56 protein-coding genes, 1 tRNA gene, 1 other RNA gene and 2 pseudogenes (1 of these 60 running past the window's edge) are annotated in these 57209 nt (G+C 41.0%); 49 read left to right on the forward strand and 11 right to left on the reverse strand.

The annotated features are described in order from the left end of the window. A pseudogene (locus tag HMPREF1517_RS02675) lies at nucleotides 1-215 on the reverse strand (ISL3 family transposase); the annotation flags it as partial. 163 nt (nucleotides 216-378) lie between these two features. Between HMPREF1517_RS02675 and HMPREF1517_RS02680 the strand changes: the two are divergent. From HMPREF1517_RS02680 to HMPREF1517_RS02700, 6 genes are all read left to right on the forward strand, one after another. Continuing rightward, nucleotides 379-450, forward strand: a tRNA-Arg gene (locus HMPREF1517_RS02680). Between the two features lie 250 nt (nucleotides 451-700). Next, nucleotides 701-1050, forward strand: a transfer-messenger RNA (tmRNA) gene (ssrA, locus tag HMPREF1517_RS10175). A gap of 45 nt (nucleotides 1051-1095) precedes the next feature. After that, on the forward strand, nucleotides 1096-1716 hold the full coding sequence (locus tag HMPREF1517_RS02685; RefSeq protein WP_037599225.1) for a DUF3862 domain-containing protein: 621 nt from the start codon (nucleotides 1096-1098) through the stop codon (nucleotides 1714-1716). An 82-nt stretch (nucleotides 1717-1798) separates the two neighbouring features. Then, nucleotides 1799-2482, forward strand: a complete 684-nt coding sequence (locus tag HMPREF1517_RS02690) for a TVP38/TMEM64 family protein (protein WP_037599226.1) — start codon at nucleotides 1799-1801, stop codon at nucleotides 2480-2482. After that, the gene (locus tag HMPREF1517_RS02695) at nucleotides 2460-3695 is read left to right on the forward strand and encodes an aminoacyltransferase (RefSeq protein ID WP_037599227.1); all 1236 of its coding nucleotides are present in this window, start codon (nucleotides 2460-2462) and stop codon (nucleotides 3693-3695) included. The genes HMPREF1517_RS02690 and HMPREF1517_RS02695 overlap by 23 nt, the downstream gene beginning before the upstream one ends. Before the next feature lie 99 nt (nucleotides 3696-3794). Continuing rightward, nucleotides 3795-4757, forward strand: a complete 963-nt coding sequence (locus tag HMPREF1517_RS02700; RefSeq protein ID WP_037599228.1) for a Gfo/Idh/MocA family protein — start codon at nucleotides 3795-3797, stop codon at nucleotides 4755-4757. Nucleotides 4758-4802: 45 nt separating this feature from the next. On the opposite strand, the gene HMPREF1517_RS02705 is transcribed toward HMPREF1517_RS02700, so the two are convergent. From HMPREF1517_RS02705 to HMPREF1517_RS02715, 3 genes are all read right to left on the reverse strand, one after another. Next, nucleotides 4803-5105 (reverse strand): DUF1827 family protein, encoded by a 303-nt coding sequence (locus HMPREF1517_RS02705; protein ID WP_002885967.1) that lies wholly within the window; start codon nucleotides 5103-5105, stop codon nucleotides 4803-4805. A gap of 9 nt (nucleotides 5106-5114) precedes the next feature. Next, on the reverse strand, nucleotides 5115-5573 hold the full coding sequence (locus tag HMPREF1517_RS02710) for an NUDIX hydrolase (protein ID WP_037599229.1): 459 nt from the start codon (nucleotides 5571-5573) through the stop codon (nucleotides 5115-5117). 142 nt (nucleotides 5574-5715) lie between these two features. Then, nucleotides 5716-7986: an ATP-dependent Clp protease ATP-binding subunit gene (locus HMPREF1517_RS02715; protein ID WP_037599230.1), complete on the reverse strand. Its 2271-nt coding sequence runs from the start codon at nucleotides 7984-7986 to the stop codon at nucleotides 5716-5718. A 242-nt stretch (nucleotides 7987-8228) separates the two neighbouring features. Here HMPREF1517_RS02715 and argF point away from each other — a divergent pair, with 242 nt between their 5' ends. From argF to HMPREF1517_RS02835, 25 genes are all read left to right on the forward strand, one after another. Continuing rightward, on the forward strand, nucleotides 8229-9209 hold the full coding sequence (gene argF, locus HMPREF1517_RS02720) for an ornithine carbamoyltransferase (protein ID WP_037599231.1): 981 nt from the start codon (nucleotides 8229-8231) through the stop codon (nucleotides 9207-9209). Between the two features lie 68 nt (nucleotides 9210-9277). Then, nucleotides 9278-9508 carry a DUF1797 family protein gene (locus HMPREF1517_RS02725; protein WP_002885970.1) on the forward strand — a complete coding sequence of 77 codons (231 nt, stop codon included), beginning with the start codon at nucleotides 9278-9280 and terminating at the stop codon, nucleotides 9506-9508. Between the two features lie 313 nt (nucleotides 9509-9821). Continuing rightward, complete coding sequence (locus HMPREF1517_RS02730) at nucleotides 9822-10502, forward strand: amino acid ABC transporter permease (RefSeq protein WP_002886081.1); 681 nt, start codon at nucleotides 9822-9824, stop codon at nucleotides 10500-10502. After that, nucleotides 10502-11236 carry an amino acid ABC transporter ATP-binding protein gene (locus HMPREF1517_RS02735; RefSeq protein WP_013990918.1) on the forward strand — a complete coding sequence of 245 codons (735 nt, stop codon included), beginning with the start codon at nucleotides 10502-10504 and terminating at the stop codon, nucleotides 11234-11236. The genes HMPREF1517_RS02730 and HMPREF1517_RS02735 overlap by 1 nt, the downstream gene beginning before the upstream one ends. Before the next feature lie 171 nt (nucleotides 11237-11407). After that, on the forward strand, nucleotides 11408-11884 hold the full coding sequence (locus HMPREF1517_RS02740; protein WP_037599232.1) for a ferrous iron transport protein A: 477 nt from the start codon (nucleotides 11408-11410) through the stop codon (nucleotides 11882-11884). Next, nucleotides 11881-14019 (forward strand): ferrous iron transport protein B, encoded by a 2139-nt coding sequence (feoB, locus tag HMPREF1517_RS02745; RefSeq protein ID WP_037599233.1) that lies wholly within the window; start codon nucleotides 11881-11883, stop codon nucleotides 14017-14019. The genes HMPREF1517_RS02740 and feoB overlap by 4 nt, the downstream gene beginning before the upstream one ends. A gap of 17 nt (nucleotides 14020-14036) precedes the next feature. Beyond that, complete coding sequence (locus HMPREF1517_RS10180) at nucleotides 14037-14177, forward strand: FeoB-associated Cys-rich membrane protein (RefSeq protein ID WP_002890392.1); 141 nt, start codon at nucleotides 14037-14039, stop codon at nucleotides 14175-14177. 154 nt (nucleotides 14178-14331) lie between these two features. Continuing rightward, entirely contained in the window at nucleotides 14332-15108 is a 777-nt protein-coding gene (locus tag HMPREF1517_RS02755; protein ID WP_037599234.1) for an alpha/beta fold hydrolase, read from the forward strand. 153 nt (nucleotides 15109-15261) lie between these two features. Beyond that, nucleotides 15262-16116, forward strand: a complete 855-nt coding sequence (locus HMPREF1517_RS02760) for a bifunctional methylenetetrahydrofolate dehydrogenase/methenyltetrahydrofolate cyclohydrolase (protein ID WP_037599235.1) — start codon at nucleotides 15262-15264, stop codon at nucleotides 16114-16116. Between the two features lie 3 nt (nucleotides 16117-16119). Continuing rightward, complete coding sequence (locus tag HMPREF1517_RS02765; protein WP_037599236.1) at nucleotides 16120-16956, forward strand: NAD(P)H-hydrate dehydratase; 837 nt, start codon at nucleotides 16120-16122, stop codon at nucleotides 16954-16956. A gap of 121 nt (nucleotides 16957-17077) precedes the next feature. After that, nucleotides 17078-19192, forward strand: a complete 2115-nt coding sequence (gene pbp2b, locus HMPREF1517_RS02770) for a penicillin-binding protein PBP2B (protein ID WP_037599237.1) — start codon at nucleotides 17078-17080, stop codon at nucleotides 19190-19192. 136 nt (nucleotides 19193-19328) lie between these two features. Continuing rightward, nucleotides 19329-19925, forward strand: coding sequence for a recombination mediator RecR (recR, locus tag HMPREF1517_RS02775; RefSeq protein WP_002886148.1), 597 nt, complete (start codon nucleotides 19329-19331; stop codon nucleotides 19923-19925). A gap of 103 nt (nucleotides 19926-20028) precedes the next feature. Then, the gene (gene licT / locus HMPREF1517_RS02780) at nucleotides 20029-20868 is read left to right on the forward strand and encodes a BglG family transcription antiterminator LicT (protein ID WP_037599275.1); all 840 of its coding nucleotides are present in this window, start codon (nucleotides 20029-20031) and stop codon (nucleotides 20866-20868) included. Nucleotides 20869-21085: 217 nt separating this feature from the next. Continuing rightward, nucleotides 21086-21583: an rRNA maturation RNase YbeY gene (gene ybeY, locus HMPREF1517_RS02785; protein WP_037599238.1), complete on the forward strand. Its 498-nt coding sequence runs from the start codon at nucleotides 21086-21088 to the stop codon at nucleotides 21581-21583. Beyond that, entirely contained in the window at nucleotides 21564-21968 is a 405-nt protein-coding gene (locus HMPREF1517_RS02790) for a diacylglycerol kinase family protein (protein ID WP_002890438.1), read from the forward strand. The genes ybeY and HMPREF1517_RS02790 overlap by 20 nt, the downstream gene beginning before the upstream one ends. Nucleotides 21969-21990: 22 nt before the next feature. Next, on the forward strand, nucleotides 21991-22890 hold the full coding sequence (gene era, locus HMPREF1517_RS02795; protein WP_013990908.1) for a GTPase Era: 900 nt from the start codon (nucleotides 21991-21993) through the stop codon (nucleotides 22888-22890). A gap of 44 nt (nucleotides 22891-22934) precedes the next feature. Continuing rightward, nucleotides 22935-23756, forward strand: coding sequence for a DNA-formamidopyrimidine glycosylase (gene mutM / locus HMPREF1517_RS02800; RefSeq protein WP_037599239.1), 822 nt, complete (start codon nucleotides 22935-22937; stop codon nucleotides 23754-23756). Then, nucleotides 23753-24346 carry a dephospho-CoA kinase gene (gene coaE, locus HMPREF1517_RS02805; RefSeq protein ID WP_037599241.1) on the forward strand — a complete coding sequence of 198 codons (594 nt, stop codon included), beginning with the start codon at nucleotides 23753-23755 and terminating at the stop codon, nucleotides 24344-24346. Before mutM ends, coaE begins: the two co-directional genes overlap by 4 nt. A 50-nt stretch (nucleotides 24347-24396) precedes the next feature. Further along, nucleotides 24397-25620, forward strand: a complete 1224-nt coding sequence (locus HMPREF1517_RS02810) for a multidrug efflux MFS transporter (RefSeq protein ID WP_037599243.1) — start codon at nucleotides 24397-24399, stop codon at nucleotides 25618-25620. Next, nucleotides 25610-25756, forward strand: a complete 147-nt coding sequence (gene rpmG, locus HMPREF1517_RS10185; RefSeq protein ID WP_002890443.1) for a 50S ribosomal protein L33 — start codon at nucleotides 25610-25612, stop codon at nucleotides 25754-25756. The genes HMPREF1517_RS02810 and rpmG overlap by 11 nt, the downstream gene beginning before the upstream one ends. A gap of 45 nt (nucleotides 25757-25801) precedes the next feature. Then, complete coding sequence (gene secG / locus HMPREF1517_RS02815) at nucleotides 25802-26038, forward strand: preprotein translocase subunit SecG (protein WP_002886135.1); 237 nt, start codon at nucleotides 25802-25804, stop codon at nucleotides 26036-26038. Nucleotides 26039-26100: 62 nt separating this feature from the next. Beyond that, nucleotides 26101-28554, forward strand: a complete 2454-nt coding sequence (rnr, locus tag HMPREF1517_RS02820; protein WP_037599245.1) for a ribonuclease R — start codon at nucleotides 26101-26103, stop codon at nucleotides 28552-28554. Between the two features lie 21 nt (nucleotides 28555-28575). Further along, nucleotides 28576-29040: an SsrA-binding protein SmpB gene (gene smpB, locus HMPREF1517_RS02825; RefSeq protein ID WP_002885905.1), complete on the forward strand. Its 465-nt coding sequence runs from the start codon at nucleotides 28576-28578 to the stop codon at nucleotides 29038-29040. A 146-nt stretch (nucleotides 29041-29186) separates the two neighbouring features. Beyond that, on the forward strand, nucleotides 29187-30593 hold the full coding sequence (locus tag HMPREF1517_RS02830; protein WP_037599247.1) for a Cof-type HAD-IIB family hydrolase: 1407 nt from the start codon (nucleotides 29187-29189) through the stop codon (nucleotides 30591-30593). Between the two features lies 1 nt (nucleotide 30594). Continuing rightward, complete coding sequence (locus tag HMPREF1517_RS02835) at nucleotides 30595-30963, forward strand: S1 RNA-binding domain-containing protein (protein ID WP_037599248.1); 369 nt, start codon at nucleotides 30595-30597, stop codon at nucleotides 30961-30963. Between the two features lie 98 nt (nucleotides 30964-31061). Here HMPREF1517_RS02835 and HMPREF1517_RS02840 read toward each other — a convergent pair whose 3' ends face one another. Further along, nucleotides 31062-32144, reverse strand: a complete 1083-nt coding sequence (locus HMPREF1517_RS02840; protein WP_037599249.1) for a M24 family metallopeptidase — start codon at nucleotides 32142-32144, stop codon at nucleotides 31062-31064. Nucleotides 32145-32459: 315 nt separating this feature from the next. Between HMPREF1517_RS02840 and ccpA the strand changes: the two genes are divergently transcribed. The 3 genes from ccpA to HMPREF1517_RS02855 are packed head-to-tail and all read left to right on the forward strand — an operon-like array spanning nucleotide 32460 to nucleotide 35715. Continuing rightward, nucleotides 32460-33461, forward strand: coding sequence for a catabolite control protein A (gene ccpA / locus HMPREF1517_RS02845; RefSeq protein ID WP_022496011.1), 1002 nt, complete (start codon nucleotides 32460-32462; stop codon nucleotides 33459-33461). Nucleotides 33462-33519: 58 nt separating this feature from the next. Beyond that, the gene (locus HMPREF1517_RS02850) at nucleotides 33520-34587 is read left to right on the forward strand and encodes an MmcQ/YjbR family DNA-binding protein (RefSeq protein ID WP_037599250.1); all 1068 of its coding nucleotides are present in this window, start codon (nucleotides 33520-33522) and stop codon (nucleotides 34585-34587) included. A 12-nt stretch (nucleotides 34588-34599) separates the two neighbouring features. Beyond that, entirely contained in the window at nucleotides 34600-35715 is a 1116-nt protein-coding gene (locus HMPREF1517_RS02855) for a glycerate kinase (protein WP_037599251.1), read from the forward strand. A gap of 30 nt (nucleotides 35716-35745) precedes the next feature. Here the strand turns inward: HMPREF1517_RS02855 and HMPREF1517_RS02860 are convergent, their stop codons facing one another. Then, nucleotides 35746-36201: a YueI family protein gene (locus tag HMPREF1517_RS02860; RefSeq protein ID WP_037599253.1), complete on the reverse strand. Its 456-nt coding sequence runs from the start codon at nucleotides 36199-36201 to the stop codon at nucleotides 35746-35748. Nucleotides 36202-36406: 205 nt separating this feature from the next. Between HMPREF1517_RS02860 and eno the strand changes: the two genes are divergently transcribed. Further along, nucleotides 36407-37711, forward strand: a complete 1305-nt coding sequence (gene eno / locus HMPREF1517_RS02865; RefSeq protein ID WP_037599254.1) for a surface-displayed alpha-enolase — start codon at nucleotides 36407-36409, stop codon at nucleotides 37709-37711. Nucleotides 37712-37863: 152 nt separating this feature from the next. Here eno and HMPREF1517_RS02870 read toward each other — a convergent pair whose 3' ends face one another. Both HMPREF1517_RS02870 and HMPREF1517_RS02875 read right to left on the reverse strand, forming a co-directional pair. After that, entirely contained in the window at nucleotides 37864-38049 is a 186-nt protein-coding gene (locus HMPREF1517_RS02870) for a hypothetical protein (RefSeq protein ID WP_002890454.1), read from the reverse strand. Between the two features lie 170 nt (nucleotides 38050-38219). Then, on the reverse strand, nucleotides 38220-40400 hold the full coding sequence (locus tag HMPREF1517_RS02875) for an LTA synthase family protein (RefSeq protein WP_037599255.1): 2181 nt from the start codon (nucleotides 40398-40400) through the stop codon (nucleotides 38220-38222). Between the two features lie 161 nt (nucleotides 40401-40561). On the opposite strand from HMPREF1517_RS02875, the gene HMPREF1517_RS02880 reads away from it, so the two are divergent. From HMPREF1517_RS02880 to HMPREF1517_RS02935, 12 genes are all read left to right on the forward strand, one after another. After that, nucleotides 40562-41725 (forward strand): class I SAM-dependent rRNA methyltransferase, encoded by a 1164-nt coding sequence (locus tag HMPREF1517_RS02880; protein WP_037599259.1) that lies wholly within the window; start codon nucleotides 40562-40564, stop codon nucleotides 41723-41725. Continuing rightward, nucleotides 41722-42399: a type I 3-dehydroquinate dehydratase gene (aroD, locus tag HMPREF1517_RS02885; protein WP_037599260.1), complete on the forward strand. Its 678-nt coding sequence runs from the start codon at nucleotides 41722-41724 to the stop codon at nucleotides 42397-42399. Before HMPREF1517_RS02880 ends, aroD begins: the two co-directional genes overlap by 4 nt. Then, complete coding sequence (locus tag HMPREF1517_RS02890; protein ID WP_037599261.1) at nucleotides 42389-43246, forward strand: shikimate dehydrogenase; 858 nt, start codon at nucleotides 42389-42391, stop codon at nucleotides 43244-43246. The genes aroD and HMPREF1517_RS02890 overlap by 11 nt, the downstream gene beginning before the upstream one ends. Nucleotides 43247-43258: 12 nt before the next feature. After that, nucleotides 43259-44326 (forward strand): 3-dehydroquinate synthase, encoded by a 1068-nt coding sequence (gene aroB, locus HMPREF1517_RS02895; protein WP_003094132.1) that lies wholly within the window; start codon nucleotides 43259-43261, stop codon nucleotides 44324-44326. After that, entirely contained in the window at nucleotides 44327-45493 is a 1167-nt protein-coding gene (aroC, locus tag HMPREF1517_RS02900) for a chorismate synthase (protein ID WP_037599262.1), read from the forward strand. Between the two features lie 29 nt (nucleotides 45494-45522). Then, on the forward strand, nucleotides 45523-46629 hold the full coding sequence (locus HMPREF1517_RS02905; RefSeq protein ID WP_037599264.1) for a prephenate dehydrogenase: 1107 nt from the start codon (nucleotides 45523-45525) through the stop codon (nucleotides 46627-46629). 9 nt (nucleotides 46630-46638) lie between these two features. Further along, on the forward strand, nucleotides 46639-46977 hold the full coding sequence (locus HMPREF1517_RS02910) for a YlbF/YmcA family competence regulator (protein WP_037599265.1): 339 nt from the start codon (nucleotides 46639-46641) through the stop codon (nucleotides 46975-46977). A gap of 88 nt (nucleotides 46978-47065) precedes the next feature. Further along, nucleotides 47066-48016: an L-lactate dehydrogenase gene (locus tag HMPREF1517_RS02915; protein WP_037599266.1), complete on the forward strand. Its 951-nt coding sequence runs from the start codon at nucleotides 47066-47068 to the stop codon at nucleotides 48014-48016. A gap of 80 nt (nucleotides 48017-48096) precedes the next feature. Beyond that, nucleotides 48097-49380, forward strand: a complete 1284-nt coding sequence (gene aroA / locus HMPREF1517_RS02920) for a 3-phosphoshikimate 1-carboxyvinyltransferase (protein WP_037599268.1) — start codon at nucleotides 48097-48099, stop codon at nucleotides 49378-49380. After that, nucleotides 49373-49864, forward strand: a complete 492-nt coding sequence (locus tag HMPREF1517_RS02925; RefSeq protein WP_037599269.1) for a shikimate kinase — start codon at nucleotides 49373-49375, stop codon at nucleotides 49862-49864. The genes aroA and HMPREF1517_RS02925 overlap by 8 nt, the downstream gene beginning before the upstream one ends. Then, nucleotides 49855-50679 (forward strand): prephenate dehydratase, encoded by an 825-nt coding sequence (gene pheA / locus HMPREF1517_RS02930; RefSeq protein WP_002890467.1) that lies wholly within the window; start codon nucleotides 49855-49857, stop codon nucleotides 50677-50679. The genes HMPREF1517_RS02925 and pheA overlap by 10 nt, the downstream gene beginning before the upstream one ends. 11 nt (nucleotides 50680-50690) lie before the next feature. After that, nucleotides 50691-52112, forward strand: a complete 1422-nt coding sequence (locus HMPREF1517_RS02935; protein ID WP_037599270.1) for an LCP family protein — start codon at nucleotides 50691-50693, stop codon at nucleotides 52110-52112. 14 nt (nucleotides 52113-52126) lie between these two features. Here HMPREF1517_RS02935 and HMPREF1517_RS02940 read toward each other — a convergent pair whose 3' ends face one another. From HMPREF1517_RS02940 to HMPREF1517_RS02950, 3 genes are read right to left on the reverse strand one after another with little or no spacing between them, the layout of a single operon-like run. Next, complete coding sequence (locus tag HMPREF1517_RS02940; protein ID WP_037599271.1) at nucleotides 52127-53065, reverse strand: ethanolamine utilization protein EutJ; 939 nt, start codon at nucleotides 53063-53065, stop codon at nucleotides 52127-52129. Between the two features lie 16 nt (nucleotides 53066-53081). After that, on the reverse strand, nucleotides 53082-54146 hold the full coding sequence (locus tag HMPREF1517_RS02945; protein WP_004182902.1) for an acyl-CoA dehydrogenase family protein: 1065 nt from the start codon (nucleotides 54144-54146) through the stop codon (nucleotides 53082-53084). A gap of 46 nt (nucleotides 54147-54192) precedes the next feature. Then, on the reverse strand, nucleotides 54193-54741 hold the full coding sequence (locus tag HMPREF1517_RS02950) for a carboxymuconolactone decarboxylase family protein (protein WP_002885920.1): 549 nt from the start codon (nucleotides 54739-54741) through the stop codon (nucleotides 54193-54195). A 213-nt stretch (nucleotides 54742-54954) separates the two neighbouring features. Here HMPREF1517_RS02950 and rlmD point away from each other — a divergent pair, with 213 nt between their 5' ends. Together rlmD and HMPREF1517_RS10615 are read left to right on the forward strand one after the other, a co-directional pair. Next, nucleotides 54955-56310: a 23S rRNA (uracil(1939)-C(5))-methyltransferase RlmD gene (gene rlmD / locus HMPREF1517_RS02955; RefSeq protein ID WP_037599272.1), complete on the forward strand. Its 1356-nt coding sequence runs from the start codon at nucleotides 54955-54957 to the stop codon at nucleotides 56308-56310. A gap of 601 nt (nucleotides 56311-56911) precedes the next feature. After that, nucleotides 56912-57209, forward strand: a pseudogene (locus HMPREF1517_RS10615) (ZIP family metal transporter); it runs 536 nt beyond the window's last position.

The raw sequence follows: 57209 nt of genomic DNA on the forward strand, positions 1-57209 counted from the left end.
AGTGTTGAAGTTCCCGCTTGCTCGAGAAGAGGGATTTTAGAAGGCTTTTGAAAGTCATACTTGATCATCATTCCATGACAATGAGGGCATGGTGGTGCAGAATAATCAAGTTTTGCATGAATCTCGATATGAGTATTAGTTTCCAAAACAAGAGAAATAATGATGTTAGGGTCTTTAATTCCAATTAATTCTGTGGTATTCTTAATAAGTCTCATAAGTTCTTCCTAATGATGGTTTGGTCGCTTTTCATTATAGTTCTTATGGGACTTTTTGTGTACATTGAAAAAGCTCCATAATCTCTACAGTGGTTTTACCCACTACAGAAATTATAGAGCCCTTTTTTTCTATTTTAGAGTATGCTATAATAGTATACTGTTAGCACCCTTAGTGTAATGGATATCACGTAAGATTCCGGTTCTTGAGATAGGGGTTCGATTCCCTTAGGGTGCAAAAAGAAAAACGTTGAAAGATTTGTTCGTTCAACGTTTTTTACTTGCTAAGTTTTAGTGAAAGTATTCCAAAAAACTTTCAGTGTTGAAAGGAAAAAGGCAAACATACAGATGAATGGCTACTAGCTTATCCTAAAAACAAAGTTGACTACTGTATTAGCGTCTCTATAGTGGATTTATTGGGGGAGACAGTTTGGCTAATCTTTTGCAATTTATTAAAGAATTTGATATAATACTCAGTATCTCATATTGGGGTCGTTACGGATTCGACAGGCATTATGAGGCATATTCTGCGACTCGTGTGGCGACGTAAACGCTCAGTTAAATATAACTGCAAAAAATACTAATTCTTACGCTGTAGCAGCCTAAACACCTGCTCGCGTGACTTCTAGCAGATTGCTTATGTTTGTTTAGAGGTTTTATTGATTTATAAGCTACGTTTGACCATTGCCTAGCTGGTTGAAAAGAGATTTATAGGCTCGCAGATAGAAGGCTTGAGTTATGTGTCGTCTATCTGTTAAATGAAAGACATAACCTATGGTTGTAGACGAATATGTTGGCAGGTGTTTGGACGTGGGTTCGACTCCCACCGGCTCCATAAATACTTGAGGCGTCAGCCTTTTATTTGTGTATATAGGAATTTATTATGAAAAAACTTTTGTCTTTGACCGTTTTAGGTCTCTCACTTTTTACTCTAGCTGCTTGTGGAAAATCTTCGTCTAAAACTGAGTCGAAGGGATCTCTGGATAATGAGGCTTCAAAGATTTTAACTGTTAAGCATGGGAATGTTCGCCAGAACTTTGATAAAATCACCATGGCAAATGCTTCTCAAGAATTCTCAGGAGGCTCAAATCTTGATAGCTTGAAGGGCTGGTTTGGTGAACCCTCATCAACTGGTCAAGAGCAAGCAGGAGATGCTAAGCTTGATGTTTATAATTGGCAGTATGATAATGTTGTTGTCACGGCGAAACTCTTTAACAATAGTACTGTCGTTAAGTCAATTTCAAACTTTTCTTACGTCCGTGATCCTAAAATCACACTGAGGATGTATGAAAACCTCAAAAATGGAACTAGCTATGATGATGCTGTCAAAACGCTTGGCACACCGGATGTTTATTCAATCGCTGTCTCTTCAGATGCAACAATGACACAGGCTCTTTGGTCATCAAACCTTGTCGCTAAGAAGGGTGAAACAGGTAGCCTTACCCTTAACTTTAAAAATGGTGCCTTGGAAAACAAGTCACAAGCTAATTTGATTAACAAGTAATCACAGTAAAAAATGCCTTTCTAAATCAATGAAGGCATTTTTTTGTTATAATAAAAGGAGTGATTAAAATTGTGGAGATGTAATGACCCAAAAAAGACTATTTTTTATAGGGATAGCAGGTTTAATACTGGTGTTCTTATGGCCTCTTTTAAATAACTTCATCCCCTTAATCAAGGAATGGATCAACGCTAAGCATGATCAAGCCTTTTTAAGAGAAGTTTTTAAGCAGGCTAATTTCCAAAATGCACTTATCCTTATTAGTCTTATGATTCTGTCATCAGCTATTCCTGGAGTTTCAAGTTCTATTTTTTGTATTTTTGTTGGGCTACTCTATGGCCCTTTGCTTGCGATTCCGATGAATATTATTGGTAATACTTTTGGAAATTTGACTAGTTTTGAAATTCTGAGAAGACTTGAAAAGCCAGAGAAGTCCAAACGTATGGAGAAACTCCTAAACTATATTGAAAACTTTAAGCATCGTTTTATTGGGATTTCTTTAGCCTTCTCTATTCCTTTTATACCATCAGCTCTGGTCAATTATGCTTGTGTTCAGATGAATTTACCCACAAGGACGAGGGTTTTGGCAACCCTTATTGGAGTGACGCCAGTCTCGATTGTTTATGCAGTTAGTGGAGATTTGTTGCTTAATATCCGTCCGATTCGAATACCATTAGTGGCAGTACTTGCCATCTTGCTCTTTATCTCACTCGTCATTTACTTTATCCATTTTAGGAAGGAAAAAAATGAGCTTCATTCAAGTAACTAAAGAAGAATTTAACACACATGCTCAACAAGTGTCTGAGCGTTCTTTTATGCAAACGGAGGAAATGGCTAAGCTTCTTGAAAAACGTGGATTTAGCATTAGCTATGTCGCTTGGAAAGAAGGAAACCAACTAGAAGTCTCAGCAATTGTCTACAGCATGCCTATGACTGGTGGGCTTCGTATGGAGGTGAATTGTGGACCGATTCACTCAAATACAGCTCATCTGAGTGACTTTTATCAAGGTTTGAAGGACTATGCTAAGGCAAATGGTGCTCTTGAGTTGTTAATCAAGCCTTATGATACTTATCAAACTTTTGATAGTAATGGTGAACCAACTGGTGAAGAGCAGAAGCAATTGATTAGTCAATTGACAGATTTAGGCTATAGCTTTGATGGTTTACAGACAGGTTATCCTGGTGGTGAGCCTGACTGGCACTATGTTAAGGATTTATCTGGGATTGAAGAAAAAAATCTTATCAAGTCTTTCAGTAAAAAAGGGAAGCCTTTGGTTAAAAAAGCCAAAACTTTCGGGATTAAGTTGAAAAAACTGAAACGTGATGAGTTATCTATTTTTAAAGAAATCACTTCGGCGACCTCTGATCGTCGTGAGTATAGTGACAAGTCCCTAGATTATTACCAAGATTTTTATGATGCTTTTGGTGACAATGCTGATTTTATGGTGGCTACCTTGAATTTTCAGGATTACTATGACCATTTGGAAAGTGATCAAGCGAAGTTGGGAGCTAGAATTGTCAAATTACAAGCTGATTTAGAGGCTAACCCAAAATCTGAGAAAAAACAAAACCAATTAAGAGAATTATCAAGTCAGTTTGAGACCTTTGATGTTCGAAAGGGCGAAGCGACTGCTTTTATTGATAAATATGGTCAGGAAGACATTGTTCTTGCAGGAAGTCTTTTTGTCTATACACCTCAAGAAGCTGTTTATCTTTTTAGTGGATCTTATCCGGAGTTTAATAAGTTTTATGCGCCAGCACTCTTACAAGAGTATGTGATGACCCAAGCCATTAAACGTGGAATTACTTTCTATAACTTCCTTGGTATTATGGGGATCTTTGATGGTTCAGATGGGGTTTTGCGATTTAAACAAAACTTTAATGGTTATATCGTTCGCAAGATGGGAACCTTCCGTTATTATCCACAACCGCTTAAATATAAAGCGATTCAAGGAGTTAAGAAACTGCTTGGCCGTTCTTAAATTTTAGAGGGCTTCTATTTGAGTCCTCTTTCACTATAGTTCTGTTTATAGAATTACGCTGTATAGTAAGAGAGTTTAGAGGAAGAAGGAGGTAAGTTGATGAAACTTGCATTATTAGGGACAGGAATGATTGTGACAGAGGTTCTTCCTGTGTTAACAACTATTGAGGGCATCGAGCTTGAAGCTATCTTATCGACACCACGATCGCTCGATAAGGCAGAAGCCCTAGCTAAACAATATGGCTTATCTCAGGCGACTAGTGATTATGAGTTAATTTTGTCTAATCCAGAAGTTGATACGATTTATGTCGGAACGCCCAATCATACCCACTATGACTATGCTAAGAAAGCACTTTTGGCCGGAAAACATGTGATCTGTGAGAAACCCTTCACCCTTCATTTAGAAGATTTTGAAGAGCTAGCTAAGCTTGCTCAAGAAAGAAAGCTTCTCTTGATGGAGGCTATTACCAATCAATATCTGGCTAATTTTACAGCGATTAAGGAAGCCTTGTCTGATATTGGGGATATTAAGATTGTGAATATCAATTATTCCCAATATTCTTCACGTTACGATGCCTTCAAACGAGGGGAAATTGCTCCTGCCTTCAATCCTAAAATGGGTGGAGGAGCACTTAGAGATCTGAATATCTATAATATTCACCTTCTTGTTGGCCTTTTTGGTAAGCCTAATCGTGTGGAATATCTTCCTAATGTGGAGCGAGGAGTGGATACGTCAGGAATTCTAGTTTTGGACTATGGTAACTTTAAGGCTGTTGCCATTGGAGCTAAAGACTGTAGTGCGGAGATTCGTTCAACTATTCAAGGGGATAAGGGAGCTATTACTATTTTTGGTGCAACCAACACTCTTCCTGAAATTGGAGTCACTCTCAATGATCAGAAAGAGAGAGTTGTCAATCTTAATAGTCCACAACATCGTATGTATGATGAATTTGTAGCTTTTGAAAAGATGGTGGCGACCAAGGATTTTGACAGTGTTGCCCAGCAGTTGGAACATAGTCGTCAGGTTATGGTAGTTCTGGATCAAGCTTCGAAAGCTTTGTAACATACTAAAAAACAAGCAGTGGTGTTAGCCATTGCTTGTTCTGTCTTATACAGTTGTTGGGAATGAAATCTCAATCAATTTGTCAGTGTGTACTGTTCTAAGCTTGTCCATCAAAACGATATCTTTGTCGATTTTTCGTTTGAGGAAGAATTCACGGATAACTTCTAATTCGTTGTCTTTAACAGCACGATGTTTATTTGAAATCAAGAGTTCATAATGCTTAGGTGCTTGTGTAAAGACAACATCAGTATTCCCAGCAGAGTAGGTCTCTACGAGAAAGGCATCCGTGTTGTCTAGTTGGTTTTGAACGAGTTCTTGGTGTGTACGGGTCGTATTAATGAGTTTCATAGTTTCCTCCTAAGATTTGCTAGTTGTTATGTTGTTTGCTTTCCATTGTTCGATTCCCCATTTATGGCTGCCACGTTTAAGTTTAGCAATGGCTTCATCAATTGGAAACCAGGCCAGGTTATTGAAATCTTCGAGAGGTTTGCCAATTTTTGAAAAATCTACAACTTCATAAATATAGGCTGGATTGTAATAGTAAGTGTCACGGTGGCTTGAATAGAAGTATTCATCAGCCTGGCCATAGTACTGGCCTAAAGTGGCTGTAAACCCAAGTTCTTCAATTAACTCGCGTTCTAATGCGCTATAGTGATCCTCGCCTGCTTCGATTTCTCCACCTGGGAGAAACCAAGCTCCGTTAGGAGCCTGGACTAAAATAATCTTTGTCTTTTCTTGGTTAGGAATCACAGCATAAACACCGTAACGTGTTTGATAATGAGCTCCCTCAACCTTGTCACCAAATGTTGGATTCATGAGTTGCTCCTTACGTTTATTTGCCTATATTATACTAAAATTTTGCTCATTTTCCTATTGATTTAGGCAGAATTAGGGATAAATTTGAAAATAGGAAATGAAAAGATAAATAAACCAAGTCGTAATGACTTGGTTTATTTGTTTAATCAGATTCTTTTGCTGCCTCAGCTTTTTGAGTAGCTTTATCGGCTTTTTTAGCAGACTTAATGGTAATGTGGCCTTTTGAAGTCATGACTGCCTTGAGATCTTTTTCGTTTGGATTTTCAAGGTAGAAGTCGGTAATAGCATCTTCAATGTGATCTTGGATGGTACGACGTAGTGGTCGAACACCCATCTTAGGATCGTAACCAAGGTCAACCAATTTTTCCTTAACTTTCTCTGTTACACTGAGGTGGATACCGTTGTTAGCCAAGCGTTGGTTGACATTATCAAGCATGAGGTCCACGATAGTAAGGAGATTTTCTTTGCTGAGGGCAGAGAATTCGATAATACCGTCAAAGCGGTTCATGAATTCAGGACTAAAGAAATCTCCAAGTTGGTTAAGAACAGAATTGGTACGATTTTCACGAGTAGCTCCAAAGCCAACGCTAGCTTCAACTTTACCAGTACCAGCATTTGATGTCATGATGATGATGGTATCCTTGAAGCTTACAGTGCGCCCTTGACCATCAGTCAAACGACCGTCGTCAAGTACTTGGAGGAACATGTGAAGAACGTCTGGGTGAGCTTTTTCAACCTCATCTAAAAGAATAAGTGAATAAGGATTACGGCGGACTTTTTCAGTTAACTGACCCGCTTCGTCGTAACCAACATATCCTGGAGGGGCACCAACCAATTTAGCGACAGCGTGTTTTTCCATGTATTCTGACATATCGAAACGAATCATACTGTCAGCTGAACCAAAGAGTTCAATAGCTAATTGTTTAGAGAGCTCAGTTTTACCGACTCCTGTAGGACCTACGAAGAGGAAGCTACCAATTGGGCGGTTTGGAGCACCCAATCCAACACGATTACGGCGGATAGCTTTAGCAATCTTATCAACTGCAGCATCTTGTCCGATAACATGTGATTTAAGATCATCTGCAAGACTAAGAAGTTGTGATTGTTCTTTTTCTTTCAAATCACCGACAGGAATATTGGTCTTTTGTTCCACAATAGCTTCGATATGTTTTTCGGTGATGACAGGCATATCCTGATCTTTGATGGTTTGCTTTTGCATTTCCTTGTATTTGGCAATTTGGTCACGGAAATAGGCAGCCTTTTCAAAGTCCTCGTCACGAGTAGCTTGAGCCTTGAGGTTTTCAGCCTCAATCAAACGTTTATCGATATCTTTAGGATCAACAAAGTTGAGGGTCAAGTTCATCTTCGAACCAGCTTCATCAAGAAGGTCGATGGCCTTGTCTGGTAAGAAACGGTCTTGAATGTAGCGGTTGGATAATTCTGCAGCTGCAGTAATCGCTTCGTCCGTATATTTGACGTGGTGGTAGTCTTGATATTTAGGCTGAATCCCACGCAAAATAGTGATGGTTTCCTCAACAGTTGGTTCGTCAACCTTAACTGGTTGCATACGACGCTCAAGGGCAGCATCTTTTTCGATGATGCGGTATTCGTTGAGTGTTGTTGCTCCGACCAGTTGAAGTTCCCCACGAGCAAGGGCAGGTTTTAGGATGTTTCCAGCATCCATATTGCCATCTCCAGCATTACCAGCTCCTACGATTTCATGGATTTCATCAATAAATAGGATAACATCCTGACGTTGACGAATTTCTTCCATGAGTTTTTGCATGCGTTCTTCAAATTGGCCTCGGATACCAGTTCCTTGAACCAAGCTGACCACATCAAGACGGATGACTTGTTTGCCTTGGAGTTTTTGAGGAACGCTACCATCTACAATTTTTTGAGCTAGTCCTTCAACGACAGCAGTCTTACCGACACCAGGTTCACCGATGAGGACGGGATTGTTCTTGGTACGGCGGTTAAGAATTTCGATGACACGAATGATTTCCTCGTCACGACCAATGACTGGATCGATGTCTCCACGACGAGCGATGTCAGTGATGTTAATGCCGAACTCTTCAAGAAGACCTTGTGGCTGTTGGGGAGCTTGTTGGCGTGGTACTCCTGGACGGCCTGGCCCTTGTGTATTGCCACCGTTTCCTCGGTTACCACCTTCTTGTGTTGGAGGTGTATTGGGAAGATCACCGTTAGAAGAACGGAAGTTATTTAGGTCGCTGAAGAAATCATCGAAGAAGTTGGAACCTCCAGTTTGATTGAATTGATTAAGGGGGTTCTCTGGGTCAGATTTCATGATTTTATAACAATTTTGACAGAGGTCAACTTGTTGCTGATTACCATTTACATTGGTATACAAATGAATACTAGCTTCATTAAGGTTACAGTTTTGACAGAGCATATCAGTACCTCTTTTCTATCTGAATTGGGAAAGACCTTTATTGAAAATATTCTTGGTCAAAAAAGGTCAAATCTATGACTCCATTATAGCATGCGGGAGATAGATTGCAAGTAAAAAGCATCTAGGTTTGGCACTCTCTTGGTAGGAGTGCTAACATTGAATTTTAATTCAAAACCACTTGTTTATAATGCATAAATATTATATAATGTTTTTATATTATTCAGAACGAAAGAGAGATACCTATGACACAAGCTAAATCCTTTTTGAAAGAAATCGACTTTACTAAGCAAGAACTCGAGGAGTTGATTGATTTATCCATAAAATTTAAACAGTTAAAAAAGGAAAGAATTCCGCATAAATATTTAGATGGCTTAAATATTGCCTTGATTTTTGAAAAAACATCTACCAGAACTCGCTCAGCTTTTACAGTGGCCGGTCAGGACCTAGGTATGAATGTGACCTACCTTGGTGCTGGAGACATTCAGTTAGGTAAAAAGGAATCTGTAGTTGATACGGCCAAGGTTCTGGGATCTATGTTTGATGGAATCGAGTACCGTGGTTTTAAACAAGAAGATGTTGAAGATTTGGCCAAGTACTCAGGAGTTCCGATCTGGAATGGTTTGACGGATACCTGGCATCCAACTCAAATGATTGCGGATTTCATGACTTTGAAGGAACACTTCGGTAGTTTGGAAGACTTGACCATCGCCTATATTGGAGATGGTAGAAATAATATGGCCAACTCACTTTTGGTCACTTCGGCTATTTTAGGCGTTAATGTCAAGATTATTGCCCCAGAGGTGCTGCAACCCGAAGATGAGATTGTAGCCTTAGCCCAGAAACATAACAATGGTGCCGATTTAACCATTACAGATGATATTTCAGAGGTCAAGGGAGTGGATATGCTTTATACGGATGTCTGGGTATCTATGGGTGAAGAGGTAGATTTTAAATCTCGTATTGATTTACTCTTGCCTTATCAAATTAATGCAGACCTACTAGCCAAGACAGAAAATCCAGATGTTATCGTTATGCATTGTCTCCCAGCCTTTCATGATCTCAATACCCAAATTGGGAAAGAAATCTATGACAAATATGGTTTGGCAGAGTTAGAAATTACAGATCAAGTCTTCCAAAAACACAGTGACATCATCTTCCAAGAAGCTGAGAATCGTATGCATTCTATTAAGGCCATTATGTACAATTCCTTGAAAAATATTTAAAATTCCCCCATTTTTCCCATAAGTGTGATAAAATAAGTAAGAAATACACAATTAATAGGAGAAATAACATGGAATCACATTTGGTGAGAATCATTAACCGTCTTGAAATGATGGCGGCTGATGGTGGTAATTTGAAACGTAATTTCGAACGTGAAGGAGTGGTTGTTGCCGAGGTATCATTTAGCAACGATCCTGAAAATGGTCCAGTTTTCACATTGCGTGACGTTGAAGCACGTGAATCTTATTCATTTGATAGCATTGACTTGATTGCAATGGAAATCTACGATTTGCTTTACTAATAAATTATTTTGGAACTTTACAAGGTTTCAAAAATCAGAATGCCTGAAACTCGATAGTTTCAGGCATTTTTATCAGGATGAAAGCATGGGGTGATGCTTGTATGACTTGTCAAAACAGGCAGTACTTCAAATTCTTGGCAAAGCTTTTGGCGTGGTGTCATCTTGGAAATACATGAGGTGTATTGCTTAAGAGTTTTGCTAGCTAGGTCTATAACTTAGTTTTTATACTGAAATATCGCATTTATAAGAAAATACTTTATTATTATACAGTCTTCTGATATAATATTGAAGAATATTAGTAAGGAGTATCTAGATGAATTTTTCATTTCTACCACAGTTTTGGTCTTACTTTAACTATGGTGTCTTAGTAACAATTATGATTTCGGTCTGCGTGGTCTTCTTCGGAACCATTCTTGGGGTTTTGGTATCCTTGGCCAAACGTTCTGGAATCAAACCTTTGGAGTGGTTGGTAAGCCTTTATGTTTGGGTTTTCCGTGGGACTCCTATGGTTGTGCAGATTATGATTGCTTTTAACCTTATCCACATGAACCTTCCAACTGTGCAGTTTGGTATTTTGAATCTTGATTTGTCACGTATCGTTCCAGGTATTATCGTCCTTTCTTTGAACAGTGGTGCTTATATTTCTGAGAGTGTGCGTGCAGGTATCGAGTCTATTCCTAAAGGTCAGGTTGAAGCTGCCTACTCACTTGGTATCCGTCCATGGAATACCATGCGTTATGTGGTCTTGCCTCAAGCCATTAAAAATATCTTGCCTGCCTTGGGTAACGAGTTTGTTACTATTATCAAGGATAGTTCGCTCTTGCAAACCATCGGGGTTATGGAATTGTGGAATGGTGCACAAACTGTTGCAACAACAACCTACTTGACCTTGACGCCGCTCTTGTTCGCAGCCTTCTATTATTTGATTGTGACAACAGCTATGACGGCACTCTTGAAACAAATGGAAAAACGACTTGGGGAGGGACGTAAATAATGGCAGAAACAATTATTGAGATTAAAAATCTTCACAAGTATTTTGGTAAGAACGAAGTTCTCAAAGGGATTGATCTAGATATTAAAAAGGGTGAAGTAGTGGTTATCATCGGTCCTTCAGGATCAGGGAAATCAACCTTCCTACGCTCAATGAACTTGCTTGAGAAACCTACAAAAGGTGTTATTTCCTTTGAAGGTGTGGATATTACAGATAAAAATAACGACATTTTCAAAATGCGTGAGAAGATGGGAATGGTTTTCCAACAGTTTAACCTCTTCCCGAATATGACAGTTAAAGAAAATATCACCTTGTCACCAATTAAGACTAAGGGTGTTTCTAAAGCTGATGCAGAAGCAAAGGCTATGGAACTTTTAGAAAAGGTTGGTTTGAAAGATAAGGCAGATGCCTACCCAACAAGTCTATCTGGTGGTCAGCAACAACGTATTGCGATTGCACGTGGTTTGGCTATGGATCCAGATGTTCTCTTGTTTGACGAACCAACATCAGCCCTTGACCCAGAAATGGTTGGTGAAGTTCTATCAGTTATGCAGGACCTTGCTAAATCAGGGATGACAATGGCAATCGTTACCCACGAAATGGGCTTTGCTTATGAAGTGGCAGATCGTGTCATCTTTATGGATGGCGGTGTCATTGTCGAAGAAGGGACACCACAAGAGATTTTCGATAATACTAAGGAAGATCGTACTAAGGATTTCTTGAGTAAGGTTTTGTAAGATATTCATTAAGTATGTATACATTGTTTGTGAAGGCTGGAACTTTTCCAGCCTTTTCTTTTTGTGTTCTGCTTTTCTAGAATCATTCTTGTTTAGGATAATATTGCGGAAAAGATGGATAAATATGCTATAATGATGCCGTATCAAAAATAATAAAGTAGGTCAAGAAATATGCTCATATATGATGCGGCCTTAAAAACGCCTTACCGGATTCTTGGCATTAACCTCCCTAAGGATAGTCTTTTGCACTTATCTAACCTAGGGTTGGCTGCCGGTGAAACGATTGAGGTGGTAACTAAGACCAAGAATAGTGCTATTATTATCGTTAAAGGGAGTCGCTTAGCCTTTGATGCGTCGATTCTGGATAAGATTGATTTGGCACCTGCGGAGGAAGATCAGGAAAAGATACCTCTTTCTGAATTACCAGTTGGACGTTCGGCTATCGTTACTGATATTTTTTCAGCCAATGAAACCAAACGACGTCTTATGGATATGGGAATTACAAAGCGTACTCGGGTCTTATTGCGTAAGGTAGCGCCTTTGGGAGATCCTCTAGAAATTAGTTTGAGAGGATACGAATTAACCCTACGCAAGTCGGAAGCGCAAATGATTAGTGTGGTCATGCTGGATGAGGGAGAGGAAAAATGACAGAAATTGCATTAATAGGTAATCCTAATAGTGGTAAAACCAGTTTATTCAACCTGATAACAGGGAACAATCAGCGTGTTGGTAACTGGCCGGGTGTTACTGTCGAACGAAAAAGTGGTCTGGTCAAAAAGAATAAGGATTTAGAAATCCAGGATTTACCAGGGATTTACTCAATGTCACCCTATAGTCCTGAAGAAAAGGTGGCGCGCGACTATTTGTTGAGCCAAAGGGCCGACAGCATTTTAAATGTAGTCGATGCGACAAATTTGGAGCGTAACCTTTATCTGACAACGCAGTTGATTGAGACAGGTATTCCAGTCACTTTAGCGCTTAACATGAGTGATGTTTTAGAGGCTCAGGGAAAGCAGATTAATGTTGATAAATTATCTTATCATCTAGGTGTACCAGTAGTAGCCACTAGCGCTCTCAAGCAAACTGGTGTTGATCAGGTAGTGAAGAAGGCGGCTCATACGACAACCTCTACAGTTGCCGACATTGCTTTTCCAATTTATGACGATAAATTAGAAGCTGCTATTTCACAAATTTTGGAGGTCTTGGGAAATTCGGTGCCACAAAGGTCTGCGCGTTTTTACGCCATTAAACTCTTTGAACACGATGCTTTAGTTGAGGCTGAGCTAGACTTGTCCCCCTTCCAACGAAAAGAAATCAAAGACATCATTCGAATCACTGAGGAAGTTTTCACCGAAGATGCGGAGTCAATTGTCATTAATGAGCGTTATGCCTTTATTGAACGTGTTTGTCAGATGGCTCAAAGTCATACGGAAGATTTTGCTCTGACCTTGTCAGATAAGATTGATAGGATTGTCACCAACCGTATTTTGGCCTTGCCAATTTTCGCAGTGGTTATGTATTTGGTTTATTTCTTATCTATTCAGACTGTTGGAACCATGTGGACAGACTGGGCTAACGATGTGCTTTTTGGTAAGTATGTTCCAGACTTGGTAACTTCTGGTCTTGACTATCTTCAAGTTCAGGACTGGCTTAAGTCTTTGATTGTTGATGGGATTGTCGCTGGGATTGGGACAGTACTAGGATTCCTACCTCAAATCTTTGTGCTCTTTATCTGTTTGGGTGTGCTTGAGGACATTGGATATATGAGTCGTATTGCCTTTGTTATGGACCGTATTTTCCGTCGTTTTGGTCTTTCTGGGAAATCCTTTATTCCCATGTTGATTTCTACAGGTTGTGGGGTGCCAGCGGTTATGTCTAGTCGAACCATTGAAAATGAAAGGGACCGTCGCATTACCATTATGACGGCAACCTTCATGCCTTGTTCGGCCAAGTTGGAAATTATTGCCTTGATTGCTGGAGCTTTCTTCCCTAGTAATTCTTTAGTAGCACCAAGTACCTATTTTATTGGGATGGCTGCTATTATCCTATCGGGTATTGCCCTCAAAAAGACGAGTTTTTTAGGTGGTTTAACCAGTCCGTTTATTATGGAATTGCCTGCCTATCACTGGCCTAAAGCCATGTCAGTCTTGCGTTATGCTTTTGGTAAGGCTATGAGTTTTGTCAAACGTGCGGGAACTATCATTTTTAGTTTGACGGTGCTTATCTGGTTTATGTCTAACTACAACTTTACCCTACATACTGTAGATACGGAAGTTAGCATTTTGGCGACTTTAGGTAAGGGCTTGTCTTGGATTTTTGACCCACTCGGATTTGGAAATTGGAAGGCAACAGTTGCGGCTCTTACAGGTTTAGCTGCCAAGGAGACCGTTGTCGCCACCTTTGGTATTCTCTATCATAATAGCAGTGAGGCGGGTCTGGCTGAGGCTCTACGAGGAGATTATTCTTCCTTAGCTGCCTATTCCTTCTTGATTTTTAACTTGCTTTGTGCACCATGTTTTGCGGCTATTGGAGCTATTAAGCGTGAAATGGCCAATCTGAAATGGACGGTTGGGGCTATCGGTTTCCAAACAGGTCTAGCTTATTGTATGAGTTTAATCCTTTACCAGTTTGGTCAAGTCATCCTGTACGGTAAGTCAATGACAATTTGGACTTTTGTTGCTTTCTTACTTTTAGTAACGATGATTTACTTTGTTGTTCGTAAACCACGTCAGATTAAGGATCAAATCATTAGCTTGGATAATCTTCAAGAAGCTCATATTTAGGTTTAGGAGGAATTGTTATGTCTACCTTTATCATTGCTTTCATTATTTTTGCTTTGGCTGGTCTTGGCATCCGTCACTATATCAAAGGCAAAGGCTCTTGTGGCGATTGCGAGTGTTCTTGTCCGGTTAAGGAAGAAATGCATAAGGCTAATCGCTAATAAAATAATATATAGAAAAATGGTCTCTTATTCATTTAAGAGACCATTTTCTTACGATTGTAAGAAATGTATAAAGGTATCTAGGTTGGAAGTGTGATACTATAAGATAGATAAATAATCTAAATTTTTAACAAAAAAGGGAGATGTATAAGGAATGGTTTTGAACAAAGAGATTGTCCTAATTCATGGGACCTGGTGTGATGGCAATGTTTGGGGAGAATTTGCGACAGGTCTACGTCAAATGGGATATAAGGTTCATACACCTAGCTTTCGTTACCATGACCTACCTTATCAAGAGTGTCTAGCTAAGGTTGGGACTGTTACCCTGCAGGACTATCGAGATGATTTAGTGGCCTTGATTGAAAGTCTTGACCAACCACCACTTATCTTGGGACACTCTTTAGGGTGTTTAGTGGCTCAGATGGTTGCCGAAAAAACAGAAGTAGCTGGTATGATTCTCATGGGACCAGCACCAACAGCAGATATTTTTGCCTTTTATCCAACCATGTTAGCTTGTTTTGGCAAACACTTTTTACGTTGGGGATTTTGGAAAAAAGCCATGCCTCCGTATAAAAAGGAGTTTTTCAAGTATTGCATGAATGAACAAGAGGAATCTTTGAAAGAGGAAGTTTTTGCTGATTTGGTTCCTGAATCAGGAAAAGTTTATACTCAAATGGCCCTCCATTGGTTTGATAAGACAAAAGCAGTTTACGTAGACTTTAGTCGGATTTCATGTCCTGTTCTCGTCATTTCTGGGACTAAGGATAAGATGACTCATCCTAATATTGCCAGAAGAACGGCTAAGAACTACCGTGATTCCGTTCTTGTCTCCTTAACGGGTGCAGATCATATGTATGAAAGTGGCAAATTCCAGCAGAAGACCTTGAAGGTTATTAAGGGTTGGAGTCAGCAAAATGGTTTTGTGGACTAGTCACGAAGCTTAATCAGAAAAAAGTTGGAAGGTGACTCCAACTTCTTTTTTAAGTTTTTCATTTGAAATGTCTTTTTGAAAATTTAGAAAATTTAGTCACAAAGAGCTCTCACTATGGTATAATTGAAAAAAAGTATGTATTGGAGAACACCCATGGCGATAATAATGGATGGTAAGGCCCTAGCTGCTAAAATGCAGGATCAATTGCAAGAAAAGGTAGCACGTCTTAAAGAAAATGAATGGATTGTGCCTGGACTCGTGGTAATCATGGTTGGTGACAACCCAGCTAGTCAGGTTTATGTGCGCAACAAGGAACGTGCTGCTAAAAAGGCTGGCTTCCATAGCCAGACAGTCAACCTTTCTGAGAGTATCAGCGAGGAAGAATTGATTGAGGTTATTGAACAATATAATCAGGACCCACTTTTCCATGGTATTTTGGTTCAATTGCCATTACCGAATCATATTAATGAAATGCGTATTCTTTTGGCTATTGATCCTAAAAAAGATGTCGATGGTTTCCATCCTATGAATACTGGTAATCTTTGGAATGGTCGCCGTCAAATGGTGCCTTGTACACCAGCTGGGATTATGGAAATCCTTCGTGAGTACAATGTTGAATTAGAAGGTAAGACAGCAGTTATTATTGGACGTAGTAACATTGTTGGTAAACCTATGGCTCAGCTTCTTTTGGAAAAAAATGCTACAGTTACCTTGACCCACTCACGAACACCGCATTTGGCTAAGGTTTGTAGCAAGGCAGATGTCTTGATTGTAGCTATTGGACGTGCAAAATTTGTAACAGAAGACTATGTCAAAGAGGGTGCCGTTGTCATTGATGTGGGAATCAACCGTGATGAAGAAGGCAAACTTTGTGGTGACGTTGATTTTGATCAAGTGAAAGATAAGGTTGGCATGATCACGCCTGTTCCAGGTGGTGTAGGCCCTATGACCATTACCATGCTTATGGAACAGACCTATCAAGCTGCTCTTCGTAGTGCGAAAGGATAGTTTATGAAAGTTGATGACGATTTAGCTAGGCAAGTGATAAAACCTCGCTTGAGAGAGTCCCATAAAGGTTCTTACGGTCGAGTGCTTTTAGTTGGTGGGCTTTACCCTTATGGTGGTGCCATCATTATGGCTGCCTTAGCTTGTGTCAATAGTGGGGCGGGTCTGGTCACAGTGGCTACGGATCGTGACAATATCACAGCCCTTCATGCCCATCTCCCTGAAGCCATGGCTTTTGACCTTAGGGAGACTGAAAGATTTCTTGATAATCTTAGGGCAGCTGATGTGGTATTAATCGGTTCTGGCCTAGGTGAGGATGGTGTAGCTAGTCAAGCTATGGATTTGGTGCTGACAAATATTAGGGCAGATCAGAACTTGGTTGTTGATGGCTCAGCTCTCAATCTTTTGGCTAAGAAAAATAAGAAGGACTTACCAGATTGTCACCTTACTCTCACCCCGCATCAAAAAGAATGGGAACGCTTGTCTGGTTTAAGGATTCCGGAGCAGACAGTTTCAAACACTCAGAAAGCCCTGAGAGAGTTCCAAGCTGGGACAATCCTGGTTGCCAAGAGTCACAAGACGGCTGTCTATCAGGGTGAAAAAGTAGCTCATTTAGAAGTTGGTGGGCCTTATCAAGCCACAGGAGGAATGGGAGATACCTTGGCTGGTATGATTACTGGTTTTCTGGCCCAGTTTCCTCCAATTGATCGCTATAAGGCTGTCACAGTGGCTACCTGGCTTCACTCAGCTATCGCTGATGATCTGGCTAAAAATGCCTATGTGGTTTTGCCGACACATATCAGTAAAGCCATTCCTAGCTGGATGAAAAAGTTATCATTATAATCTAAAAAACGTGTCTTATATTGAGGCAAGTTTTTTTAGATTTCGACATTTTTTTAAGATTGCTGAAGCTTATTTGTGATAAAATAAAAGAGAATTTTTATGAGAACATAGAGGAAAAAAAGTGACATCATTTTCGAAAAAACTCAGTCAAAAATGGGAAAAACGGCGCCAAAAACAAAAAGAAAAACGAGCGAATAAACCTAGAAAGCCAGTAAACATTTCACGTCGTGTTTACTTGCTTTTTGGTGTAGTCTTTGTCCTTTTTTTGTTGCTTTTTGCACGTTTGACCTATATGCAGGTTTATAACAAATCGTTTTATACTAAGAAATTAGAGGATAACTCCAAGTATACGGTTAGAATTGCAAGCGAACGTGGGCAAATCTTTGATGCCAAGGGGGTCGCTCTTACAACCAACCAGAGTAAGGACGTTATCACCTTTACACGTAGCAATTTGGTGTCATCAGATACTATGAAGAGGGTCGCTGAAAAGTTAGCGACCATGGTAACACTAACGGAGACGAAGGTAACAGCACGCCAGAAACGCGATTTCTATCTAGCGGATTCTGCCACCTACAAACGTGTGGTTAATGATCTTCCAAAGGACAAGAAAACAGATAAGTTTGGTAATAAATTAGCTGAAGCTACTATTTACAACAATGCTGTTGATGCCGTTCCTGATGAAGCAGTGGATTACACTGAGGATGAGCTTAAGATTGTCTACATTTACTCACAGATGAATGCTGTGTCTAATTTCTCAACAGTCACATTGAAAACAGGAGACTTGACACCTGAACAAATTGCGATTGTAGCAGCTAAACAGAAGGAACTCAATGGTATTACGGTTGCTAAGGATTGGGAACGTCATACGGTTGATTCAGCCTTGTCACCTCTCATCGGGAAAGTCTCAAGTTCAGAAGCAGGTTTGCCACAAGAAGATGCCAAGGAATACCTCAAAAAAGGGTATGCTCTTAATGACCGTGTAGGAACGTCCTATCTAGAAAAAGAATACGAGGAGAAACTACAAGGAAAACATACTGTTCGTGAGATTACAGTAGACAAGGAAGGCGAAGTTGCTAGTGATAAAATCACTCAAAAGGGAAGCAAGGGGAACAATCTGCAGTTGACCATCGACCTTGATTTCCAAAAAGGAGTTGAAGATATCCTAGGTCAACAGCTTTCTTCAGAAATTTCAGAGAATAAAGCAACCTATTCTGAAGGAATGTATGCAGTGGTTATGAATGCTGACACTGGTGCTGTACTTGCTATGGCAGGGCAAAAACACGAGCAAGGAGCACAAGATTTTAAAGCAAACGCCTTAGGAACAATCACTGATGTCTTCATTCCAGGATCGGTTGTTAAGGGAGCGACCTTAACTGCTGGTTGGCGTTCAGGTGCTATCTATGGGAACCAGGTCTTGACTGACCAACCAATCAACATTGCCGGTTCAGCCCCTATCACATCTTGGTTTACAGACCAAGGTAGCCGTGCTATTACCGCGACACAGGCTCTAGAATACTCATCAAATACCTATATGGTACAGATTGCTATCAAACTACTTGGCCAACAGTATGTTCCAGGCATGGCCTTGTCGACTGATAATATGGATAAGGCCATGACGACACTTCGTGATACCTATGCTGATTTTGGTATGGGGGTGTCTACAGGACTTGATTTACCTGGAGAATCAGAAGGTTACATTTCTAAGAATTACAATGTAGCCAACGTTTTGACAGAGGCCTTTGGTCAGTACGATTCTTATACAACCATTCAGCTAGCTCAGTATGTTGCTTCAATTGCCAATGGTGGTAAACGTGTAGCCCCTCATATCGTTGGAGGTATCTACGATGCAGGATCTAATGGTAGTCTCGGAACTCTAGCCTCAACGGTAGATACACGTGTATTAAATACCTTACCTCTCGATTCTGAGCAGATGGGTATTGTTCAACAAGGCTTTAATGATGTCGTTAATTCAGGATCTAGCCTTGCGACTGGTAAAGCTATGGCAAGTTCTATCATTCCAATCAGTGGTAAAACAGGGACAGCCGAAACCTATGCGACAGATGCTTCTGGTAACTCTGTAACAACGGTTAACCTTAATGCCGTGGCCTATGCGACCGCCAAAGATGGTACGAAGTTGGCAGTTGGGATTATGTATCCTCATGCTCTAGATTGGAAGAGTAAGGCCCATCAAAATGCAGTCAAAGCTATTATGGAGCTTTATCAAAATACTCACTAAACAATGAAAATCTCTTGTGCCTTGCACGAGGGATTTTTCTGTGATATAGTGTTTGAGTGTTTATTCTTGGCTAAAGACTTATCCATGACAGTGATAAAAGATAAGAAATAAAAAATATAGAGAAATGGAGGCCTTCATGCTTTATCCTACTCCAATTGCGAAGCTGATTGATAGTTTTTCAAAACTCCCTGGAATTGGGGCTAAAACAGCGACACGCCTAGCTTTTTATACCATTAGTATGTCTGATGAAGATGTCAATGATTTCGCAAAAAACCTCTTGGCAGCAAAACGTGAATTGACTTATTGTTCGGTCTGTGGTCGTTTGACAGATGATGATCCATGTAATATTTGTACCGATGAAACCAGAGATCGTACTAAGATTTTGGTTGTTGAAGATTCCAAAGATGTTTCAGCTATGGAAAAGATTCAGGAATACCGTGGTCTCTACCATGTGCTTCAAGGGCTTATCTCCCCTATGAATGGTGTTGGACCAGACGATATTAACCTGAAAAGTTTGATTACCCGCCTTATGGACAGCGAGGTTGACGAGATTATTATTGCCACTAATGCAACAGCAGATGGTGAGGCGACGTCTATGTATATTTCGCGTGTCCTTAAACCTGCAGGAATCAAAGTGACTCGTTTAGCGCGTGGTTTGGCAGTCGGTTCTGACATTGAGTATGCTGATGAAGTGACCTTGCTAAGAGCTATCGAAAATCGAACAGAACTATAAGTAAAAAGTGTTGGTCAGGCCAGCACTTTTAGTTTGTAGTAAGTAGGTTTCTCATTAAAAATTTGGTAAAATAAAGTAAGCGCTTTTTTAATGAGGGATCATGATGCAGATTGAAAAGATTTTAAACAACAATGTTGTCCAAGCTTTGGATAATAATGTGGAATACATTGTCATGGGTAAGGGACTAGGCTTTCAAAAGAAGGTCGGAGACCTTGTTGATAAGGAAAAGATTGAAAAGACTTTTGTTTTGGAAAATACAGAGGCAGTAGAGGAATGGTCTCGTGTTTATGTCAATTTACCTGATGGTGAAATGCAGGTCTTTTTGAATATCCTTACTTTTGCTGAGGCTGTCTTGCAAACCAAGTTTGATCCCTCTTTTTTCATCGCCCTTGCTGACCACCTACATTACGCTATTGAAAGAAGTAGAGAAGGTGTTTCTTTGCAGAATCCCTTGGCTTGGGAGGTTCGAAAATTTTACCCTCGGGAGTATGAGATTGGAAAACAAGCTCTTCGTTTGATTGCCAAGGATTTAGAAGTTAAATTGGCAGATGATGAGGCTGCCTCTGTCGCTTTACATTTTGTCAATGCACAAAAGGATGTGGGTCTCCATGAAAAAGACCGACAGATGACTCAAATTGTGGTTGGAATTAGTGACATTGTCCGTCTTCATTTTGGTTGTGATTTGGAGGAGGATAGTTTCTCTTATAACCGATTTATTACACATCTTCGCTATCTAGCGCAACGGATTGTGAGTGGGGTTAGTGGTGGTAAAAATGATGCTTTTCTTTACGAGCAGGTTAGGGTAAATTATCCAGAATCCTTTATCTGTACCCAAAAGATTGCTAACTATATTAAGACAGGTTATACTTTTGAATTGAGTTTGGACGAACAGGTCTATTTAACCATTCATATTCAACGTCTTAAGGATAGTTTGGATAAGTAAATTGATTCACGGAGAGGCTATACAAAAAGCAGACAATTAGGCTTAAGTCTGCTTTTTCTGTGTCCTTATGGTATAATGAGGTGATTAATATTAAACTAAAAATACTCAAAGTTAGGATTCTATGTATTTGAGTATTTCTATAAAAAGCTAATGAGTTAGTGAAAGGAAGCGAGCGGTTCTGTGCTTGAAGTGAGCATAGCCGTTCCTAAAGAATCTTATGTATATTGAAATGATTGACGAGACTGGACAAGTCTCTGAGAAATTAAAAGAACAAACTTTGGAGTTGCTAGATTTTGCAGCAGAAAAACTTGGCAAGGAAGACAAGGAAATGGCTGTTACATTTGTAACCAACGAACGCAGCCACGAACTAAACTTGGAATATCGTGATACAGACCGTCCAACGGATGTCATTAGTTTGGAGTATAAGCCTGAATTAGATATTAGCTTTGATGAGGAAGAGTTGGCTGAAAATCCTGAATTAGCTGAAATGATGGGAGAGTTTGATAGTTATATCGGTGAACTCTTTATTTCCGTTGATAAGGCTCATGAACAAGCTGAGGATTATGGACATAGTTTTGAACGTGAGATGGGTTTCTTGGCTGTTCACGGTTTTCTCCATATCAATGGCTATGACCATTACACCCCAGAAGAAGAAGCGGAAATGTTTGGATTACAGGAAGAAATTTTGACTGCTTATGGACTTACGCGACAATAATCCACAAAAAAAGTGGAAAAATAGAGAATTTACAGCTAGTTTTGAGTTTGCTCTGACAGGAATAATAACGGCTTTTAAAGAAGAACGCAATATGCGCAAGCACTTGGTTTCAGCTATCTTGGTGGTATTGGCTGGCTTGATTTTCCGTGTGTCTGCGACAGAATGGCTCTTTCTTTTGATGGCAGTTTTTCTCGTAATTGCCCTAGAGATTGTTAATTCTGCCATTGAAAATGTTGTCGATTTAGCTAGTAATTATCACTTTTCGATGCTAGCCAAAAATGCCAAGGATATGGCCGCTGGTGCTGTTTTAGTGGTTTCTTGTTATGCAGTCATTACGGGGATGATTGTTTTCATACCCAAAATTTGGCACTTAATTTTCAATTAAAACGAAATAGGAAAGAAGTTATATGACATTTAAATCAGGATTTGTGGCTATTCTCGGCCGTCCTAATGTAGGAAAATCAACGTTTTTGAACCATGTTATGGGGCAAAAGATTGCTATCATGAGTGATAAGGCTCAAACAACCCGCAATAAAATTATGGGAATTTACACAACCGATAAGGAACAGATTGTCTTTATCGATACCCCAGGGATTCACAAGCCTAAGACGGCTCTTGGGGATTTTATGGTGGAATCTGCTTATTCAACCCTTCGTGAGGTTGATACAGTCCTCTTTATGGTACCAGCGGATGAGCCTCGTGGTAAGGGTGATAATATGATTATCGAACGCCTCAAACAAGCTAAAGTTCCAGTTATCTTGGTAATCAATAAGATTGACAAGGTCCATCCAGATCAGCTCCTAGAGCAGATTGACGATTTCCGTACACAAATGGATTTCAAGGAGATTATTCCGATATCTGCCCTCCAAGGGAACAATGTTTCCCACCTTGTGGATGTCTTGAGTGATAACCTTGAGGAAGGGTTCCAATATTTCCCAGCGGACCAAATCACCGATCACCCTGAGCGTTTCTTGGTATCAGAGATGATTCGTGAAAAAGTCCTTCAGTTGACACGTGAAGAAATTCCACACTCCGTTGCGGTTGTCATTGATGAGATGAAGCGTGATGAAGACACGGATAAGATTCATATTCGTGCGACAATCATGGTTGAGCGTGACAGCCAAAAAGGGATTGTTATTGGTAAACAAGGTTCCATGCTCAAGAAAATTGGTACCCTTGCTCGTAAAGATATTGAAGTCATGCTTGGGGACAAGGTCTTCCTTGAAACCTGGGTTAAGGTTAAGAAAAATTGGCGTGATAAAAAACTTGATTTGGCTGATTTTGGTTACAATGAAAAAGAATATTAAAAAGCTGGGCACTTGCTCGGCTTTCTTGCTAGAAGGAGGAGCAGATGCCTGAGTTACCTGAGGTAGAAACGGTTAGACGAGGTTTAGAAAGGTTAGTAGTAGGTCGGACTATTTTGTCGCTTGAGGTCAAGGTTCCAAAAATGATTAAGACCTCCTACGATAGTTTTTTAACTGATTTACCTGGTCAAACCATTCAAGCCCTGCGACGAAGAGGCAAGTACTTGATTTTTGACTTTGGACAGTTGATTATGATTTCCCACTTGCGTATGGAGGGAAAATACCTGCTGTTTACAGATCAAGTTCCTACCAACAAGCATTTTCACTTATTTTTTAAGTTAGATGATGGCTCCACCCTCGTCTATCAAGATGTCCGCAAGTTTGGAACCTTTGATTTATTGGCTAAAAGTCAAGAGGAGACTTATTTTACAAGGAAAAAGCTTGGTCCTGAGCCTACTAAGAAGACCTTTAAATACGCTCTATTTGAGAGAGCCTTGATGAGTTCTGCAAAGCCCATTAAAAGTCTCCTCTTGGAGCAAAAATTGGTGGCTGGTCTAGGAAATATCTATGTTGATGAGGTGCTTTGGGCGGCCAAGGTTCATCCTGAAACGCCAGCAAAGGAACTCAGCAAGGCAGCCATGAAGCGGGTCCATGATCAAACGATTGCCATTTTACAGCTTGGCATTGAAAAAGGTGGCTCAACCATAAGGACCTATCGTAATGCCCTTGGTGAGGACGGAACCATGCAGAACTATTTGCAGGTTTACGGAAAAACGGGACAGCCTTGTCCACGCTGCGCAAGCACAATTGAGAAAATCAAGTTAGGAGGGAGAGGGACACATTTGTGTCCTCATTGTCAGAAACGATGATTATTGGGTTAACAGGTGGTATTGCTTCAGGAAAATCAACGGTTGTTGAAATGATTAAAGAGGCAGGTTACAAGGTCATTGATGCTGATCAGCTTGTCCACGATATGCAGGCCAAAGGAGGCCGTTTGTATAGTGCCTTGCTTGATTGGTTGGGAGAGGAGATTCTCCTTCCTAATGGAGAATTGAATCGTCCTAAACTAGGGCATCTGATTTTTTCGAATGAGGAGATGAGACATCGGTCTGCTGAGATTCAAGGGACAATTATTCGAGAGGAACTAGCAACTCAAAGGGATTGTTTGGCCAAGAAAGAAGATGTTTTTTTCATGGATATTCCCTTACTTATTGAGAATGGGTATCAGGACTGGTTTGACCAGATTTGGTTGGTGGCAGTGTTACCTGAGGTCCAGCGCCAACGCTTGATGAAACGTAATCACTTAAGTTCAAAGGAAGCTAGTATGCGTATCGCTAGCCAGATGTCTTTAGAAGAGAAAAAGCCTTATGCCAGCTTGGTTCTTGATAATAATGCTAGTCTCGATGATTTGAAGGAGAAAGTGAAGAGCGCAATAAATGATTTACCTAGCTCCTCATAGCTAGTCATTGTGATATAATGGATAGTGAATTTTAGAAAGAAGATGATTATTTGCGCCAAAAAGAGCTTAAAAGTACTGATTGGCAACGTAACCTTAAAATTGCATGGATAGGAACCTTTTTTACTGGAGCTAGTTTCTCCATTGTTATGCCTTTCATGGCCCTCTACATTGAGGAACTAGGTGTTAAAGGAGACATGGTTGAATGGTATACTGGTTTGTCTGTTGCCATCTCTGCTTTAGCCTCGGCTCTGGTTTCTCCTATTTGGGGACGCTTGGCTGACCGTTATGGCCGAAAGCCCATGATGATTAGAGCCAGCATGGTGATGACTTTTACAATGGGAGGTCTTGCCTTAGTCCCAAATGTTTTCTGGTTGCTTTTCTTAAGAACGCTGAATGGTTTGTTTGCGGGGTATGTTCCAAATGCCACAGCTTTAATTGCGAGTCAGGTTCCTCAGAACCGTTCTGGCTATGCCCTGGGGACCTTATCTACGGGTCTAACGGCAGGTGTTCTGATTGGCCCTTTGTTAGGTGGTACCTTGTCTGAGGCGTTTGGTATGAGAGGGACCTTTTTATTGGTGGGCCTCATTCTATTTATCTGCTGCCTCTTAACTGTCTTTGGTTTGCGAGAGAATTTTCAACCTATCGAAAAGGGAGAGATGATGACTCTTTCTCAGGTTTTTGCGAAAATTCCCAGCAAATCTATGTTGATTGGCCTTTTTGTGACCAGTATGATTATCCAGATTTCTGCCCAATCGATTGCGCCTATGTTGGCCCTTTATATTCGTTATTTAGGTCAGAGGGACAATATCCTGTTTTACTCAGGTTTAATTGTTTCTGCTATGGGCTTCTCTAGTTTCTTGAGTACCCCTTTTCTGGGAAAATTGGGAGACCGTATTGGGAATCATCGCTTGCTTTTAATGGGGCTATTTTATAGCTTCCTCTTGTATTTCCTTTGTGGTTTTGCCGGCTCAGCCTTGCAATTGGGTATCTTACGTTTTGCCTATGGCTTCGGTGTGGGTGCCCTTATGCCTAGTGTCAATTCTTTATTGACCAAGATGACACCCAAGGAAGGAATCTCAAGAATATTTAGCTTTAATCAAAGCTTTTCATACATTGGACAAGTTTTAGGTCCTTTTGTTGGTTCAGCAGTTGCGACTGGACTAGGTTATCGCTGGGTCTTCTTTGTGACCGCAATGATTGTCTTTGGAAATTTTGTCTGGTCCTTAATCATCTTTAGAAAATCGCTAGGAGTCAAGAATATAGGTGAGAGTTAAAATCAATTTAAAGTGTAGTGAATGTGGGAGCATCAACTATCTCACAAGTAAAAATAAACAAAATCATCCTGAGAAAATTCAGGTACCCAAATTCTGCCCCAAGGATAGAAAAGTAACCTTACATGTTGAATCTTAAAGGGTTCTATGGTAGAATAAAAAGGACTTTTTCGGAGGAATAACTATGTACGACTTATTATTAACGCTGCTCTTGGTGATGTCAGCTATTATTGTGATTGCGGTATTCATGCAGCCACAAAAGAATCCAAGTAGCAATGTCTTTGATGGTGGTGGGTCAGAAGCACTATTTGAACGTAGTAAACCACGTGGTTTTGAAGCCTTTATGCAACGCTTTACAGGAATCATGGTTTTTCTATGGATTGTAGATGCAATCGTCCTTTCCATTCTCTCAAGTAAGTAATGAGCTGACTGAGGTTGGCTCATTTTTTGCGTTATAGTCAATAAATAAAAGAAAAGGAAATCATGAAAGAATCTATTATAAATTATTTGAAGGAGCATGGGAAATCCAGTGTAAACGACATTGCCCAGGCTCTTAATCATGCTGGGGGAGAAAAGTTTCCTCAGCTCATCAAGGCCATATCAGCCATGGAAAGTAAGGGGCAGTTGCGTTTTAATCGAGATGGCTCTGTTTCCTTGCGTCCTAAGAAAGAAAATCCAAATCAGGTGACTGTTGAAGGTGTTTTCCGTGCCAATAAGAACGGTTTTGGTTTCTTGCATGTCGATGACAGTGAAGATGATATGTTCATTGGTCGTAATGATGTTGGCCATGCCATTGATGGTGATACTGTTGCTGTTGTTATCAAGAAGCCAGCGGATCGTTTGCGTGGGACGGCAGCAGAAACACGAGTTGTTGAAATTGTAGAACGTTCGCTTAAGACTGTTGTAGGGAAATTTATCCTTAGCGACGAGAAAGAACCTTATGCTGGTTACATTAAGTCTAAAAATCAAAAAATTCAGCAGCCAATTTATATTAAGAAAGAACCAGTTGCCCTAGACGGTACTGAAATTATCAAGGTTGATATTGAAAAATACCCTAACCGTCACTATGATTATTTCGTAGGAAGTGTTCGTGACATTATTGGTCATCAAGGGGATGCTGGTATTGATGTCTTGGAAGTCTTAGAATCAATGGATATTGTTTCAGAGTTCCCAGAGGATGTCATGGCGGAAGCAGAAGCTGTACCAGATGCACCTAGTCAGGAAGACCTCCTTGGTCGTGTTGACCTTCGTCAAGAGGTAACCTTTACTATTGATGGAGCTGATGCTAAGGACTTGGATGATGCGGTCCATATTAAACGTTTGCCAAATGGTAATTTTGAGCTTGGTGTTCATATTGCCGATGTGTCCTACTATGTCACTGAAGGTTCAGCTCTTAACCGTGAGGCCGTTGCACGTGGGACTTCGGTTTATGTGACAGACCGTGTGGTGCCAATGTTGCCTGAGCGTCTTTCAAATGGTATTTGTTCACTAAATCCCAATGTTGATCGCTTGACTCAGTCAGCCATTATGGAGATTACTCCAAAAGGTAAGGTGGTTAATCATAAGATTTGCCAATCTGTGATTAATACAACCTTCCGTATGACCTACAGTGATGTCAATGAGATGTTGGCTGGAAATCCAGAAAAGATTGAGCAGTTTAAGCCAATCATGGACTCTGTATCAGCTATGGCAGAACTGCATAAGATTTTAGAAGACATGCGTGAGCGTCGTGGTGCCCTTAACTTTGATACATCTGAAGCTCGTATCTTGGTAAATGAGAAGGGGATGCCAGTGGATATCGTGGTGCGTGAACGTGGAACAGCCGAGCGAATGATTGAATCCTTCATGTTGGCTGCCAATGAATGTGTGGCAGAGCACTTCGCTAAGGCTAAGTTGCCATTTATTTATCGAATCCACGAGGAACCAAAAGCTGAGAAATTGCAACGCTTCATGGATTATGCCTCTATCTTTGGTGTTCAAATCAAAGGAACTGCCAATAAGATGGATCAACTAGACTTGCAAGAGTTCATGGCGCGAGTTCAAGGTAAACCCGGAGCAGAGGTCATGAACATGATGTTGCTTCGTTCAATGCAACAAGCCCGCTATTCAGAACACAACCATGGGCACTATGGACTTGCGGCTCAGTATTATACCCACTTTACTAGTCCAATCCGTCGTTACCCAGACCTCTTGGTTCACCGAATGATTCGTGAGTACACTAACAATATGTCTCAAGAAACACGTGAACATTTTGAAGAGGTTATTCCTGAGTTAGCGACATCATCTTCAACCCTTGAACGCCGTGCCATTGATGCCGAACGTGTCGTTGAAGCGATGAAAAAAGCGGAATACATGGAAGAATTTGTTGGTCAAGAATTCGACGGTATTGTCGGAAGTGTGGTTAAATTCGGTATGTTTGTGGAATTGCCAAACACCATCGAAGGTTTGGTTCACATCACGACCCTTCCAGAATTTTACAATTACAATGAACGCACCATGACACTTCAGGGTGAGAAAACTGGTAAGACTTTCCGAGTTGGTCAGCCTATCCGTGTCAAATTAACACGTGCGGATAAGGAAACCGGAGACATTGACTTCCAATATCTTCCAAGTGAGTATGACATCACTGAAAAAGTAGACCACAAGGCACGTCAGGAACGTGAAGAGAAAGCGAAAGCCTTCCGCAATAGAGGTCCACGTCGTGACCGTCAAAATGGAGACTTCGAACGTCGTGGTAAACGTGGGGATAACCGTAACCGTCAAGATGGTAATGGTCGTAAAGGCTCTTATGACGAAAAACGTAAGTCATCTAAGAAACCAGACAAACGTAAAAATCAAAACCGTCCCCATAATGATAACAAGGGACGTGAGAGTGGTCGTCGTAAGAAAAAAGGGAACAAACCTTTTTACAAGGACGTTGCTAAAAAACGAAAATAGGATGAGAATGGAGGGACTGCTATGCCAAAGGGTGAAGGCAATGTTGTTGCTCAGAATAAAAAGGCTAGACATGACTATAGTATCGTTGATACTATTGAAGCGGGTATCGTACTGACAGGAACAGAGATTAAGTCTGTTCGTGCGGCACGCATCCAACTTAAAGATGGCTATGCCCAAATCAAAAATGGTGAGGCCTGGTTAATCAATGTCCATATTGCTCCTTTTGAGCAAGGAAATATTTGGAATCAAGATCCAGACCGTACGAGAAAATTGTTGCTCAAGAAGAAACAAATCACCAAACTTCAAAATGATCTTAAGGGTACAGGAATGACCCTAGTTCCTCTTAAGGTCTACCTAAAAAACGGTTTTGCCAAGGTATTGCTCGGTATTGCCAAAGGGAAACACGATTACGATAAACGTGAGTCTATCAAGCGTCGTGAACAAGAGCGTGATATTAAACGTATTATCAAGAGTGTTAACCGTTAAACCGCCTATCATCTAAGACTACTATAGTCCTAGATGATTTTTTGTTTTTGGCTTTAAGACATGATATAATGAGAGTACCATGCGGTCTTTAGTTAGGATACTAGCTATACCTGACTCTAGCTGTGATACTGTAAAGGAGATTAGCGATGCCAGTAGATGCTAAAACAAAATACAAGGCCAAGAAGACTAAGATTGTTTTCTTTGACATTGACGACACCCTTCGTGTTAAAAAGACAGGCTATATTCCTGAATCTATTAAGGCTGTTTTCAAAGGGCTTAAAGAAAAAGGAATTTTGACGGGGATTGCCACAGGACGTGGCTACTATGGTGTCGTTGAGGACATTCGAGACCTAGAGCCCGATTATTTTGTAACCATCAATGGAACTTATGTGATTAATCGAAAAGGGGAAGAAATTTATAACCAACCCCTCGCTCGTGAGGTTACAGAAGCTTTTGTTGCTTGGTGCAAAGAGATTGGAATTGCTTGGGGTTTTGCTGGTAAGGATAAGCCAGTTGTCTCAGAGCGTTCAGATTTGATTGATAATGCTATGAAACCAGTCTATGGTCTTTGTGATGTGGAGCCAGACTTTCACTTGTCGAATGATGTTTACCATATGTGGACTTTTGCGGAAAATGATGGTGACCTTGAATTACCAGAAGAACTCGCATCCCATGTCCGTATGGTACCCTGGCACGAACACTCCTCTGACGTCGTAGCAAATGGTATCTCAAAGGCCTCTGGTGTCGAGCATGTCTTGGAGCATGAAAATCTTAAACCAGTCAATGCCATGATGTTTGGTGATGGTCCAAACGATATGGAAATCTTTGACTATGTTGGACTTAAGATTGCTATGGGTAATGCCACACCAGAATTGAAAGAAAAAGCAGATTACGTTACAGGAACAATAGAAGAAGATGGCATTTTCAATGCCTTGGAGGAACTCGGATTGGTAGAAAAAGAACTTCATTTCCCACAACTTGACTTGGATACAGTAGAAGGTCCAGTCGCAACAATTAAAACAAATCATGGTAATTTGGTTATTAAACTCTTCCCTGATCATGCACCATTAACCGTTACAAACTTTGTCAATTTGGCCAAGAGTGGCTACTATGATGGTGTGATTTTCCACAGAATTATCAAGGACTTTATGATTCAAGGTGGTGACCCAACTGGTACTGGTATGGGTGGTGAGTCAAGCTTTGGTGGTAGCTTCCAGGACGAATTTTCTGAAGAGCTCTATAACCTCCGTGGTGCGCTTTCTATGGCTAACGCTGGACCAGATACAAATGGTAGCCAATTCTTCATCGTTCAAACGTCTGAAATTCCTTATGCTAAAAAGGAACTCGAACGTGGTGGATGGCCAGCACCAATCGCAGAAGCTTATGCTGAAAATGGGGGAACACCTCACCTAGACCGTCGTCACACAGTCTTTGGTCAATTGGTGGATGAAGACTCTTACAAGGTGCTTGATGAAATTGCCAATGTTGAGGTTGGCGCCCAAGATAAGCCACTTGAGGATGTTGTAATTGAAACAGTTGAGGTAGCAGACTAAGATGAAAATTGGAGACAAGCTTAGGGGTGTTATCACAGGCATCAAGCCTTACGGTGCCTTTGTTTCATTGGAAAATGGTACCACAGGCTTGATTCACATCTCAGAGATTAAGACAGGTTATATCGACAATATCTACAATACCTTAAAGGTAGACCAGGAGGTCTTAGTTCAAGTTGTTGATTTTGATGAATTTACACAAAAGGCCAGTCTTTCTTTGAGAACCCTTGAGGAAGAAAAAAATAAAATCCCTCATCGTCATCGTTTTTCCGATAGTCGTTTGAACTATGGCTTTAAACCTTTGGCAGAAGCAATGCCAGAATGGATTGAAGAAGGACTTGACTATCTTAGACAAGAGAATGAGGAGAAATAGGAAAAGCTGACTCACGATGGGTCAGCTTTTTATATGGCTTTTGAATTTGAGTGCAAACGAAAAGGTCCTCAACTTAATTGAAGACCCTTCTGGATTAATTAAACATCAAAATAGAGCAATTCTTTTGGTGTGTGTGTGAAGACTTCAAAGCCGTCTTTTGTAACATAACCACAGTCCTCGATACGAACACCAACTTTTTCAGGAATGTAGATACCTGGTTCAACAGAGAAGCACATACCTTCTTCGATAACCAAGTCATTTCCTTCCATGATTGAAGGAAACTCATGCACATCCATTCCGATACCGTGTCCGAGGCGGTGGTTGAAGTATTCACCATAACCAGCTTTTTCAATGACGCTCCGGGCAGCACGGTCTACGTCATGTGCTGTTACACCTGGTTTAATCATATCTAGGGCAGCCTGTTGAGCTTCTAAAGTCAAGTGGTAGATTTCTTTTTTGAAATCATCGGGTTTTCCAACAGCGACTGTTCGCGTCATATCTGAAGCATAGCCATTCACCATACAGCCCAAGTCGAAGAGAAGAAGAGCATCTTTTTCAATTTTGTTGCTTCCAGGAATGCCGTGTGGGTTGGCTGCATTGTTACCAGTCAAGACCATAGTTTCAAAGCTCATTTCATAGCCCAAGCGTTTGATGCCAAAGTCGATTTTAGCAATGATGTCTGTTTCAGTAACGTCGAGAGAGATATTGTCGAAACCGATATTAACAGCTTTATCAGCATAATCACCGGCAACAATCATTTTTTGAATTTCATCAGCAGACTTGATAACGCGCATTTTTTGGATGAATGGTGTCAGGTTTTCAAAGCGACCTTCAAAGACCGTTTGCAATCCTTGGAACTTAGTCACATTGAGATTGTCAAACTCTGCATAAATAATAGGGCTGTCTGTACTTGCTAGACCAGCTTTGATTTTTTGCCATGGATTTTCAGAATCCACATAACCAAAGACTGGGAAGTCGAGTACAGTAGAGGCACGTGCAACCTCAAGAGCAGGCACAAAGAGGGCAGGCTCACGATTTTCGTAGACGAAGAGGAACATTTGGCGTTCATGTGGGTCACAATCAAAACCAGTAAGATAATTGACAGTTACAGGATCTGAAACAATAGCTAGCCCTGCTTTATTTTCATTCAAAAAATGACGAATGCGATCAAGTTTAGACATAGAAAAAAACTCCTTTGTATTTCTTACACTCATTCTGTCACTTTTATAAGGAAAATGCAAGCTGTTTTTTTTGGCTTTTCATTAAATCATTTACTTTCATTGAGACTTTTTTAGGATAGTTTTGTAAGCGATGGATAGTCTTGGAAACACGAAATGAGAGGTCTTTTTCTGAAATGGCTTTCTTCCTCATAACCACGAAGAAGGAATCCCTTTCATTTTTTTGTAAAAAATCAGTCAAAATAATTGAAAGTGTTTTCAGAATCTGATACAATTAGCGTGAAAGAGTGAGCGTAAAATGAGAAAGGAAGTGTTTTTATGAATACTGATGAAACAATCACTATTTATGACGTTGCGCGTGAGGCAGGCGTTTCGATGGCGACTGTGTCTCGTGTGGTAAATGGAAATAAAAATGTAAAAGAAAACACCCGAAAAAAAGTGCTTGAGGTCATTGATCGTTTGGATTATCGTCCAAATGCGGTTGCGCGTGGCTTGGCGAGTAAGAAAACCACTACTGTAGGAGTTGTTATTCCAAATATTGCTAATAGTTATTTTGCTACTTTAGCAAGGGGGATTGATGATATTGCAACGATGTACAAGTACAATATTGTACTTGCTTCTAGTGATGAAAATGACGATCACGAAGTTACCGTGATTAACTCTCTATTTGCCAAACAAGTAGATGGTATCATCTTCATGGGTTACCACTTGACGGAAAAAATTCGTGCAGAATTTTCTCGTACCCGTACTCCGATTGTCCTAGCAGGAACAGTGGACCTCGAACACCAATTACCGAGCGTTAACATCGACTATAAAGCTGCCGTTGAGGATTCTATTACACAGCTTGCTAAAAATAATGAAAAGGTTGCCTTTGTATCAGGACCACTAATTGATGATATTAATGGCAAGCTCCGTCTAGCTGGTTATAAGGCTGGACTTGAAAAGAATAATTTGCGTTACAATGAAGGTCTTGTCTTTGAAGCCAAATATAGCTATAAAGATGGCTTTGATTTAGCACAACGTGTTTTGAACTCTGGTGCCACTGCTGCCTATGTTGGAGAAGATGAATTGGCTGCAGGTCTCTTGAATGGCCTCTTTGCTGCAGGTAAATCAGTTCCAGAAGACTTCGAAATCATCACAAGCAATGACTCACCAATTACAAGCTACACACGTCCAAACCTTTCTAGTATTAATCATCCTCTCTATGATTTAGGGGCAGTTAGCATGCGTATGTTGACTAAAATCATGAATAAGGAAGAACTCGAAGAAAAAGATGTTATTCTTAATCACGGTCTTACCTTACGTCAGTCAACAAAATAAAAAAGGAGTTGGGACATAAGTTTGTCTCAACTTCTCTTTTTAGAAAAAGGGAGAACCAATGACTTTTGAGGATGCTTATTTTAAACAGAAGATCCTAAAACAGGATAGCCTAGAGCCTTTTGGTTTTACAACTACTGAGCAAGGCTATGAGTTCAGAAAAACACTGATAGCTGATGAACTTGAAGCTCGATTGCTTATTGATTTAGAAGGTAAGTTGACGGGACAGGTTGTTGATATCGATCTTGATGAGCCTTATGATATCTTCAGGAGTCCTCAGGCCACTGGAACTTACGTTGGTCAAGTCAGAGAAGCTTATGGAGAACTTCTCTCACAACTAGCTGATTCTTGTTATGAAAATCAATTGTTCTCATCTCCACAAGCTAATCGCCTAGCTCAGTTTTTAGTTCAAGAATTTTCAGACCAAGCAGACCATCCTTTCGAAAAGGAACCAAGCTATTTGTCCTTTAGGGTTGATGGTAAATGGTATGCCTTGTTTTTTCCTCTTAAGGGAGAAAAACTAGGGCTTGATGGAGAAAAAGCGGATTTAATTTATGATGTGGTTAACCTGAAGGTTAATCCAAAGCAAATGGATAAGCTCTTGAAAATGGATGGGGTTTTTCCTAGCTACCATATGTCCAAGAAGACCTGGATTAGTCTTGTTTTAGACGAGACATTGTCGGACCAAACCATTATTGAGCTTCTTAGTGACAGTCGCTCCCTAGTTGCCCCAAAACATCTTAGAAAGGCTTTTGAGACTCATTATTGGATTATCCCGGTAAATTTGAAATACTACGATATTGGAGAGGAGTTCTCCGCAAATGAGGAGATTCTTTGGACACAGAAAGCTAGTATGCAAAAGGGAGATTTGGTGGCTATCTATATTACGGCACCTACCAAGGCCATCCGTTACCTCTGTCAGGTTTTAGAAGCGAATATCCCGAATCAAGGTTATCGTGAAGAGGCGAGTATTAAGGAGTTGATGCGGATTAAACCCTTATACACCTTTAATGACACCGAATTTGACAGTGAAAGACTAAAGAGTTTAGGTATCAAAACTGTTCGAGGTCCAAGACATATGACAGATGAGTTAGTTCAGTCCTTATCCCCTTACCTAAAAGAAAAATAGAAGGAGGACATCATGCGAATTTTGATTGCACCTGATTCGTTTAAGGAAAGTTTGTCTGCAAAAGAGGTCGCCTTAGCTCTTAAATTGGGCTTTGAAAAGGCCTTACCCGACACTGAGTTTGACCTCATGCCAATAGGTGATGGTGGCGAGGGCACCTTAGATGCTCTTGCTGAAAATCTAAATCTTGAGAAGAAAAGTATCAAGATTCCTCATGCCTATACAAGTGACGGAAGTGTTTCTTTTGCCAGCAATGGCCAGACTGCCGTTTTTGAAATGGCTGCGATTTGTGGCTTGGAACAGATTCCTAAGGATAAACGAAATCCTCTAGCTCTAACGACACAAGGCGTGGGTGAAGTAATTGTTCATTTGGTTCAATCTGGCATCCGAGATTTTATCATAGGCGTAGGTGGGTCTGCTACCAATGATGGTGGTATTGGTATGGCATATGGATTGGGTTATCGTTTTTATGACTCTCAGGGACAGGAGCTTGAGCCAATAGGTGCTAATCTTGGTCTTATTAAAAAGGTATCCTCTAAAAATAAGATTGATTTGTCTGGTATTACTATTCATCTGATTACTGACGTAGATAACCCCTTGTGTGGTCAAGATGGAGCGACCTATATTTTTGGTGGACAAAAAGGCTTGTCTCCTTCACAATTTAAAAAAGTTGACCAAGATATGTCACAATTTTACACTGACTTTGCTCCAGAAGTTTTAAAACTGGCTGGTTCAGGGGCGGGAGGAGGTATGGCTGCAGGTCTGGTGGCCTTTGCAGATGCAGAAGTTAAATCAGGGATTGACTTTGTACTTGATTGTGTTGATTTTGACCAACGTGTGAAGTCTGCTGATTTGGTTATAGTAGGAGAAGGACGTATGGATAGCCAGTCCTTGTCTGGTAAGGCACCGGTCGGGGTAGCTAGGCGGACACCATCAGCTATTCCTGTCATTGCTATCTGCGGTAGTCTGAAAGATGACTTGCCTGATTTTCCGGTAGCAGGTATTTCAGCTGCCTTTCCCATTATTGGTCAAGTAGCAGACTTAGACCAAGTTTTAGCTGCTGCTAAGGAGAATCTCTATCGAACAGGACTCAATATTGGGAATCTCATCAAGCTCAGTAAAACATTGTGATATAAGAAAAAGCTGACGTTGCGTCAGCTTTTATTTTCCAAATAGTTTAGCGAAAAATCCCTTTTTTTCAGTGGCAGGTTCAGTTTCTTTAGGAGCAAGGATATCAGGATAGAGCTCTGAAAATAACACTTTATCAAGATTCTCTGCTTGATTACTATGTACAATAAGACCGTATGGTGAATGGGCCTTGGCCTCGTCCACGATAGTAGCTGAAATGTTGAGTGCTTGAGCCGCTTTGATATAGGTAAATTGTATCTGGTCAGCTAATTTTGGCGATAGCTTGAGACTAAGATTCGGGTAAACGGCTTGCAAGTCTTTTAAAATCTGCGGAAAATGGTCAATTACAGTTTTCTTTTCAGCATTTTCCAATAGAACAGCTAGGACTACACGTTCCGCATAGGTTCCAAAATACTGACGAAGTTCATCGGGATTAAGGCGTTTTTCGCCACTAGCGCATTGGAGTACTTTGTTTTCAAGTGAAGTCATAGGAATCTCCTGTAAGTTTTCTACTTGTATTATACAATATTTTGAATTCCTTTTCATTCGGGTCGTTTTCTGAGATTTTCAAAAACAATTGAAAATATTAAAAAATAGAAAATCGCTAGAAAATTCTGGTTTTAATTTGCTTAAGCCTTGATATTATGGTAATATATAGGTGTAAAAAATTTTAACTCATAAGGAGAGTATTGTAATGTCAATTATTACTGATGTTTACGCACGCGAAGTCCTTGACTCACGCGGTAACCCAACACTTGAAGTAGAAGTTTACACTGAATCTGGTGCATTCGGTCGCGGTATGGTTCCTTCAGGAGCTTCAACTGGTGAACACGAAGCAGTAGAACTTCGTGATGGTGACAAAGCTCGTTACGGTGGTCTTGGTACTCAAAAAGCAGTTGATAACGTAAACAACGTTATTGCTGAACACATCATCGGATTCGACATACGTGATCAACAAGGTATTGACCGCGCAATGATCGCTCTTGACGGTACTCCAAACAAAGGTAAACTTGGTGCCAACGCTATTCTTGGTGTGTCTATCGCTGTAGCACGCGCAGCTGCTGACTACCTTGAAGTTCCACTTTACAGCTACCTTGGCGGATTCAACACTAAAGTTCTTCCAACTCCAATGATGAACATCATCAACGGTGGTTCTCACTCAGACGCTCCAATCGCTTTCCAAGAATTCATGATCGTACCTGCTGGTGCACCAACATTCAAAGAAGCTCTTCGTTGGGGTGCTGAAATCTTCCACGCACTTAAGAAAATCCTTAAAGAACGTGGACTTGAAACAGCCGTAGGTGACGAAGGTGGTTTCGCACCTCGTTTCGACGGAACTGAAGATGGTGTTGAAACTATCATCAAAGCTATCGAAGCTGCTGGATATGTACCAGGTAAAGACGTATTTATCGGATTTGACTGTGCATCATCTGAATTCTACGATGCAGAACGTAAAGTTTACGACTACACTAAATTTGAAGGTGAAGGCGCTGCTGTTCGTACTGCTGCAGAACAAATCGACTACCTTGAAGAATTGGTTAACAAATACCCAATCATCACTATCGAAGATGGTATGGACGAAAACGACTGGGACGGTTGGAAAGCTCTTACTGAACGTCTTGGTGGTAAAGTTCAATTGGTTGGTGACGACTTCTTCGTAACTAACACAGCTTACCTTGAAAAAGGTATTGCAGAACACGCTGCTAACTCAATCCTTATCAAAGTTAACCAAATCGGTACTTTGACTGAAACTTTCGACGCTATCGAAATGGCGAAAGAAGCTGGATACACAGCAGTAGTATCACACCGTTCAGGTGAAACTGAAGATTCAACAATCGCTGATATCGCAGTTGCAACTAACGCTGGTCAAATCAAGACAGGTTCATTGTCACGTACTGACCGTATCGCTAAATACAACCAATTGCTTCGTATCGAAGACCAACTTGGTGAAGTTGCAGAATACCGTGGTTTGAAATCATTCTACAACTTGAAAAAATAATTCTATAGTCATATAGAATAAAAAGAGGTTCCTTAGGGAATCTCTTTTTTTGCTTGTTCTAAAGAACTTTTGACTAAGCTAGGCACCGTCTCTAAATGGGACTTCTAGACATAAAAAGCCCCCGCAATCCTATTGACTGCGGGGATTTCGTCTTAGAATAGACCTTTAATCTTGTCTAAAGCGCCACTGACCATTTCGTTGCCTGACACAAGAGATTTAGCTTGGTCGAAGTACTCGCCCAAATCATCTTTATTGTCATCGACAAACTTTTTAGCAGCTTCGAAATCTTTCTTTTCGATCATTTCTTTTACTTGGTTAAATAGGTCCATTGGATTCATATCTGTTCTCCTTTATAAGTTTTCTTACAAACTCTATTTAATCACGCTTATAGCAAACTAGCAAGAAATATGTTTGAGGCGAGTGCTATGAGGATTATGATTTTCTAGTTAAGTACGATTGATAATTGTTTAATCTAAAAAGGCAGTCCAAATAGGACTGCTTTTAAGGCTTATTGTTGTTCCGTTGAAGAGCTACTAGACTCTGATTCACTTGAACTTGAGCTTGATTCAGATTCTGCAGGATGTAGTTCCTTGTAAGATGGGGTCTTGAATAGATCAGCTGTCGATTTATTGCCTTTTTGTTTGTAGAGGCTGGTTGATTTATCTTTCAGCTTTTTATTGATTTCTTTTAGTTGATCCATCTGTTTAGTGTAGGAAATCTTGCTAGAATCAACATGCTTCAAACCGTTTGGCGTATAGAAACGAAGAAGGTCACCTGTTTGAACAGCGTCACTCATCGAAAGCTGAGTTGCTACTGCCTTACGAATGGCTTCGTTATCTTTTTTAGTTGTCTCATCAGGGTTGGTAATTTCTTCCCCTGTTTGAGTGTTATAAAGTCGACCAGAGTAGCTGGTGTATTGAGGAGTAACATATTGACCTGAGGTTCTAAATGCGACGGTTTGCTTATTATCAGGAGATAGGAGGTCTTGTCCCATCTGGATATAAGAGCTAGTGTCAACGCCAAGAACGTGAAGGAGAGTTGGAAGGGCATCAACCTCACCACCAAAGGTGTTAGAGATACCACCACCAGTATAGCCTGGAATATGAATCATGTAAGGAACACGTTGAAGCATGGCTTTATCATAGTTTGACCAAGTTTCAGGGTTCTTACCGAGAAGTTCAGCGAGATTGCTGCTTCGTGTATCAGAGATACCATAGTGGTCACCGTACATGACAATAATCGAGTTATCGTAAAGACCGGTTTCCTTGAGGTAATCAAAAAAGTCTTTGATTGCTGAGTCAAGATAGTTAGCTGTTGCAAAATATCCGTTGACTGTCTCGTCTTTTGTTTCGGCAAGTGGGAAACCTTGTTCCTTTTCATCGCCTGAGAGAGAAGTATATGGGTAGTGGTTAGATACTGTAAGGTATTTAACGTAGAAAGGTTGTTGCATTTGTTCCAGATACTTGATGGAATCTGGGAACATGTACTTGTCATTTAGACCATACTGGAAGGAGTTTTCATCAGTTTTTTCAGTGAAGGCTGATGAGTCAAAGAAGTAGTTATACCCCCATTGTTTATAGGTATTGTTACGATTCCAGAAGGATCCAGTGTTTCCGTGGAAAACAGCTGACGTATAGTCACCTGTTTGAGCTAGGATAGATGGCGCAGCATAGGCTGTATTGGTACCACCATAGTTTACCATGTATGACCCTGTACTTAGTCCAAAGAGAGACGTTTCCATCAAGGTTTCAGCATCAGAAGTTTTCCCTGATTTTACTTGGTGGAAGAAGTTTGAAAAGGCTAGAGTTTCGTTTGAGTGGTAAATGGAATTGATGAATGGTGTAACCTCATAGTCTTGACCGTCTACTTTGAGCTTGTAATCAATGAGGAACTGTTGGAAGCTTTCCAGGTGAATAACGATGACGTTTCTTCCTTTAGCAATTCCGTAATACTTAGGATCAGGTGCTGCATAGTGCTCTTTAACGTAAGCTTCAACCTTTTTCATATCCTCAGCTGTTGCAGACGAACGAGCCTGTGAGGCCTGATAAGTTAAGTTACCAGAATAGGCTGTGAAGAAGGGAATCCCCATAGCACGAACAATATAGTTATTTGAGAAACCACGTGTCAACAACTCGCCACGGTTAACTTCCGCTAAGAAGAGGTTAACTGAGAGAAGGAGTGTCGACAGTGCAGTAACGGCAAAACTAGCTCGTTTGTTAAATGGCTTGCTGTCCATCTTAAGCTTCTTCCTGAAACCAGCATAGATGAAGAAAGGTACATCAATCAGGTAGAAGAGATAGCTTGGCTCAAGAAGGTTCTTGGCGGAGTCTCCTAGTCCTGCTGCCGAACTAGAACTTGCTAGGATGGTATTTACAGTGATGAAGTCTGTAAACTCTCCAAAGTAAATCACATTAGCGATAAGTAAGAGGTTAAGGATGACATAGATAGCAATGGTAATACTATAAAAGAAACGTCGTTTCTTGAAGTATAGTCCTAAACCTAGAAGCATTAATCCTAGTGGAATAGGGTTAATCAGCGAAAGCATAACCTGATATCTGCTTTCCAACTCAAGATTAATGTTGACGTAATAAGCGAATATGGTTTTTAGCCAGTAAAAGAAGAGTAACAAGAGGATAAATCCAAGTCTTGATGAAACTCCTTTCCAAAAGGCTTCAGTAATTTTTTTCAAAGTAATACTTCCTTTGATTCTATATTATCTTAATCATTATACCAAATATGATAATGACTCTCAAAAATTTACTGCCATTGAGTGTGATATTCCTTGACATATAATTGATAAAATCTAGTCACGAAACAGAAATAATAGCATTTTTTTGGTATAATAGTAACATGAGCATATTGACGGTAAGTCCCTTTGCGGAGAAAAAAATCAAACAAGGAAAACAGCTTCTTTTAGCTGAAGATTTTCCAAATATAACTGAAAATAATCAGTTGGTTTATCTGTATAGCCAATCCAAAGACTTTTTAGGAACGGGCTATTTGTCAAGTCAAAATAAGGGGATAGGATGGTTTCTGTCCCCTAAAAAACAACAATTGACAGTGACTTATTTTCAAGGCCTTTTTGAAAGGGCTAAGTCCAAACGTCAATCCTATTATGATAATGAGTTGACGACAGCTTTTCGTCTTTTCAACCAAGATGGTGACGATTTTGGTGGTCTCACAATTGATTTATATGGGGATTATGCCCTCTTTTCATGGTACAATGCCTTTGTTTATTCCTTGAAAAATGATATTGTAGAGGCTTTCCAAATGGTCTTTCCTGAGGTCTTGGGAGGCTATGAGAAAATCCGCTTCAAGGGTCTTGATTTCGAATCAGACCATCTTTTTGGGCAAGAGGCGGCTGATACCTTCACCATTTTAGAAAATGGGGTAACTTATGAAGTTTTCCTCAATGATGGGCTAATGACGGGGATTTTCCTTGATCAGCATGAAGTGCGTGATGGTTTAGTTAATGGCTTAGCTTTGGGGAAATCAGTTTTGAATATGTTCTCCTATACGGCAGCTTTTTCAGTTGCTGCGGCTATGGGTGGAGCGGTTGAAACGACATCAGTTGATTTGGCTAAGCGTTCACGTGAATTATCGACGGCTCATTTTGAAGCTAATGGTTTCAGTATGGAAAATCATCGCTTGGTCGTGATGGATGTCTTCGATTATTTCAAATATGCAAAGAAAAAAGGCTTATCTTATGACCTTATCGTCATCGATCCGCCAAGCTTTGCTCGAAATAAGAAACGCACTTTCTCAGCAAATAAGGATTACCACAAGTTAATTGCACAAAGTCTTGATATTTTATCAGAGCATGGGACAATCATCGCAAGTACCAATGCTGCTAATATGACAGTGCAACAGTTTAAGAAACAACTACGTAAGGGCTTGGGAGATGTTTCAGCGGACTTCGTTAACCTGCAACAATTACCAGCGGATTTTACCGTCAATCCTAATGATCCAACATCAAATTATTTGAAAGTATACACAATAAAGGTAAATAAATGAAAATTGTAGTTCCGATTATGCCAACTAGTTTAGAGGAGGCACAAGCGCTTGAACTGTCTCGTTTTGAGGGGACAGACATTATTGAATGGCGTGCAGATTTTTTAGATAAGGATAGTATCTTAACGGTTGCTCCGGCTATTTTCGAGAAATTCGCAGGCTTTGAGATTGTCTTTACCATCCGTACAACGCGTGAAGGTGGTAGGCTTGAGTTAACGGATGCGGAATATGTCGCACTGATTAAGGATGTAGCTGCGATTTATTCGCCAGATTATATTGATTTTGAGTATTTCACACGTAAGGCTGTCTTTGATCAAATGCTCGAATTTTCAAACTTGGTTTTGTCTTATCATAACTTTGAGGAGACACCTGAAAACCTCATGGAACTTTTGTCTGAGATGGCAAACTTGACACCACGAGTGGTTAAGGTGGCAGTTATGCCTAAGAATGAGCAGGATGTTCTCGACCTTATGAACTTCACACGTGGCTTTAAGGCCTTTAATCCTGAGCAGGAGTTTGTGACCATGTCAATGGGTAAACTAGGTCGTTTGTCACGTTTTGCGGGCGACTTGATAGGGTCATCATGGACCTTTGCCAGTCTTGATAATGCCAGTGCTCCAGGACAAATTAGTTTAGCAGATATGCGCAGAATCAGGGAGGTTTTGGATGCAGATTGATGGACACACACGCCTAGCAGCTGTTGTCGCCAATCCAATCAAGCATTCGATTTCGCCATTCATTCATAATTCGGCCTTTGAGAAGACACAAGTTAATGGTGTTTATGTGGCCTGGGAGATTCCGGAATCAGACCTAGCCGAGACAGTTAAAAATATTAGACGTTACGACATGTTCGGTATCAATTTGTCCATGCCATATAAGGAAGCAGTCATTCCTTTTTTGGATGAGATTAGTCCTGCAGCTCAACTGATTGGTGCTGTCAATACAGTTGTTAATCGTGATGGGCGTTTGACTGGTCATAATACGGACGGTTTTGGCTTTTTTGCTAGTCTAAAGAACTTTAGCCCTAAAGATGCCCATCTGATGATTTTGGGTGCTGGTGGTGCGGCTAAAGCTATTGTGACGCAGGCAGTTCTTGATGGTGCCAAAAAAGTAAGTGTCTATGTTCGTCCTCAGTCATTGGATAAGGCAAAAGAGAGCTTTAAGTCCTTACTTGAACAGACAACTTGTCACTTGGAGTTTCATGCTTTAAATGATCTTAAGTATTTTAAAGAGGAACTAGGCCAGGCTGATTTATTGGTGAATGCGACGAGTGTAGGTATGTATGGCGCATCCTTGCCTATTCCTACAGATACAAAATTTCCTAAGGGACTCTTGGTTGCTGATATCATTTATCAGCCTTTTGAAACACCTTTCTTGGCCTTAGCTAGGAAACAGGGAATAGAGGCTGTGAATGGACTTGGCATGTTGCTTCATCAAGCAGCAGGTGCCTTTAAATTGTGGACAGGCAAGGACATGCCAACAGACGCCATTTGGCAGGAATTAGAAAATATTTACAATAGCTAGGAGGGGACGACGATGAAACTAGAGGTAAATTTAACACATAACCCTTATGACATTATTATTGAAAAAGGAGCCCTTAAGACTGTCGGTCAATGGGTGAAGTCACTTTGGGAACCACAAAAGATTGCCCTTATTACAGACAACCATGTGGGTGGCTTATACGCTGAAAGAGTTAAGCTTAGCTTGGAGCACGAAGGTTTTGAGGTTGTCGTTTTTGATTTTCTAGAAGGTGAAGCGAGTAAAAATCTAAAAACTGTTAACAAGGCTTATGAGTTTTTGATTAAGAATGGCATGACTCGTAGTGATGGTATTCTTGCTCTTGGTGGCGGTGTTGTTGGTGACTTGGCAGGCTTTGTTGCTTCAACTTATATGCGTGGCATTCACTTCGTTCAGGTTCCAACTAGTCTCACTGCCCAAGTGGATTCATCTATTGGCGGTAAGACGGGTGTGAACACACCATTTGCTAAAAATATCGTGGGAACTTTTGCTCAGCCTGATGGGGTTTTGATTGACCCTAATGTCCTTGAGTCACTTGGTAAACGTGAATTGATCGAAGGTATGGGTGAGGTTGTCAAATACGGTTTGATTGACGATCCTGAACTTTGGCACCTCCTTGAAAGCATTGATGGTTCGGTTCACAGTATCCTAGAAAACTCAGAAACCATTATTTACCGTTCATGTAATGTGAAGCGTAAAATTGTGGTCGAAGATGAGTTTGAAGGTGGTGTCCGTATGTACCTAAACTTTGGTCATACGATTGGGCATGCCGTTGAACAAACAGCTGGTTACGGTAAAGTCATGCACGGTGAAGCGGTAGCTATCGGAATGGTTCAGATTTCACGAGTTGCTGAGGAAAAAGGTCTGATGCCTAAGGGGATCACACGTCAAATCGCTGAGATGTGTGTCAAATTTGGCTTGCCAGTAGACTATGAGCCATGGCGTGTTGAGGAGCTCTATACAGCCCTCACACATGATAAAAAAGCTCGTGGCAATAGCATTAAGACAGTTATCGTTCCAGAGATTGGTAAGGCAGCTATCAATCAGATTCCTTTAGTTGAAATGAAAGAGTACTTGGAGAAATAAATGAGATATTTAACAGCAGGTGAGTCTCATGGCCCACGTTTAACAGCAATTATTGAAGGTGTTCCAGCTGGTCTTCCCTTGACGGCTGAAGATATCAATGCTGATTTGAAACGCCGCCAAGGTGGTTATGGTCGTGGTGGCCGTATGAAAATTGAGTCTGATAAAGTTGAAATCACTTCTGGTGTTCGTCATGGGAAAACAACAGGGGCTCCGATTACCCTTCATGTTATCAATAAGGACCATCAAAAATGGTTGGACATCATGGCTGTGGAAGACATTGAAGACCGTTTGAAAACCAAACGTAAAATCACTCACCCACGTCCAGGACATGCTGACTTGGTTGGTGGAATGAAATACCGTTTCGATGATTTGCGTAATTCCTTGGAGCGTTCTAGTGCGCGTGAAACAACTATGCGTGTGGCAGTAGGTGCTGTCGCTAAACGTATCTTGGCTGAGCTCGATATTGAAATTGCTAACCATGTTGTTGTCTTTGGTGGTAAGGAAATTGATGTGCCTGAGAATTTAACGGTAGCTCAAATCAAGGAATTGGCTCAACAATCAGAAATTTCAGTTGTTAACCAAGAACGTGAACAAGAGATTAAAGATTACATTGACCAAATCAAAAAAGAGGGAGACACAATCGGTGGTGTCGTTGAAACTATCGTTGGTGGTGTTCCTGTTGGTCTTGGTTCTTATGTGCAATGGGATACAAAACTTGATGCTAAGATTGCTCAAGCAGTTGTATCCATCAATGCCTTCAAGGGTGTGGAATTTGGTCTTGGTTTCAAAGATGGCTACCTCAAGGGCTCTCAAGTGATGGACGAGATTCTCTGGAATGAAGAGGATGGTTATACACGTCGCACTAACAATCTTGGTGGTTTCGAAGGTGGTATGACCAATGGACAACCGATTGTGGTGCGTGGGGTTATGAAACCCATTCCAACCCTTTACAAGCCTTTGATGTCAGTAGATATCGAAACACACGAACCTTACAAGGCAACAGTTGAGCGTTCAGATCCAACGGCCTTGCCGGCAGCAGGTGTTGTTATGGAATCCGTAGTTGCTACAGTCCTAGCTAATGAAATCTTGGACAAATTCTCTTCCGATAACATGGAAGAATTGAAAGAAGCGGTAGCACGTCACCGTGACTATGTGAAAAACTTTTAAGCAACATCAGACAATAGATGGGAGTAGTAATGAGTAAGAAAACAATTTATATCGCAGGATTGGGATTAATTGGTGGTTCCTTGGCTTTAGGGATTAAAAGAGACCACCCTGATTATGAGATTCTTGGATATAATCGCTCTGACTATTCTCGAAATATTGCGCTTGAGCGTGGTATCGTTGACTGTGCAACCAGTGATTTCAAAGAGTTTGCCCCACTTGCTGATGTGATTATCCTTGCAGTGCCAATTAAGCAAACTGTGGCCTACTTGCAGGAATTGGCTGACTTAGATCTCAAAGATAATGTCATCATCACAGACGCAGGGTCTACTAAGTTGGATATCGTTGAGGCAGCTGAACGTTACCTAACAGGTAAAAATGTTCAGTTTGTAGGTTCCCACCCTATGGCTGGTTCCCATAAATCAGGGGCTATAGCAGCTGACGTGACGCTTTTTGAGAACGCCTATTATATTTTCACACCGACAAGTTTGACAAGAGAGACAACTATCCCAGAGCTTAAGGACATCTTGTCTGGGCTTAAGTCACGTTTTGTGGAGATTGATGCGGCTGAACACGACCGTGTAACCAGTCAAATCAGTCATTTTCCACACCTGTTGGCATCAGGTCTTATGGAGCAGGCTGCTGATTATGCTCAGGCTCACGAGATGACTAATCACTTTGCGGCTGGGGGATTCCGAGATATGACCCGTATTGCTGAGAGTGAACCGGGTATGTGGGCTTCCATTCTCATGACTAATGGGCTTGCTGTTTTGGATCGTATTGAAGATTTCAAAAAACGTTTGGACCATGTGGCTGACTTGATTAAGGCTGAGGATGAGAATGCCATTTGGGAGTTCTTTGACAATGGTCGTAAGAAGCGTAAAGAGATGGAAATCCACAAAAAAGGTGGCGTGGAAAGTGCCTTCGATATTTTCGTGGATGTGCCTGACCGTGAGGACGTTATCCTTAGCATTATGGAATTGTTGCGAGGAACGTCTTTGGTTAACCTTCGTATCAATGAAGAAAATCGTGAAGATATTCACGGTATCCTTCAAATTACTTTTAAAAATGAAAAAGATCGTACACATGCTAAGACTGTTATTGAAGCCAATACAGACTATCATGTGGTGATCGCCTAGGAGAATAAAATGACAAATATTTATGATTTAGCAAATGAGTTGGAACGTGGCATTCGTGCCCTTCCTGAGTACAAAACTTTGGTAGAGAAAAAAGAAGCTATCGCAGCTGATGCTGAGGCTAGTGCTCTTTTCAAAGAGTTCACTGATTTCCAAGAGGATTTCTATGCTAAAATGCAAGCTGGTACAATGCCAACAGCAGAAGAACAAGCAGCTGTTCAAGAATTGGGGCAAAAAGTGGAAGCTAATGACCTTTTGAAAGAATACTTGGCTGCACAACAAGGCTTGTCTGTTTATTTGAATGATATTGAACGTATCATCTTCAAACCTTTGCAAGAATTGAATAGCTAATCAGAGAGGGTGTGTCGGTTGACAGGCCCTTTTCTGCATTCAAAAGAGATTCTCTAAGAATGAAGATCAAATATTAAGGAGGAAAATGATGGCTCGTAAAATTGGAATTATTGGTATGGGAAATGTTGGAGCTGCGGTAGCTCATGGAGCTATTGCTCAAGGTTTGGCTGATAGTTATGTCTTTATAGATATCAATGAGAAAAAGGCTGAGGCGGATGCCCAGGATTTTAAAGATGCTATGGCCAATCTGCCTAGCTATGCCAACATCGTGGTTAATGATTATGCAGCACTTGAAGATGCTGATGTGATTATTTCATCCCTTGGAAATATTCAGTTACAGCATAATGCCGGTGAGGACCGTTTTGCTGAATTTCCATTTACCCGAGAAGCTGTTTATCAGGTTTCTCAGGAACTCAAAAAATTGGATTTTAAAGGCATACTCTTGGTTATCTCAAACCCTGTAGATGCCGTATCAGCCCTCTATCAAGAGTTCACAGGTTGGCCAAGAGAACGTGTGATTGGGACAGGGACTCTACTCGATACAGCTAGAATGAAGGCAGCGGTAGGAGATGATTTATCAGTCAATCCAAAATCAGTATCCGGCTACAATCTTGGCGAACATGGGAATTCCCAATTTACAGCCTGGAGTCAAGTCAAGGTCAAAGGTCAAGATATTACAGCATTGACCAGTGAAGAAGAGCGTCAAAATCTTTTTATGGCTTCTATGAAGGGTGGTCACAAGGTCTTTTATGGTAAGGGCTATACTTCATACGGCATTGCCAGTGCGGCTCTTCGTTTAGTGGCCATTATCCTTTCTGATGCTCAAGAAGAAGTGGCGGTATCGAGCTATCAAGAAGCCTATCAGACCTATCTTGGCTATCCAGTTATTTTAGGACGTCAAGGGGTGGTTGCTCCTGTTCACTTGTCTTTGTCGGCTGAGGAAGATCGTCTCTTGGAGGAGTCTGCTAACTTAATTCGGAACCGTGTTCAAGAGGCAGTTGCCTTGCTAAGAGAAAAGTATACTAATACTAGAGAGTGAATATTTTGACAATTCAGTCTATGGTTAGGCTTTTAATTATGGTATAATAAGAGCAACTATAAAATTTTCAGGAGTAACCTATGAAACTAGAAACCAAGGCACAAGGTCTTCATGGCAACTTGCGTATCCCTGGTGACAAGTCAATCAGTCACCGTTCGATTATGTTCGGAAGTCTTGCTAAAGGTGTGACAACTGTTCGTGATATTTTACGAGGTGAGGATGTCCTCTCAACCATGCAGGTCTTTCGTGATCTGGGTGTGACTATCGAGGATGACGGTGATGTGGTTCGCATTCACGGTGTTGGTTTTGATGGTCTCAAGGCTCCTCAAAACAAATTGGACATGGGTAACTCTGGAACATCCATTCGCTTGATTTCAGGTGTGCTCGCTGGTCAAGATTTCGATGTAGAGATGTTTGGGGATGATTCCCTTTCAAAACGCCCTATGGACCGTGTGACCATTCCCTTGCGTCAGATGGGTGTAGAGGTATCAGGTCAGACGGATCGCGATTTGCCACCTTTGAAAATGCATGGTAGCAAGTCTCTTAAACCTATTCATTACCAATTGCCTGTGGCCTCTGCTCAGGTTAAATCTGCCCTTATTTTTGCAGCTCTTCAAGCTGATGGCGAATCTGTTATCATCGAGAAGGAAAAAACACGTAATCATACGGAAGATATGATTCAGCAGTTTGGTGGTCAGCTTCAGGTAGATGGCAAGGAAATTCGTATTTCTGGTGGCCAAACTTTCACTGCTCAAGAAGTTGTGGTTCCAGGTGACATTTCTTCAGCTGCCTTTTGGTTGGTAGCAGGACTTGTGGTACCTAACTCTAAGATTGTCTTGGAAAATGTTGGTATCAATGAGACGCGTACGGGTATCATTGATGTGATCAAAGACATGGGTGGTAAGATTACCCTTTCAGATATTGACCAGGTTGCTAAATCTGCGACCATTACGGTTGAAACTTCAGAACTTAAAGGAACTGAAATTGGTGGAGATATCATTCCACGTTTGATTGATGAACTTCCAATTATCACACTCTTGGCGACACAAGCCCAAGGTGAGACTGTGATTCGTGATGCTGAAGAACTTAAGGTCAAAGAGACTGACCGTATTCAGGTGGTAGCGGATGCCTTGAATGCTATGGGTGCTGATATTGTACCAACTGAGGATGGTATGATTATCACTGGTAAGACGGCTCTTCATGGGGCAGAGGTTAATACCTTGGGTGACCACCGTATTGGTATGATGACAGCTATTGCTGCCCTTTTGGTTCAAGATGGTGAGGTTGACTTGCAACGTGCGGAAGCTATCAATACAAGTTACCCAAGCTTCTTTAGTGATTTGGAAGGATTGCTCCATGGCTAAGGTTTTATTGGGCTTTATGGGAGTTGGTAAGAGTTCCGTTGCCCCATACCTGGATGGTCGTTTCGTGGATATGGATCAGGTCATCGAGGAGAAAATCGGCATGCCCATTGCTGATTTTTTTGCAAAAGAAGGTGAAGCAGCCTTTCGTCAGATTGAGTCTGAGACTTTGGAGGAACTCCTTCAAGAGGGAGATGACGTCATCATCTCTACTGGAGGTGGTGTCGTTGTGACGGAGCGCAATCGTCAGCTCTTGACGAAAAATCGTAAGCATAACGTTTGGCTCCATGCTTCTTTCGATGTGGTCTATGATCGCATTGAAAAGGATACCAAGAATCAGCGCCCACTCTTTCTCAATCATTCCAAAGAGGATTTTAAGGCTATTTATGACGGTCGAATGGCACTCTATCAAGATTTAGCAGATTTGGTTGTCACAGTTGATAACCGAACGCCAGAAGAAGTAGCAAGGTTTATCAAATGTATGTAGGTTATTTGGGCCCTAGTGGGTCGTTTACGCATAATGCAGCCTTAAAGGCTTTTCCTGAGGCAGAATTGGTTTCTCTAGGGACCATTACCGAGGTTATCAAGTCTTATGAAGAGGGACGTGTGGATTATGCGGTCATTCCGGTGGAAAATTCCATTGAGGGCTCTGTTCATGAGAGTTTAGACTATCTCTTCCATCAGGCCGATATTCGTGCTGTGGCAGAGATTGTTCAGCCCATCAAGCAGCAGTTGATGGCGACGAAACATCATGAGAAAATTGAGAAAATCTTCTCACACCCACAGGCTATTGCCCAAGGGAAAAAGTATATTAAACAGCATTTTCCACATGCCAAGATTGAGACAACAGCAAGTACAGCCTTTGCGGCGCGTTTTGTCGCTGATAATCCAGATCAGCCATATGCGGCCATCGCTCCGCATGCAGCTGCTAAGGAATACGGTCTTCAAATCTTGGCTAAGGATATTCAGGAGATTGAAAAGAATTATACCCGCTTTTGGGTGTTGGGGAACACCGTTCCTGAGATTCCGCTCAATCAGATTGATTGCAAATTAACGCTGGCCTTGACCCTGCCTGACAATATGCCAGGGGCACTTTACAAGGCCTTATCGACCTTTGCCTGGCGAGGCATTGACTTGACCAAGATAGAAAGTCGTCCTTTGAAGACGGTACTTGGCGAGTATTTCTTTATTATTGATTGTGATTATACAAAGGAAAAGTTGGCTCAGTTCGCTCTTGAAGAGCTGACTGCAGTTGGAATTGGATATAAAATCTTGGGTGCTTACCAAGTCTATGAAATTTAAAGGGAAATCTTATGACCAAATCTAACAATGGGCCGTTTACGCATCATGAACGGTTACGTTACAGCTATCTTTTAAAAAATCTTGCTCACCTGAATGGACAGCAGGCCTCAGAATTCAATTATCTTCAAGGAAAGTTGGATGCCTATGAAGCTGAGCGGCGGTATCAAGCGCAAAGAGAGGACTATCAAGCAGCATGGCGCCAGCCTTATGACAATCGTTCTGACTACTATCAAGAACGTGATTATGAGTCTGTCAATCAGCTAACTGAGGAAGGTTTGCCTGTCTATCGGGAGGAAGTCGCTCAAAGTAAACCTAAACGTAAAAAGGTTCAAAGACAAGCAACTCCTTCAGCAACGTCGGCTCCAAGGTCCAAGTCGCAAGTAGCCAAGAAGAAGCGACCAAAGAAAAAGAGAAGGCTCAAGAAAGTTGTTAAGCTGGTGCTTAGTTGCTTGAGCCTTGGAGTTGTGTTCCTAGTGATAGCCATGGCCTATCAATTTTACAAGGGGACAGACCTTTCTGCTGCAGGTAATAATGGTAAATCCTACCAGCCTGCCGTAGTTGAGACCTTTAATGGTAAGGATACCAAGGATGGGGTTAATATCCTTATTCTAGGTTCTGACCAGCGAGTTAGCCAAGACTCTACCGATGCCAGAACGGACTCCATCATGGTTGTCAATGTGGGCAATAAAGAAGGTAAGATTAAGATGGTTAGCTTTATGCGAGATACCTTGGTCAATATCAAGGGGGCTTCAGAAACCGACTATTCTCAGGACTTGAAACTTAATACGGCTTTCAATATTGGTGAGCAAAATAATCATCAAGGGGCAGAACTCATGCGTGAGACCCTCAAACGAAACTTTGACATTGATATTAAGTACTATGCCATGGTTGACTTTGAAACCTTTGCGACAGGGGTTGATACCCTCTTTCCAAATGGTGTGGAAATCAATGCGAAGTTTGCGACCATTGATGGTAAAAAAGTGTCTTCAGTTCAAGTTCCAGATGATTTGAAAATGGATAAAAACGGTCACGTGCCAAATCAAACCATAAAAGTTGGTAAGCAAGATATGGATGGCCGCACCCTTCTGAATTACGCCCGTTTCCGTAAGGATGACGAGGGAGATTATGGCCGTACCAAGCGCCAGCAACAAGTGATGCAGGCTGTCATGAAGCAGCTTAAGAATCCACTTAGCCTCTTCAAAGGGCCTGAGGCTTTGGGAAAGGTTTACTCACTGACCTCAACCAATATGAGTATGACGGACATGTTGGACTTGGGACTTTCAAATGCTGGTAGTTTCAAAAAAGGTATTAATTCGCAAACCATTCCTTCAGATGGTGATTGGATTGACAGCTATGATTTGTATGGCGGTCAAGGAATCGAAATTGATTTTGACAGTTACCAGGCAAAATTAAAAGAACTAGGATTTAGATAAGAAAAGAAGCAGGTTCACACTGAACCTGCTTCTTTTTTGGTATGAAGAGCTTGTATAAGCGCCTTGTATAAGAGTTTTAGAAAATGATAGAGCAAATAGGTCATGATAACAAGAACGATGACGAACTCTACCTTATAAACCAATTGGGTAGCTGGATTGGCTAGCTCAAGACTGGTTGTGGCTGCCTTAAAAGCATTGACACTATTGACCAAGGGAAAGCTAAAAGCAGCAAAAAGTGGTATAAAGCCTTTTCTAACCAGTTTTACAAAGAGATTAAGAGCATAGAAAAAGAATACTTGTGAGAATAAAAGTAGGGCAAGTAAAATGATAGTTGCAGGTCTTTGATTACTCTTGATTGAGCTGGTAATGAGAAGGGCCAGAGGTGCTGCTAAAATAGCAAGTATAGGCTGATATAGGTGAGGGATGGCTATCTGTTTCATTCTCCATAAAACAAGTGGAAAGAGGGCTAGAGTCGTTAATCCCGTTACTCCTAGAATAAGTCCCTTGATGCTAGTTGGAACACTAGCTGGTACTGTCACAAGACTGATAGCAGGTCCAACGTAGATCACGAACCAGCTTGGAAAGACTTGGTTCAAAGATAGTGGGCGCATAAAACGCAGACTGAAAAAAATAATATAGGCAATATAAAGTCCAAGGAGCCCAACCCAAGTCACACTTAAGCCTATTTGAGCTAGTGGAAGGCGGCTGGCAAAGAGAAAGGCAGCCATAAAGTAGCTAGCAAAGGCCGAAGCAATGACTGGATTGTGCAAATCTTCCCTTACTTGTTCAAAGCCAAGAATCAAGCGTCCTAGTATAAGCATAAAACCTATACTTGCCAGAAACCAAATGCCCTGAGCAATCAGGGCATAGTGGTTTATTTGATTGGATAAACTAAAGAGGGCAAGAACTAGACTAGATAGGGCCAAGGGAATTTTCTTAAAAAATACCTTCATTGGTCTACCGACCTTTCTAGCTAGCTGCAAGAATGTGACGAAGCTGTACCGCACTCGGAGATACAATTGGAAGGAAGACGCCTTCATTCCAACGACGGATAAAGCTTGACTCTGATTCTTTCAAATAGCCACGACCACCACTAGCCTGAAGTTCGAGGAGCAGGCTGTTGGCTACGACGTCGACAATATCGATACGCAATTGGAAAAGTTCACGTGGTTTTTCAATGAAATAATTAGCATCATTAAGACCCGCAAAGAGTTGGTCTTGAATAGCAAGAAGATTTCCACGTGTTGCTTCAAATTCCTCACGAAGAACGCTACGGTTACTGTTTAGACTAGCTTCAACCTCATCAAGAGAACGTTGTGCCAAACCAAAGGCAAGACCAAACTGGAAGCCAAGGAAGTTCGGACGTGTTTTAGCAATATAGTCTGTACCCTCTTTTGAAAGGACCCAATTAGGATCTAACTTAACGTGATCGAAAGTAAGAGAAGCAGTGTTAGCACCTTGAAGGGAAACGAATTCCAAATCTTCAGAACGGCTAAGGCCCTCAGCTTCAGATGGAATAGTAATAATCCAAGGTTGGCTACCGTCTTTAAAGTCAGCAGCAAAGAGAGCGGCGAATTTATCAGAACGTAGGTTAGTTACCCAAGGCAAACGGCCATCGAGATAGTAGTCATCACCTTCTTGACTGATGGTAACATTCAATTCTTCAATATCTGACAAGAATTTGACCGCATTTGACAAGCCAGTTCCACCAGCACGCTCACCGGTATACAATTCTTTCAACCATGTTTCACGAGGGTAAGCATTGTCGCTAGCTAGGATATACTCGATGAAAGTACGGTGTCCCCAAGAAATAAAGGAAGCTGTCAAAGAATGTTGTGCCAATTCATTAAGCACATCAACAACTTGAGTAGGACCACCACCTAGGCCATCAAACTCAGCAGGTACGCCGATCTTAAAGACGTCGTTTTCAGCAATTTTTTCAAGAAGTTGGTCCGCAATTGGTCCAGACTCTTGGTCAATATGGTCAGCGTTGGTGTCCAACCAAGTAAGGAATTCTTTTGAAAAATGTGACATAGGCTTAGGTCCTCCTCTAGTTTATCTTTATCAGTTTATCTTTGCATTAAGCGAATTCTTGAAGTTCAGGGTTAATTGGTGTTTGTGCGAGATTGTTAGCGTAGTTACACAAGCTTGCAAGGCTGACACCCAAGATAACGTCAAGGGCATTTTGTGCAGTGTAGCCAGCTTCCAAGAAGTCATTGTAGGCTTCGTCACCAACAGCACCTTTGGTATTGATCACAGCAATAGTGAATTTAGCAAGGGTATCAAGTTTTGGATCATCTTCGATTGGTGTACGGTTACGAAGGGCTTCCAAAAGTTGAGGTGTCATTTGGATTTGCTTGATTGAAAAGGCTGTGTGACCTGCCACACAGAAGGCACATCCGTTAGTAACAGCAGCTGTAATTTGAACAACCTCACGTTCAGTTGGTGTCAATGAATTGCGACGGTTGATTTCACCGACAGTACGGTAAGTTTCAAGCGCAGTTGGCGCATTAGCAAGGAGACCAATCAAGTTTGGAATGTATCCCCCATTGGCATCTTTGACTGTTTGAAGGACGTCTTTGACTTCTTCCGGTGCAGTTTCGATTGTATGAATGGTAATATCTGGCATGATTATTCTCCTTTATATAGAAACGACATCTAGCCAAGCGGCTGAGTCGTTTAATTTTTTGTCATGGACCTATGATAGCACTGTATGACTTTTCTGAAAAATCTATATTATTTATGGCCAGCCATAAATTTGATTTATATGTGCTATAATGGAGGGTAGTAAAAGGCTTTGGAAGATATGCTTAAGCCCTATAAGAGTAAAGAAAGTTGAATTATGTTAAATAAAAACGCTATTGTAGAAGTTGAAATTGTCGATTTGACACATGAAGGAGCAGGCGTTGCCAAGGTGGATGGCTTTGTCTTTTTCGTGGATAATGCCCTTCCAGGCGAAATCATCAAGATGCGAGTGCTTAAGCTCAAGAAAAATATCGGCTTTGGTAAGGTTGAGGAGTATGTGACCCTTTCACCAAACCGCAATCAGGACATTGATGCAACCTATCTACGTTCAGGAATTGCTGATTTTGGCCATATGACCTACGAGGAGCAGCTCAAGTTCAAGCGTAAACAAGTTGTGGACAACCTCTATAAGACAGCAGGTATCTCAGACGTAGAGGTCGCTCAAACATTGGGGATGGAGACGCCTTACGCCTACCGTAATAAGGCGCAAGTGCCCGTTCGCCGTGTTAAAGGTCAGCTTGAAACAGGTTTCTACCGCAAGAATTCTCACGACTTGATTCCAATTGAAGATTTCCTCATCCAAGACAAGGAAATTGATAAACTCATTGTCTTTGTCCGTGATCTTCTTCGCCGCTATGACCTCAAACCTTATGATGAGAAGGAGCAGACAGGGTTAATTCGTCATTTGGTGGTTCGTCGTGGCCACTATTCAGGTCAGATGATGCTGGTCTTTGTAACGACTAGACCAAAAATTTTCCGTATTGACCAAGTCATTGCTAAGATTACGGAAGCCTTCCCAAATGTTGTTTCTATCATCCAAAACATCAACGATAAGAACACTAACGCCATCTTTGGCAAGGAGTTCCGCACCCTTTATGGTCAAGACACCATCACAGACAGTATGTTGGGTAATGACTATGAGATTTCTGCCCAGTCTTTCTATCAGGTTAACACCGAGATGGCTGAAAAACTCTATCAAACAGCCATTGACTTCTCAGACCTAAACAGCGACAGTATTGTTATTGATGCCTATTCAGGTATCGGGACAATCGGTTTGTCATTCGCCAAACAGGTCAAGGAAGTCTATGGCGTTGAAGTCATTGAAACAGCCGTCGAAGATGCTAAGAAAAATGCAGAACGCAACGGCATTACTAACGCCAACTATGTGGCTGACTCAGCTGAAAATGCCATGGCCAAGTGGAGCAAGGATGGCATCAGACCAGATGTTATCATTGTGGATCCACCACGCAAGGGCTTGACAGAAAGCTTCATCAAAGCCAGTGTTGCCATGCAACCTGAAAAGATTACCTATGTCTCATGTAACCCAGCAACAATGGCGCGTGATATCAAACTCTACCAAGAATTGGGATATGAATTGAAGAAAGTACAACCGGTTGATTTATTTCCGCAAACGCACCACGTGGAGTGTGTAGCTTTGCTCGTAAAAGCCTAGAACCTTTGAACGAAAGGGATAATGAAAAGCCTTGATTGCAAGGCTTTTTGCTTTATGGTGGGGAAGTATTAGAGTAAGTAATTTTTGGAGTGAGTGGAAGTGATAGTTAGGAATTCTCAAATTCTATTTCCATTTACACTGTGGGTACGTTTTTATTTCCATTGACAAGGAGTTTGAGGGAATAGAAACGTACCCACCTATATGAAAAAATCACGAAAGGTTTGATCTATGGAAATCAGTAGAAATTAGGTGATACAATAACACGTTATAAAAACCTTGAAATCAGTATGTTTCAAGGTTTTAAGTACTCTTACGGATAGCATTGGGAACATCTAACTTTCTTGAGGAGTAAAGTTTGTTTCTCAATATAGTAATCGTTAAATTGTGTCGAAGCGTTATATGATATGATAATTCCAAATAGTCCTTTGGGCTTTTTATGGCATTGTGATATTCTCTAAGAACACGAGATTGCTTCAATAATTTACAAAGTTATGGGGATTTCTCATAGCTTTTTTACTTTCTTCCTTGACAATTGAGCGAGTGTTCAACTATAATGATAATAGTTGAGTGGTTGTTCAACTGAATCATCGATTATTGAGGTATGAGATGTAATTTTTCTTCTCTATCACCAGTAATGCAAGCTTTATTAGCTGGCTTATTCAACTGGTTTTGTACCCTTATCGGTGCTAGTTTGGTCTTTTTTGTCAAAACCATTCATCAAAAATTCATGGATATGATGATGGGCTTGGCAGCGGGCATTATGACGGCAGTGGCAGTCTGGCCTTTGCTTGTCCCTTCTTTGGACTATAGCCAGTCAATAGCTACGAACAGATTTTACTGGTTGACGACGGCTGTTGGTTCTATTGTCGGGGGCTTATTTATCCGCTTTATTAATTATT

Origin of the sequence: Streptococcus sp. ACS2 (assembly GCF_000525585.1) — a bacterium.
In the GTDB taxonomy this organism is placed as follows: domain Bacteria; phylum Bacillota; class Bacilli; order Lactobacillales; family Streptococcaceae; genus Streptococcus.

What these genes read in the sequence shown, in the direction of transcription:
- HMPREF1517_RS02685 (WP_037599225.1), top strand. Translation starts at nt 1,096, where the DNA reads ATGAAAAAACTTTTGTCTTTGACCGTTTTAGGTCTCTCACTTTTTACT.
- HMPREF1517_RS02690 (WP_037599226.1), top strand. Translation starts at nt 1,799, where the DNA reads ATGACCCAAAAAAGACTATTTTTTATAGGGATAGCAGGTTTAATACTG.
- HMPREF1517_RS02695 (WP_037599227.1), top strand. Translation starts at nt 2,460, where the DNA reads ATGAGCTTCATTCAAGTAACTAAAGAAGAATTTAACACACATGCTCAA.
- HMPREF1517_RS02700 (WP_037599228.1), top strand. Translation starts at nt 3,795, where the DNA reads ATGAAACTTGCATTATTAGGGACAGGAATGATTGTGACAGAGGTTCTT.
- HMPREF1517_RS02705 (WP_002885967.1), bottom strand. Translation starts at nt 5,105, where the DNA reads ATGAAACTCATTAATACGACCCGTACACACCAAGAACTCGTTCAAAAC.
- HMPREF1517_RS02710 (WP_037599229.1), bottom strand. Translation starts at nt 5,573, where the DNA reads ATGAATCCAACATTTGGTGACAAGGTTGAGGGAGCTCATTATCAAACA.
- HMPREF1517_RS02715 (WP_037599230.1), bottom strand. Translation starts at nt 7,986, where the DNA reads ATGCTCTGTCAAAACTGTAACCTTAATGAAGCTAGTATTCATTTGTAT.
- argF (WP_037599231.1), top strand. Translation starts at nt 8,229, where the DNA reads ATGACACAAGCTAAATCCTTTTTGAAAGAAATCGACTTTACTAAGCAA.
- HMPREF1517_RS02725 (WP_002885970.1), top strand. Translation starts at nt 9,278, where the DNA reads ATGGAATCACATTTGGTGAGAATCATTAACCGTCTTGAAATGATGGCG.
- HMPREF1517_RS02730 (WP_002886081.1), top strand. Translation starts at nt 9,822, where the DNA reads ATGAATTTTTCATTTCTACCACAGTTTTGGTCTTACTTTAACTATGGT.
- HMPREF1517_RS02735 (WP_013990918.1), top strand. Translation starts at nt 10,502, where the DNA reads ATGGCAGAAACAATTATTGAGATTAAAAATCTTCACAAGTATTTTGGT.
- HMPREF1517_RS02740 (WP_037599232.1), top strand. Translation starts at nt 11,408, where the DNA reads ATGCTCATATATGATGCGGCCTTAAAAACGCCTTACCGGATTCTTGGC.
- feoB (WP_037599233.1), top strand. Translation starts at nt 11,881, where the DNA reads ATGACAGAAATTGCATTAATAGGTAATCCTAATAGTGGTAAAACCAGT.
- HMPREF1517_RS10180 (WP_002890392.1), top strand. Translation starts at nt 14,037, where the DNA reads ATGTCTACCTTTATCATTGCTTTCATTATTTTTGCTTTGGCTGGTCTT.
- HMPREF1517_RS02755 (WP_037599234.1), top strand. Translation starts at nt 14,332, where the DNA reads ATGGTTTTGAACAAAGAGATTGTCCTAATTCATGGGACCTGGTGTGAT.
- HMPREF1517_RS02760 (WP_037599235.1), top strand. Translation starts at nt 15,262, where the DNA reads ATGGCGATAATAATGGATGGTAAGGCCCTAGCTGCTAAAATGCAGGAT.
- HMPREF1517_RS02765 (WP_037599236.1), top strand. Translation starts at nt 16,120, where the DNA reads ATGAAAGTTGATGACGATTTAGCTAGGCAAGTGATAAAACCTCGCTTG.
- recR (WP_002886148.1), top strand. Translation starts at nt 19,329, where the DNA reads ATGCTTTATCCTACTCCAATTGCGAAGCTGATTGATAGTTTTTCAAAA.
- licT (WP_037599275.1), top strand. Translation starts at nt 20,029, where the DNA reads ATGCAGATTGAAAAGATTTTAAACAACAATGTTGTCCAAGCTTTGGAT.
- ybeY (WP_037599238.1), top strand. Translation starts at nt 21,086, where the DNA reads ATGTATATTGAAATGATTGACGAGACTGGACAAGTCTCTGAGAAATTA.
- HMPREF1517_RS02790 (WP_002890438.1), top strand. Translation starts at nt 21,564, where the DNA reads ATGGACTTACGCGACAATAATCCACAAAAAAAGTGGAAAAATAGAGAA.
- era (WP_013990908.1), top strand. Translation starts at nt 21,991, where the DNA reads ATGACATTTAAATCAGGATTTGTGGCTATTCTCGGCCGTCCTAATGTA.
- mutM (WP_037599239.1), top strand. Translation starts at nt 22,935, where the DNA reads ATGCCTGAGTTACCTGAGGTAGAAACGGTTAGACGAGGTTTAGAAAGG.
- coaE (WP_037599241.1), top strand. Translation starts at nt 23,753, where the DNA reads ATGATTATTGGGTTAACAGGTGGTATTGCTTCAGGAAAATCAACGGTT.
- secG (WP_002886135.1), top strand. Translation starts at nt 25,802, where the DNA reads ATGTACGACTTATTATTAACGCTGCTCTTGGTGATGTCAGCTATTATT.
- rnr (WP_037599245.1), top strand. Translation starts at nt 26,101, where the DNA reads ATGAAAGAATCTATTATAAATTATTTGAAGGAGCATGGGAAATCCAGT.
- smpB (WP_002885905.1), top strand. Translation starts at nt 28,576, where the DNA reads ATGCCAAAGGGTGAAGGCAATGTTGTTGCTCAGAATAAAAAGGCTAGA.
- HMPREF1517_RS02830 (WP_037599247.1), top strand. Translation starts at nt 29,187, where the DNA reads ATGCCAGTAGATGCTAAAACAAAATACAAGGCCAAGAAGACTAAGATT.
- HMPREF1517_RS02835 (WP_037599248.1), top strand. Translation starts at nt 30,595, where the DNA reads ATGAAAATTGGAGACAAGCTTAGGGGTGTTATCACAGGCATCAAGCCT.
- HMPREF1517_RS02840 (WP_037599249.1), bottom strand. Translation starts at nt 32,144, where the DNA reads ATGTCTAAACTTGATCGCATTCGTCATTTTTTGAATGAAAATAAAGCA.
- ccpA (WP_022496011.1), top strand. Translation starts at nt 32,460, where the DNA reads ATGAATACTGATGAAACAATCACTATTTATGACGTTGCGCGTGAGGCA.
- HMPREF1517_RS02850 (WP_037599250.1), top strand. Translation starts at nt 33,520, where the DNA reads ATGACTTTTGAGGATGCTTATTTTAAACAGAAGATCCTAAAACAGGAT.
- HMPREF1517_RS02855 (WP_037599251.1), top strand. Translation starts at nt 34,600, where the DNA reads ATGCGAATTTTGATTGCACCTGATTCGTTTAAGGAAAGTTTGTCTGCA.
- HMPREF1517_RS02860 (WP_037599253.1), bottom strand. Translation starts at nt 36,201, where the DNA reads ATGACTTCACTTGAAAACAAAGTACTCCAATGCGCTAGTGGCGAAAAA.
- eno (WP_037599254.1), top strand. Translation starts at nt 36,407, where the DNA reads ATGTCAATTATTACTGATGTTTACGCACGCGAAGTCCTTGACTCACGC.
- HMPREF1517_RS02870 (WP_002890454.1), bottom strand. Translation starts at nt 38,049, where the DNA reads ATGAATCCAATGGACCTATTTAACCAAGTAAAAGAAATGATCGAAAAG.
- HMPREF1517_RS02880 (WP_037599259.1), top strand. Translation starts at nt 40,562, where the DNA reads ATGAGCATATTGACGGTAAGTCCCTTTGCGGAGAAAAAAATCAAACAA.
- aroD (WP_037599260.1), top strand. Translation starts at nt 41,722, where the DNA reads ATGAAAATTGTAGTTCCGATTATGCCAACTAGTTTAGAGGAGGCACAA.
- HMPREF1517_RS02890 (WP_037599261.1), top strand. Translation starts at nt 42,389, where the DNA reads ATGCAGATTGATGGACACACACGCCTAGCAGCTGTTGTCGCCAATCCA.
- aroB (WP_003094132.1), top strand. Translation starts at nt 43,259, where the DNA reads ATGAAACTAGAGGTAAATTTAACACATAACCCTTATGACATTATTATT.
- aroC (WP_037599262.1), top strand. Translation starts at nt 44,327, where the DNA reads ATGAGATATTTAACAGCAGGTGAGTCTCATGGCCCACGTTTAACAGCA.
- HMPREF1517_RS02905 (WP_037599264.1), top strand. Translation starts at nt 45,523, where the DNA reads ATGAGTAAGAAAACAATTTATATCGCAGGATTGGGATTAATTGGTGGT.
- HMPREF1517_RS02910 (WP_037599265.1), top strand. Translation starts at nt 46,639, where the DNA reads ATGACAAATATTTATGATTTAGCAAATGAGTTGGAACGTGGCATTCGT.
- HMPREF1517_RS02915 (WP_037599266.1), top strand. Translation starts at nt 47,066, where the DNA reads ATGGCTCGTAAAATTGGAATTATTGGTATGGGAAATGTTGGAGCTGCG.
- aroA (WP_037599268.1), top strand. Translation starts at nt 48,097, where the DNA reads ATGAAACTAGAAACCAAGGCACAAGGTCTTCATGGCAACTTGCGTATC.
- HMPREF1517_RS02925 (WP_037599269.1), top strand. Translation starts at nt 49,373, where the DNA reads ATGGCTAAGGTTTTATTGGGCTTTATGGGAGTTGGTAAGAGTTCCGTT.
- pheA (WP_002890467.1), top strand. Translation starts at nt 49,855, where the DNA reads ATGTATGTAGGTTATTTGGGCCCTAGTGGGTCGTTTACGCATAATGCA.
- HMPREF1517_RS02935 (WP_037599270.1), top strand. Translation starts at nt 50,691, where the DNA reads ATGACCAAATCTAACAATGGGCCGTTTACGCATCATGAACGGTTACGT.
- HMPREF1517_RS02940 (WP_037599271.1), bottom strand. Translation starts at nt 53,065, where the DNA reads ATGAAGGTATTTTTTAAGAAAATTCCCTTGGCCCTATCTAGTCTAGTT.
- HMPREF1517_RS02945 (WP_004182902.1), bottom strand. Translation starts at nt 54,146, where the DNA reads ATGTCACATTTTTCAAAAGAATTCCTTACTTGGTTGGACACCAACGCT.
- HMPREF1517_RS02950 (WP_002885920.1), bottom strand. Translation starts at nt 54,741, where the DNA reads ATGCCAGATATTACCATTCATACAATCGAAACTGCACCGGAAGAAGTC.
- rlmD (WP_037599272.1), top strand. Translation starts at nt 54,955, where the DNA reads ATGTTAAATAAAAACGCTATTGTAGAAGTTGAAATTGTCGATTTGACA.